Annotated in this window: 43 protein-coding genes, 1 tRNA gene and 2 pseudogenes; 36 read left to right on the top strand and 10 right to left on the bottom strand. The window is 60.6% G+C overall.

What is annotated here, in order from left to right:
* Positions 1–205 precede the first annotated feature (205 nt).
* Positions 206–508, top strand: a complete 303-nt coding sequence (locus NAV32_RS14095; RefSeq protein ID WP_256053426.1) for a hypothetical protein — start codon at positions 206–208, stop codon at positions 506–508.
* A 258-nt stretch (positions 509–766) separates the two neighbouring features.
* A complete protein-coding gene (locus NAV32_RS14090) occupies positions 767–1,744 on the top strand; it encodes a tRNA dihydrouridine synthase (protein WP_256053425.1) in 978 nt (325 codons plus the stop codon).
* Here the strand turns inward: NAV32_RS14090 and NAV32_RS14085 are convergent.
* Positions 1,741–2,487, bottom strand: coding sequence for an SDR family oxidoreductase (locus NAV32_RS14085; protein WP_256053424.1), 747 nt, complete (start codon positions 2,485–2,487; stop codon positions 1,741–1,743). The genes NAV32_RS14090 and NAV32_RS14085 overlap by 4 nt on opposite strands.
* A 106-nt stretch (positions 2,488–2,593) precedes the next feature.
* On the opposite strand from NAV32_RS14085, the pseudogene NAV32_RS17670 reads away from it, so the two are divergent.
* Positions 2,594–2,680: pseudogene (locus NAV32_RS17670) on the top strand (heat-shock protein); the annotation flags it as partial.
* Between the two features lie 101 nt (positions 2,681–2,781).
* On the opposite strand, the gene NAV32_RS14080 reads toward NAV32_RS17670, so the two are convergent.
* Positions 2,782–5,685, bottom strand: a complete 2,904-nt coding sequence (locus NAV32_RS14080; protein WP_256053423.1) for a bifunctional diguanylate cyclase/phosphodiesterase — start codon at positions 5,683–5,685, stop codon at positions 2,782–2,784.
* 64 nt (positions 5,686–5,749) lie between these two features.
* Complete coding sequence (locus NAV32_RS14075) at positions 5,750–6,667, bottom strand: LysR family transcriptional regulator (RefSeq protein WP_256053422.1); 918 nt, start codon at positions 6,665–6,667, stop codon at positions 5,750–5,752.
* A gap of 255 nt (positions 6,668–6,922) precedes the next feature.
* Here NAV32_RS14075 and leuC point away from each other — a divergent pair, with 255 nt between their 5' ends.
* From leuC to NAV32_RS14005, 14 genes and pseudogenes are all read left to right on the top strand, one after another.
* Positions 6,923–8,350: a 3-isopropylmalate dehydratase large subunit gene (gene leuC / locus NAV32_RS14070; protein WP_256053421.1), complete on the top strand. Its 1,428-nt coding sequence runs from the start codon at positions 6,923–6,925 to the stop codon at positions 8,348–8,350.
* Positions 8,351–8,361: 11 nt separating this feature from the next.
* On the top strand, positions 8,362–9,009 hold the full coding sequence (gene leuD / locus NAV32_RS14065; RefSeq protein WP_256053420.1) for a 3-isopropylmalate dehydratase small subunit: 648 nt from the start codon (positions 8,362–8,364) through the stop codon (positions 9,007–9,009).
* Between the two features lie 99 nt (positions 9,010–9,108).
* Positions 9,109–10,191, top strand: a complete 1,083-nt coding sequence (gene leuB / locus NAV32_RS14060; RefSeq protein ID WP_256053419.1) for a 3-isopropylmalate dehydrogenase — start codon at positions 9,109–9,111, stop codon at positions 10,189–10,191.
* 54 nt (positions 10,192–10,245) lie between these two features.
* Positions 10,246–11,358 (top strand): aspartate-semialdehyde dehydrogenase, encoded by a 1,113-nt coding sequence (gene asd, locus NAV32_RS14055; RefSeq protein WP_256053418.1) that lies wholly within the window; start codon positions 10,246–10,248, stop codon positions 11,356–11,358.
* Positions 11,359–11,503: 145 nt separating this feature from the next.
* Positions 11,504–11,599, top strand: a pseudogene (locus tag NAV32_RS14050) (aspartate-semialdehyde dehydrogenase); the annotation flags it as partial.
* Between the two features lie 136 nt (positions 11,600–11,735).
* Positions 11,736–14,489 carry a FimV/HubP family polar landmark protein gene (locus NAV32_RS14045; RefSeq protein WP_256053417.1) on the top strand — a complete coding sequence of 918 codons (2,754 nt, stop codon included), beginning with the start codon at positions 11,736–11,738 and terminating at the stop codon, positions 14,487–14,489.
* Between the two features lie 2 nt (positions 14,490–14,491).
* The gene (gene truA / locus NAV32_RS14040; RefSeq protein ID WP_256053416.1) at positions 14,492–15,352 is read left to right on the top strand and encodes a tRNA pseudouridine(38-40) synthase TruA; all 861 of its coding nucleotides are present in this window, start codon (positions 14,492–14,494) and stop codon (positions 15,350–15,352) included.
* 76 nt (positions 15,353–15,428) lie between these two features.
* The gene (locus NAV32_RS14035; protein WP_256053415.1) at positions 15,429–16,052 is read left to right on the top strand and encodes a phosphoribosylanthranilate isomerase; all 624 of its coding nucleotides are present in this window, start codon (positions 15,429–15,431) and stop codon (positions 16,050–16,052) included.
* A gap of 225 nt (positions 16,053–16,277) precedes the next feature.
* Positions 16,278–17,171 carry an acetyl-CoA carboxylase, carboxyltransferase subunit beta gene (accD, locus tag NAV32_RS14030; RefSeq protein WP_256053414.1) on the top strand — a complete coding sequence of 298 codons (894 nt, stop codon included), beginning with the start codon at positions 16,278–16,280 and terminating at the stop codon, positions 17,169–17,171.
* Entirely contained in the window at positions 17,168–18,472 is a 1,305-nt protein-coding gene (gene folC, locus NAV32_RS14025) for a bifunctional tetrahydrofolate synthase/dihydrofolate synthase (RefSeq protein ID WP_256053413.1), read from the top strand. Before accD ends, folC begins: the two co-directional genes overlap by 4 nt.
* Complete coding sequence (locus NAV32_RS14020) at positions 18,438–19,088, top strand: SPOR domain-containing protein (RefSeq protein ID WP_256053412.1); 651 nt, start codon at positions 18,438–18,440, stop codon at positions 19,086–19,088. The genes folC and NAV32_RS14020 overlap by 35 nt, the downstream gene beginning before the upstream one ends.
* Before the next feature lie 98 nt (positions 19,089–19,186).
* A complete protein-coding gene (locus tag NAV32_RS14015) occupies positions 19,187–19,699 on the top strand; it encodes a CvpA family protein (protein ID WP_256053411.1) in 513 nt (170 codons plus the stop codon).
* A gap of 88 nt (positions 19,700–19,787) precedes the next feature.
* Positions 19,788–21,293: an amidophosphoribosyltransferase gene (gene purF, locus NAV32_RS14010; protein ID WP_256053410.1), complete on the top strand. Its 1,506-nt coding sequence runs from the start codon at positions 19,788–19,790 to the stop codon at positions 21,291–21,293.
* Between the two features lie 45 nt (positions 21,294–21,338).
* Positions 21,339–22,550, top strand: a complete 1,212-nt coding sequence (locus NAV32_RS14005) for an O-succinylhomoserine sulfhydrylase (RefSeq protein ID WP_256053409.1) — start codon at positions 21,339–21,341, stop codon at positions 22,548–22,550.
* 164 nt (positions 22,551–22,714) lie between these two features.
* On the opposite strand, the gene gspD is transcribed toward NAV32_RS14005, so the two are convergent.
* Together gspD and NAV32_RS13995 are read right to left on the bottom strand one after the other, a co-directional pair.
* Positions 22,715–24,964, bottom strand: a complete 2,250-nt coding sequence (gspD, locus tag NAV32_RS14000; protein ID WP_256053408.1) for a type II secretion system secretin GspD — start codon at positions 24,962–24,964, stop codon at positions 22,715–22,717.
* On the bottom strand, positions 24,964–25,890 hold the full coding sequence (locus tag NAV32_RS13995; protein WP_256053407.1) for a type II secretion system protein N: 927 nt from the start codon (positions 25,888–25,890) through the stop codon (positions 24,964–24,966). Before NAV32_RS13995 ends, gspD begins: the two co-directional genes overlap by 1 nt.
* A gap of 38 nt (positions 25,891–25,928) precedes the next feature.
* Here NAV32_RS13995 and NAV32_RS13990 point away from each other — a divergent pair.
* Both NAV32_RS13990 and NAV32_RS13985 read left to right on the top strand, forming a co-directional pair.
* Positions 25,929–26,005 (top strand) — tRNA-Asp (locus tag NAV32_RS13990).
* 292 nt (positions 26,006–26,297) lie between these two features.
* Positions 26,298–27,038 (top strand): SIR2 family NAD-dependent protein deacylase, encoded by a 741-nt coding sequence (locus tag NAV32_RS13985; RefSeq protein ID WP_256053406.1) that lies wholly within the window; start codon positions 26,298–26,300, stop codon positions 27,036–27,038.
* Positions 27,039–27,040: 2 nt separating this feature from the next.
* Here NAV32_RS13985 and NAV32_RS13980 read toward each other — a convergent pair whose 3' ends face one another.
* Positions 27,041–27,916: a helix-turn-helix transcriptional regulator gene (locus NAV32_RS13980; RefSeq protein WP_256053405.1), complete on the bottom strand. Its 876-nt coding sequence runs from the start codon at positions 27,914–27,916 to the stop codon at positions 27,041–27,043.
* 131 nt (positions 27,917–28,047) lie between these two features.
* Here NAV32_RS13980 and NAV32_RS13975 point away from each other — a divergent pair, with 131 nt between their 5' ends.
* From NAV32_RS13975 to NAV32_RS13955, 5 genes are all read left to right on the top strand, one after another.
* Positions 28,048–28,356, top strand: coding sequence for a hypothetical protein (locus NAV32_RS13975; protein ID WP_256053404.1), 309 nt, complete (start codon positions 28,048–28,050; stop codon positions 28,354–28,356).
* Positions 28,357–28,783: 427 nt separating this feature from the next.
* A complete protein-coding gene (locus NAV32_RS13970; protein WP_256053403.1) occupies positions 28,784–30,223 on the top strand; it encodes a cytochrome ubiquinol oxidase subunit I in 1,440 nt (479 codons plus the stop codon).
* Positions 30,224–30,225: 2 nt separating this feature from the next.
* Entirely contained in the window at positions 30,226–31,233 is a 1,008-nt protein-coding gene (cydB, locus tag NAV32_RS13965; protein ID WP_256053402.1) for a cytochrome d ubiquinol oxidase subunit II, read from the top strand.
* Between the two features lie 23 nt (positions 31,234–31,256).
* Positions 31,257–31,406: a DUF2474 domain-containing protein gene (locus tag NAV32_RS13960; protein ID WP_256053401.1), complete on the top strand. Its 150-nt coding sequence runs from the start codon at positions 31,257–31,259 to the stop codon at positions 31,404–31,406.
* Positions 31,407–31,445: 39 nt separating this feature from the next.
* Positions 31,446–31,577 (top strand): hypothetical protein, encoded by a 132-nt coding sequence (locus tag NAV32_RS13955; protein WP_256053400.1) that lies wholly within the window; start codon positions 31,446–31,448, stop codon positions 31,575–31,577.
* A 170-nt stretch (positions 31,578–31,747) separates the two neighbouring features.
* Here the strand turns inward: NAV32_RS13955 and NAV32_RS13950 are convergent, their stop codons facing one another.
* Positions 31,748–32,788 carry an AraC family transcriptional regulator gene (locus NAV32_RS13950; protein ID WP_256053399.1) on the bottom strand — a complete coding sequence of 347 codons (1,041 nt, stop codon included), beginning with the start codon at positions 32,786–32,788 and terminating at the stop codon, positions 31,748–31,750.
* Positions 32,785–33,795 carry a carbon-nitrogen hydrolase gene (locus NAV32_RS13945; protein ID WP_256053398.1) on the bottom strand — a complete coding sequence of 337 codons (1,011 nt, stop codon included), beginning with the start codon at positions 33,793–33,795 and terminating at the stop codon, positions 32,785–32,787. Before NAV32_RS13945 ends, NAV32_RS13950 begins: the two co-directional genes overlap by 4 nt.
* A gap of 219 nt (positions 33,796–34,014) precedes the next feature.
* Here NAV32_RS13945 and NAV32_RS13940 point away from each other — a divergent pair, with 219 nt between their 5' ends.
* The 4 genes from NAV32_RS13940 (at position 34,015) to NAV32_RS13925 (ending at position 39,793) form a co-directional block, all read left to right on the top strand.
* Entirely contained in the window at positions 34,015–36,045 is a 2,031-nt protein-coding gene (locus NAV32_RS13940; protein WP_256053397.1) for an NADPH-dependent 2,4-dienoyl-CoA reductase, read from the top strand.
* 307 nt (positions 36,046–36,352) lie between these two features.
* The gene (locus NAV32_RS13935) at positions 36,353–37,705 is read left to right on the top strand and encodes a chromosome partitioning protein ParA (protein WP_256053396.1); all 1,353 of its coding nucleotides are present in this window, start codon (positions 36,353–36,355) and stop codon (positions 37,703–37,705) included.
* Between the two features lie 3 nt (positions 37,706–37,708).
* The gene (locus NAV32_RS13930) at positions 37,709–38,662 is read left to right on the top strand and encodes a 1-aminocyclopropane-1-carboxylate deaminase/D-cysteine desulfhydrase (RefSeq protein WP_256053395.1); all 954 of its coding nucleotides are present in this window, start codon (positions 37,709–37,711) and stop codon (positions 38,660–38,662) included.
* Between the two features lie 24 nt (positions 38,663–38,686).
* Positions 38,687–39,793 (top strand): cyclic nucleotide-binding domain-containing protein, encoded by a 1,107-nt coding sequence (locus NAV32_RS13925; protein WP_256053394.1) that lies wholly within the window; start codon positions 38,687–38,689, stop codon positions 39,791–39,793.
* A 6-nt stretch (positions 39,794–39,799) separates the two neighbouring features.
* On the opposite strand, the gene chrA is transcribed toward NAV32_RS13925, so the two are convergent.
* On the bottom strand, positions 39,800–41,011 hold the full coding sequence (gene chrA, locus NAV32_RS13920; protein WP_256053393.1) for a chromate efflux transporter: 1,212 nt from the start codon (positions 41,009–41,011) through the stop codon (positions 39,800–39,802).
* A gap of 84 nt (positions 41,012–41,095) precedes the next feature.
* The gene (locus NAV32_RS13915; RefSeq protein WP_256053392.1) at positions 41,096–42,028 is read right to left on the bottom strand and encodes a DUF1853 family protein; all 933 of its coding nucleotides are present in this window, start codon (positions 42,026–42,028) and stop codon (positions 41,096–41,098) included.
* Positions 42,029–42,234: 206 nt separating this feature from the next.
* On the opposite strand from NAV32_RS13915, the gene NAV32_RS13910 reads away from it, so the two are divergent.
* The 8 genes from NAV32_RS13910 to NAV32_RS13875 all read left to right on the top strand — a co-directional run bounded on the left by NAV32_RS13910 (position 42,235) and on the right by NAV32_RS13875 (position 52,765).
* Entirely contained in the window at positions 42,235–43,122 is an 888-nt protein-coding gene (locus NAV32_RS13910) for an NAD(+) kinase (RefSeq protein ID WP_256053391.1), read from the top strand.
* Positions 43,122–44,081 (top strand): metallophosphoesterase, encoded by a 960-nt coding sequence (locus tag NAV32_RS13905; protein ID WP_256053390.1) that lies wholly within the window; start codon positions 43,122–43,124, stop codon positions 44,079–44,081. The genes NAV32_RS13910 and NAV32_RS13905 overlap by 1 nt, the downstream gene beginning before the upstream one ends.
* Entirely contained in the window at positions 44,082–44,939 is an 858-nt protein-coding gene (locus NAV32_RS13900; protein ID WP_256053389.1) for a rhomboid family intramembrane serine protease, read from the top strand.
* Between the two features lie 110 nt (positions 44,940–45,049).
* On the top strand, positions 45,050–45,325 hold the full coding sequence (locus NAV32_RS13895; RefSeq protein ID WP_181086527.1) for a YeaC family protein: 276 nt from the start codon (positions 45,050–45,052) through the stop codon (positions 45,323–45,325).
* Entirely contained in the window at positions 45,325–46,158 is an 834-nt protein-coding gene (locus tag NAV32_RS13890; RefSeq protein ID WP_256053388.1) for a DUF2797 domain-containing protein, read from the top strand. Before NAV32_RS13895 ends, NAV32_RS13890 begins: the two co-directional genes overlap by 1 nt.
* A 220-nt stretch (positions 46,159–46,378) precedes the next feature.
* Positions 46,379–49,036 carry an aminopeptidase N gene (pepN, locus tag NAV32_RS13885; RefSeq protein ID WP_256053387.1) on the top strand — a complete coding sequence of 886 codons (2,658 nt, stop codon included), beginning with the start codon at positions 46,379–46,381 and terminating at the stop codon, positions 49,034–49,036.
* A gap of 274 nt (positions 49,037–49,310) precedes the next feature.
* Positions 49,311–50,414, top strand: a complete 1,104-nt coding sequence (locus NAV32_RS13880) for a YCF48-related protein (RefSeq protein WP_256053386.1) — start codon at positions 49,311–49,313, stop codon at positions 50,412–50,414.
* On the top strand, positions 50,411–52,765 hold the full coding sequence (locus NAV32_RS13875; protein ID WP_256053385.1) for an efflux RND transporter permease subunit: 2,355 nt from the start codon (positions 50,411–50,413) through the stop codon (positions 52,763–52,765). The genes NAV32_RS13880 and NAV32_RS13875 overlap by 4 nt, the downstream gene beginning before the upstream one ends.
* The last annotated feature ends 31 nt before the right edge of the window (positions 52,766–52,796 follow it).

Genomic DNA, 52,796 nt, shown 5'->3' with positions numbered 1-52,796 from the left:
GGCCGGCATTCTACAGCTTTCCGGGCTGTTGTCACGGGTTATGTTGGAAAAAGTATTTATTCATCAAATGCTTGGGTTAACTTCCTGATTGGCTGCTGCCGATGCAGGCAAGAGTGCTTGTGCCATCGGTCATCCGCTCTGGCAGCTGGCGCACTTGCTGGCCGTTTGCTTGCCTAATATTTCAGGTGAATGAGGAGGTGTGCTGATGCGACGCTTTCTGGTACGTACTTTGGGTTGCGCGGCGATGCTGACGGCCATGGGTATAACCGCTCTGGAGTCAGTAGCGCAGAATACGGCCCCGGTCGATCATGCAGCCGGCAATGGTTCGATCGGAATGGGGGAGGGAATCGGCTATCCCGCTGACGCTTCCAGAAATGCGGAAGACGCCAGCTGGCAGAAGCCCAAATGGATCAATACACAAAACCCTGACTCGAAGGCCGAACCGGGCCATGGCGGCAATGAGACGGATATGGAACATCGGCGACGTCCGCGGCTGGGTGACGACTAATCTGGCCGTCGAAAAACCTGTGTTGGTAATACTTCGTTAAAACACGCTTGGTGCTCATTTAGAGCGCCTAAATTCCGCCTGATTCGCTGCACTCACATTGCGGCTGTTACCTTGCTGCGCTGCGTCTCTCGTGTGTTCTTGCTGCGTTTCCTGCCTCGCCTACATTTTTTAGCGGCCTGTTGAGCAGGTAAGCAGATTAATTCAACCGATCATGCAGACCCCGTACAATGCCGCTCTTTTTCGGCGAGCATTTGACCCATGCAGATTGCACTGGCGCCCATGGAGGGGCTGGTTGATGAGATTCTGCGCGACGTGCTGACCCGCGTGGGTGGTGTGGACTGGTGTGTGACTGAGTTCATTCGCGTGTCGGATCGGCTGTTGCCTAGGTCCAGTTTCCGCAAGCTGGCGCCGGAACTGGCTAGCGGTGCAAAAACCCGTGCCGGTACGCCGGTACGCGTGCAGCTGCTGGGCTCCGATCCAGTCTGCCTGGCGGATAACGCAGCGCGCGCATGTGCTCTTGGCGCTCCGGCTATCGACCTCAATTTTGGCTGCCCCGCCCGGACGGTGAACAAGTCCCGTGGTGGCGCCGTGCTGCTCAACGAACCCGAGCTACTGCATGCGATCTTGCGCGAGGTGCGCCGCACGGTGCCGGCTGATATCCCGGTTACAGCCAAAATGCGTCTGGGCTTCAACAGTCCGGACGGCGCGTTGGACTGCGCGCGGGCCCTGGTCGATGGTGGCGCCGAGCAACTGGTGGTGCATGCGCGGACCAAGGTCGATGGCTACAAGCCGCCCGCCCACTGGGAATGGGTGGCGAAGGTGCAGGAAGTGGTTGCGGTACCGGTGTTTGCCAATGGCGATATCTGGTCGCTGGATGACTGGCGGCGTTGCCGGGAAGTGAGCGGTGTGGAGAACATCATGCTGGGTCGTGGGCTGGTCTGTCGGCCTGACTTGGCGCGGCAGATCAGCGCTGCCATTAACGGTTTGGAAGTCGAGCCGATGAGCTGGGCCTGTCTTCAGCCCTTGCTGGCCGATTTCTGGTTGCAGGCCCGGCGCAAGATGTCTCCGCGCTATGCGCCAGGTCGTCTGAAGCAATGGGTTTCCATGCTGACCCGCAGTTATCCGCAGGCGGTTGTGCTGTTCGATCAATTGCGCCGCGAGAGCGATTGCGAGCGAATTGACCGGTTGCTCGGGGTGGAAGAGAAGCTGCTGGGCGTGGAAGAGGGAATCGCTTAGCGGCCGCCGCTGACGTCCAGTAATGCACCGCTGGTGTAGCTGGCTTTTTCGCTGGCCAGCCAGAGAATCGCTTCAGCCACTTCTTCAGCCTCGCCACCGCGCCCCATGGGTACGCTTGCCTTGACCCGCTCGACGCGCCCCGGTTCGCCGCCGCTGGCGTGTATATCTGTAGCGATCACGCCAGGTCGCACGGCGTTGACGCGAATGCCTTCAGCGGCAACTTCCCTGGCCAGGCCCAGCGTCATGCTGTCGATAGCGCCCTTGGCAGCTGCGTAGTCGATGTACTCGTTCGGGGCGCCCAGTCTGGCGGCGATGGAAGATACATTGACGATGGCGCCACCCTTGCCGCCGTAGCGTGTGGACATGCGCTTTACCGCCTCGCGGGCGCAGAGAAAGCTGCCGGTGACATTGACGGCAAAGACGCGCGCCAGACGTGCAGCGTCCATTTCATCCAGGCGCATCTGTCGCTCCAGCATGCCGGCGTTGTTGACCAGCACGTCGAGCCTGCCAAATTCGGCATCAAGCGTAGCGAAGAGGCGGGCAACCTGGGTTTCGTCGGCCACATCCGCGGCTACTGCTATGGCGTGTGCGCCTGCGCTCTTCAGCTCATCGAGCAGCCGTTGCGCGGCGTCCTGGCGGTGATGGTAATTCAGGCACAGCGCATACCCTTCAGCGGCAGCGCGCCTGGCGGTGGCGGCACCAATTCCGCGGCTGGCACCTGTAATGAGCATGACTCCAGGCATAAGAAACTCCCACAAGCGGCTTGAAAGAAAAGGGGCCTATCCAGGGTACAGGATGCCGATTACGGCTCCTGTGGCAACCACTCGCTGGCAATCAGGAGATCACCAAATGCCCCGTTTTTCCATGATTCCGCTGTTTCACCAACCCATCGACGTAGATCGTTTTAACGACCTGTTCGAGTCTGCTCTGCGTAACTGCCGGAAGAGGCCAAGCCCAAGTGTATTCCGATCAGCGCTGCTGGCGAGCGTCCCGCGCTCGAAGGCTAAACAGTCGAAAGGGCGTCGCATGACGCCCTTTCATTTCTGAGCCTCTGACTGCATGCGCAGCAACTCGCAGAACTGCGCGAATGGTAGTGGGTGGCTGAATAGATAGCCTTGGTAAAGGTGGCAATCCTGAAGTTGCAGCAGGTCCAGCTGGCCTTTTTGCTCGACGCCTTCGGCAATTACTTCCAGCCCCAGGCTTTTGGCCATGCTCACGATGGCGCGGATGATTTCGGCGTCGTTGCCATCCTCCAGCGCGTCACGTACGAAGGACTGATCGATCTTCAGCAGATCCACCGGCAACCGCTTGAGGTACGTCAGGGATGAATAGCCCGTGCCGAAGTCGTCCATGGCAAAGCTCACACCGTGCGTGCGCAGGTGGTGCATTTTGGCAATGGTGTCGTCCAGATTCTCGATCACGATCCCTTCGGTGATTTCCAGCTTGATCATCCGTACCGGCAGGGCGCTTTCCTCGAGTGCTGCGAGAATGCGTTCAACGAAGTCGTTCTGGCGGAACTGGCGCGGACTGATATTGATGCACAGGCTGAATGAATCAGCCTGTACCAGACCGCTTGCCAGCAGCGAGGCTGTCATCCGGCAGACCTCTCCGATCACCCAGTCACCCACCTCGATAATCAGGCCGCTGTCTTCCAGCACATCAATGAAATGAGCGGGCGAGCGCAAGCCATGTTGGGGATGTTGCCAGCGCAGAAGTGCCTCGGCGCCGATGATTGTGTCTGAACGGGCGTCTACCTGGGGCTGCAGGAAAAGCTCGAACTCCTCGTTCAACAGGGCCAGGCGCAGCTCGCTTTCCAGTTGCAGGCGAGTGCTGGCGACTTCCTGCATGGTGCTTTGAAACAGCTGAATGGCATTGCGCCCGGCATCCTTCGCGCGATATAGGGCGATATCGGCCCGTTTGAGCAGATCTGCGGGGGTATCGCCGTGATCGGGTATCAGGGCGATGCCGATACTGGGTGTGACCTGCAAGCGGTTACCCTCGCAGACCATGGGTTCGGCCAGCAGTTTGCGCAGTTTTTCGGCCACCTCGCGCACATGGCGGGTGATTTCCGTGCGCTTGCCACTGAGGCCGGTCAGCAGTATCACGAACTCGTCACCGCCGAGACGGGCGACGGTATCTTCCAGGCGGGTGCTGGCTTCGAGGCGCGCAGTTACCATCTTCAATACGGCGTCGCCAACCGGATGGCCGAGTGAATCGTTGATGTGCTTGAAGTGGTCAAGATCCAGGAACAACAGTGCGCCACGCAGGTTGTGGCGCTTGTACAGCGCGATTTGCTGGACCAGGCGATCCATGAGCAGTGTGCGGTTGGGGAGGTTGGTCAGAGGGTCGTGGTAGGCCAGATGGTGAATCTGCGCGTGTGCGGCTTTGAGCTGGCTGATGTCCCGTGCTGTCAGCAGAATACATTCGGTATTGTTGAGCTCGATGATTTCTACCGATACCTCGATGTGCTTGAGCACACCGTATCGGTCCTGGGCGAGCATCTCCCAGTTGCAGACGCGACCGTCACGCTCAAGCAAGTCGAGAATCTGCTGGCGTTGTTCGCCCGGCCATACGGCGAGCTCTGCCGCGGTGCGACCAATGACTTCATCCTGTCGGTAGCCGGTGAGGCGGTGAAAGCCTTCGTTGACTTCGATGAATCGACCGGTCTTGAGTTCGCTGATGGTGATGGCGTCGGGGCTGGAATGAAACGCCTTGGCGAATTTGGTCTCGCTGTTTCTGAGTGCTGCCTCCGCCTGTTGTCGCGTGGTGATGTCGCGAAAGGTGGTGATGATGCAGCGCCGACGTTCGATGCGGATGAAGCGGCTGGATACCACGCAGGTGACGTGAGCTCCGTCGCGGGTACGGAACTGGGCCTCGACGTTCTCCAGGTGCTGGTCGCGGGCGAGTTGCCGGTACAGGACCTGTCGCTGTTCGTCGTCCTGCCAGAATCCGATCTGCGGTGCGTCAAGTCCGACGATTTCGCTGGCTGGCCAGCCAAAGGTTCGAGTAAAGCTGGGGTTTACCTCGAGGAAAACGCCATCGCGAATGCGCGACAGGCTGATGGCGTCCGGGCTGCCCTGGAAGAGGGTGGCGAACTTCGCCTCTGAGGCTGCCGCCTGTTGTTCGCGCAACACCCGCTCGGTGATGTCCATGACAATGCCGGCCATGCGCAAAGGCGCACCTTGATCGTCACGGTAGAGTTTGGCCGTACTTTCCAGGTGGCGGACCGTGCCGTCGTGAAGTTGGGCCTGGTAAACGGCCTGGTAATCCCGGCGGTGACCGGCCAGCAGATCGCGATAGGTCTCGCGCATGGCGTGGCGATCTTCTGGAAGAATGCAGGCGAAGAAATCCTTGAATGGGCCGTGATAAGGGCCTTCGATGACGCCTTGAAGTTCGGACGCGCGGGCTGATGCGTAGAGTGTGTCGCTGGGGATGTGCCAGTCCCAGGTGCCCAGCTCGACCGAGTCGAGGGCCAGGCTGAGTCGCTCCTGGCTGTTCTGCAGTTCCTGCGCCTGCTGAATTTCTTCGCTGATATCGCGGACCACACCCACCAGAACAGGCTGATCCGCTTCGTTGCGCTGACGTTGCCCGTGGAGTTCCAGCCAGCGCTGGGAGCCGTCTGGCCAGAGAATGCGGTGACGAATGGTAAAGCAAGCATTCTCAGTCAGTGCCATGCGAAAGCGTTCGCGGACCCTCTGGCGATCTTCGCTGGCAACCAGCTGCGGGTATTCGGTACCTGCAGGAATTTCATGTTCGGCGCTGAAACCGAAAAGTTTCTGGGTGCCTTCGGACCACAGCACAGACCCGGCATACGGGTTCCAGGACCAGACACCGAGATTGGCCCCATTGAGTACGCCTACCAGGTGAGCAGCGTCCTGAAAAGCCTCGCTCGAATCGGTCGTGCAGAGGTAAGCGCGGTGCGAGAGATTGTCGAGGGACATGAGCAACGATTCCGGCATGTGCCACCCCGGCGGGTCACGGCGGTGAAGTGGCCATGCGCCATAATTATTCTGGTTCGGCGACGTTATCCGTAGCGGGTGGCAATATGCAAGCATCCTGTTCGGAGTCGAGCAGCGTCATGAAAGCTCGGGCTGCATTGGATAGCGTTCGTTCGGTATGGACGATATAGCCCAGCTGGCGTTCAAGCCTGACGCCGGGTATCGGCAGGCGTACTACCTGATTGTCCAGCATGGTGCGCGGCAGTACGCTCCAGGCGATGCCGATGGAGACCATCATTTTGATGGTCTCCAGGTAATTGGTGCTCATGGTGATATTCGGCTTCAATCCTTCGCGCTCGAACAATCGCTGGGCGATATGGTGAGTGAAGGTATTGTCGCCGGGGAAAACTGCCGGATAGCCGGCTATGTCAGCAAGCGAGACTTCGTCCATCTGCGCCAGCGGATGCTCGGGTGCCACGACGAAATCCAGCGGGTCGTCCCACACACGGCTGGCGCGCACCGGCGGTGCGGTGTGTGGTGCGAGCGTGATGACCGCCAATTCGGCACGACCATGCAGCACGTCCTCATAGGCAATTTCCGAGTCCAGGAAGCGGATATCCAACGTCACCGCGGGGTAGCTGCGGGTGAAGGTGCGCAGCAGCGGTGGCAGGCGATGCAGGCCGATGTGATGGCTGGTGGCCAGGCACAGACGACCGCTGATGTCACCGTTGAGGTTGGTCAAGGCGCGCCGCGTATCGTCCAGTACGCTGAGAATCCGGTAGGCCCTGGGCAGCAGGGCGCGTCCGGCTTCGGTCAGCCCGATCTCCCGACCCAGGCGGTCGAAGAGGCGCACGCCAAGCTGCGCTTCCAGTACCGCAAGGCGTTTGCTGACGGCGGGCTGCGTCAGGTGCAGGCGCTCGCCGGCCAGGGAAAAACTGCCGGTCTCGGCGATGGCAATAAAGGCTGTGAGGTTGGCCAGATCCATAAGAATTCCTCGAATTGATAAACCTTCGCGACTGAAGTCGCTCCCACGGGGTCCCGCACGAACCTGTGGAAGTGGCTTCAGCCGGGGCGGGACGGATTAACCGAGCGCCTAATCCGACGGTACTCCATGTCGATTCCTGAAAGGAATGCATTGGATAAAAAATATGAATTTGAGTAATCAGGTGCAAACCCCTAGCATCACCCCATAAGCTAAAGGGCTATTTGCCCCGCATAGAAAGCAGATGAGGAAAGTCCGATGGCCGGCAAAACGCTCTACGACAAGCTCTGGGAAATGCACGAAGTGAAGCGCCGCGATGATGGTTCGTCGCTGATCTACATCGACCGCCATATCCTCCATGAGGTGACTTCGCCGCAGGCCTTTGAAGGGCTGCGCCTGGCCAATCGCAAACCGTGGCGCATCGACGCCAATATCGCCACCCCGGATCACAACGTACCGACCACCAAGGGGGAGCGACAGGGTGGTCTGGAAGCCATCGCCGACGAAGTCTCACGCATTCAGGTGCAGACCCTTGACGAAAACTGCGACGAGTTCGGCATTCTCGAATTCAAGATGAACGATATCCGTCAGGGCATCGTCCACGTCATCGGCCCGGAGCAGGGCGCCACATTGCCCGGTATGACCGTGGTCTGCGGTGATTCGCATACGTCTACCCACGGCGCCTTCGGTGCGCTGGCTCACGGCATCGGCACCTCCGAGGTCGAGCATGTGCTCGCCACTCAGTGCCTGGTGGCCAAGAAGATGAAGAACATGCAGGTGCGCGTCGAAGGCAAGCTGCCGTTCGGCGTCACCGCCAAGGACATCGTGCTCGCCGTGATCGGCAAGATCGGCACCGCCGGCGGTAACGGCCATGCCCTGGAATTCGCCGGCAGCGCCATCCGCGATCTGTCCATGGAAGGGCGCATGACCATCTGCAACATGTCCATCGAAGCCGGAGCCCGCGTGGGCATGGTGGCCTGTGACGAGAAGACCATCGCTTATGTCGAAGGTCGTCCTTATGCCCCGAAGGGGGCTGACTGGCAAACCGCAGTGGAAGCCTGGAAAGACCTGGTTTCCGACGATGATGCGATCTTCGACACCGTCATCGAGTTGAAGGCCGAAGACATCAAGCCGCAGGTCAGCTGGGGCACGTCGCCGGAAATGGTATTGGCTGTCGATCAGAACGTGCCGGACCCGGCTGCAGAAACCGATCCGGTCAAACGTGATTCCATCGTCCGTGCGCTGAAGTACATGGGGCTGGCAGCCAACCAGCCGATCACCGAGATCAAGCTGGATCGCGTATTTATCGGTTCCTGCACCAACTCGCGGATCGAGGATCTGCGCGCGGCGGCTGAAGTCGCCAAGGGCCGCAAGGTTGCAGCGAACGTCAAGCAGGCCATGGTGGTGCCTGGCTCCGGTTTGGTGAAGCAGCAGGCTGAGGCTGAAGGGCTGGACAAGATCTTCGTCGAAGCCGGCTTCGAATGGCGCGAGCCGGGCTGCTCCATGTGCCTGGCGATGAACCCAGACAAGCTCGGTAGCGGCGAGCACTGCGCCTCGACCTCCAACCGCAACTTCGAGGGTCGCCAGGGCGCCGGTGGGCGTACTCACCTGGTCAGCCCGGCCATGGCTGCGGCTGCAGCGGTGACCGGTCGTTTCATCGACGTTCGCGAACTGATCCAGGCCTGAGGAGCAACAGCATGAAAGCATTTACCCAACACACCGGCCTGGTTTGCCCGCTGGATCGCGCCAACGTCGACACCGACCAGATCATTCCCAAGCAGTTTCTCAAGTCCATCAAGCGCACCGGCTTCGGCCCGAATTTGTTCGATGAGTGGCGCTATCTGGATGTTGGTCAGCCGAACCAGGATTGCTCACAGCGCCCGGTAAACAAGGACTTCGTGCTGAACTTCCCGCGCTATCAGGGCTCCAGCGTGCTGCTGGCGCGCGAGAATTTCGGCTGCGGCTCGTCCCGTGAGCATGCGCCCTGGGCGCTGGAGGAATACGGCTTCCGTGCGATCATCGCGCCGAGTTTCGCCGATATTTTCTACAACAACAGCTTCAAGAACGGGCTGCTGCCAATCATCCTGAGCGAGTCCGAAATGGATGAGCTGTTCGAGCAGGCCGAGGCGACCGGGGGCTACCAGCTTACTGTTGATCTCGCTGCCCAGACCGTTACCCGCCCGGATGGCAAACAGTACAGTTTCGAAGTCGATGCCTTCCGCAAGCATTGCCTGCTTAATGGCCTGGATGATATTGGCCTGACGCTGCAGAACGCCGAAGAGATCCGTGCGTTCGAGGAAAAACACCGTCAGCACCAGCCCTGGCTGTTCGGTGCAATCAAATAAATGGATGAGGGTAGGGTGGATGACGTTTCATCCATCCAGCTTGCAGAATTTTCGGTGGATGAAAAACGTCATCCACCCTACGAAAAATCGAGGGATGCAATGAGTAAGCAGATTCTGGTATTGCCCGGCGATGGCATCGGTCCGGAAATCATGTCCGAGGCGGTCAAGGTGCTGCAGTTGGCCAATGAGAAGTACGCACTGGGCTTCGAGCTGAGCTATGACGAGCTGGGCGGTGCGGCCATCGACAAATACGGCGTGCCGCTGGCTGACGAAACCCTGGAGCGCGCGCGTGCCGCCGATGCCATCCTGCTGGGTGCCGTCGGCGGGCCGAAATGGGACACCATCGATCCAGCTATTCGCCCCGAGCGTGGTCTGTTGAAAATCCGTTCGCAGCTGGGTCTGTTCGGCAACCTGCGTCCGGCGTTGCTGTATCCGCAGCTGGCCGAGGCGTCGAGTCTGAAGCCGGAAATCGTTTCCGGTCTGGATATCCTCATCGTGCGTGAGTTGACCGGTGGCATCTATTTCGGCCAGCCGCGCGAAAGCAAAGTGTTGGAAAATGGCGAGCGCATGGCCTACGACACGCTGCCGTACAGCGAAAGCGAGATCCGGCGCATCGCCAGGGTTGGCTTTGACATGGCCATGGTGCGCAACAAGAAGCTCTGCTCGGTGGACAAGGCCAACGTGCTGGCTTCCAGCCAGCTGTGGCGCGCAGTGGTCGAAGAAGTCGCCAAGGACTACCCCGAGGTCGAGCTGTCGCATATGTACGTTGATAACGCTGCCATGCAGCTGGTCCGTGCACCCAAGCAGTTCGATGTGATGGTCACCGACAACATGTTTGGCGACATCCTGTCGGATGAGGCGTCCATGCTGACCGGCTCCATCGGCATGCTGCCGTCTGCTTCGCTGGATGCCAACAACAAGGGCATGTACGAGCCGTGTCACGGTTCAGCACCGGATATTGCCGGCAAGGGCATCGCCAATCCGTTGGCCACCATCCTCTCCGTGTCGATGATGCTGCGTTACAGCTTCAACCAAGTGACAGCGGCCGATGCCATCGAGCAAGCGGTCAGCGATGTGCTTGATCAAGGCCTGCGTACCGGAGACATCTGGTCCGAAGGTTGTAACAAAGTCGGCACTCAGGCGATGGGTGATGCAGTAGTCGCGGCCCTCGCGAAGTTGTAATCTTCTGGCCCGCCTTAATCTGCGCGGGCCACTTTTTCTATAGGTGTAGTTGCGATGAAACGTGTAGGTCTGATCGGTTGGCGCGGTATGGTCGGTTCCGTGCTCATGCAGCGGATGCTGGAAGAGCGGGATTTCGACCTGATCGAGCCCGTGTTCTTCACCACTTCCAATGTCGGTGGCCAGGGCCCCGATATTGGCAAGGAAACCGCTGCGCTGAAGGACGCCTACAGCATCGACGAGCTGAAAGGCCTCGACGTGATCCTGACCTGCCAGGGTGGCGACTACACCAATGAAGTCTTCCCGAAGCTGCGTGAAGCCGGCTGGCAGGGCTACTGGATCGACGCAGCGTCTTCCCTGCGCATGCAGGATGATGCCGTTATCGTGCTCGATCCGGTCAACCGTCGCGTGATCGACCAGCAACTGGATGCCGGGACCAAGAACTACATCGGTGGCAATTGCACCGTCAGTCTGATGCTGATGGGGCTGGGCGGTCTGTTCGAGAACGGCTTGGTGGAGTGGATGAGCGCCATGACCTACCAGGCGGCATCCGGCGCCGGTGCGCAGAACATGCGCGAGCTGATCAAGCAAATGGGCGCCATCAACACGGCGGTGGCCGACGAGCTGGCCGATCCGGCCAGTGCAATTCTGGAGATCGATCGCAAGGTTGCCGAGTGCCAACGTTCAGAAACCTTCCCGGTGGACAATTTTGGCGTGCCGCTGGCCGGCAGTTTGATCCCCTATATCGACAAGGAGCTGCCCAACGGGCAGAGCCGTGAAGAGTGGAAGGCACAGGCAGAGACCAACAAAATTCTGGGTCGTTTCAAAAGCCCGATTCCGGTCGATGGCATCTGCGTGCGCGTCGGTGCCATGCGCTGCCATAGCCAGGCGCTGACCATCAAGCTGAACAAGGATGTGCCGATCTCCGATATTGAGGGGTTGATCAGCCAGCACAATCCATGGGTCAAGCTGGTACCGAATCATCGTGATGCCAGCATGCAGGAACTGAGTCCGACTGCCGTGACCGGTACCCTGAGCGTGCCGGTGGGGCGTCTGCGCAAGCTCAACATGGGCTCGCATTATCTGGGTGCCTTCACCGTGGGTGATCAGCTGCTTTGGGGAGCAGCCGAACCGCTGCGCCGCATGTTGCGCATTCTGCTAGAGCGATAAACATCACTGGCTAACAGATAAAGCGCCCTGGCTTTGCCGCGGCGCTTTTTTTTCATGTGTGAAGCGGATCAATAGTTTTGCGAAGTCTTCGGGCAGAATGCCATCGCGCATGGGTCAATGCCTTTTCAGCGGTTGCCCCAAACCTAAACTCAATTTGTGGATTGTGTCTGATAACGTGGCAAAAGGCGCAGCGGGCAACGTCGTGCAGTCCGGGCAGTTGTTGATAAAACACTATCTGTAAAAGATACTTGCCGGAAATTCGAAGAAATTTTCTAGCTGACGACACTGTTCAGGCTTGTTGCTGGCGGGGAACTGTCCCCGGCAGTGATTACAAGACCCTCTCGAAAGTCCGAGATAGCAAAACAAGGGATTACATAATGGTTCGGGTTCGCAATCTGGTGCTGGCAATCGCGGCTGCTACCGCTCTGACATCCGAAATGGCATATGCGCTGGGAGTGGGAGAGGTCACGCTGAAGTCGGCGCTGAACCAACCCTTGGTCGCTGAAATCGAGCTGCTGGACGCGAAAGCTCTGGCCCCAGGCGAGGTAATTCCAGGGCTGGCATCCGTCGAGGACTTCAATCGGGCGGGCCTTGATCGTCCGTATTTCCTGACCGACCTGACTTTTACCCCTGTTTTGCGCCCGGATGGCAAGAACGTCATTCAGGTTTCATCGAGCAAGCCGGTTCGCGAGCCCTATCTGAATTTTCTCGTTGAGGTTCTCTGGCCGAGTGGTCGCCTGCTGCGCGAATACACGCTGCTGCTCGATCCGCCGCTTTATTCTCCGGAAACAGCTGCAGCCGTCGCGCCTCAGCTGCCTACTGCTGCACCTGTTGCCCGGCCAGCTGTGCCGCCGCGTGCGGCGCCTCAGACAACTCCAGCCCGTTCGGCCAGTGCTTCCTCGCAGGCCGGCAATGAGTACAAAGTCACTCCGAATGACACGCTTTGGGAAATAGCCGAACGTACGCGGCAGGGCGGTACGGTTCATCAGGCCATGCTGGCCATTCAGGATCTGAATCCGGACGCATTCATCGGCGGCAATATCAATCGGATGAAGAATGGCCAGGTGTTGCGCCTGCCCAGTGCCGAGCAGATTACCAATCGTTCCCAGACGGAAGCTGTAGAGCAGGTCGCTCAACAGAATGCCAGCTGGCGACAGGGCCGCGCTCAGCCTGCCGCCAGTGAGCGTCAGCTTGATGCCAGGCAACGCAGCGCAGCGGGCGCGGCGCCGTCGCGCAGTGAGACGGGGGACAGTCTGCGTCTTGTTGCGCCAGAAACCGGCAGGTCGACAACCGGGAGTGATACCGGTACCGCAGACGATGCAAGGGCGCTGCGAGATCGACTCGCTGGAGCAGAGGAGAGCCTCGATTCCAGTCGTCGCGAGAACCTGGACCTGAAAGATCGTTTGAGTGATCTCGAAGGGCAGCTGGAAAAATTGCAACGGCTGATGCAGCTCAAGGACGATCAGCTTGCCAAATTGCAGGCGCAACTGGCCGAAGGTGCCGCGCCCGGCGCTGAAGCTGCCACGCCGGTTGATGTTGCGCCCGATGCAGCCGAAGAGGTCGGTACAGCCTCGGCAGAGGGCGCAGCAGTCGAGCCTGAAGGCGTTGAGCCCGAAGAAGCTGGCGCTACTCCACCTGCGGCAGAGCCCGAGCCAGCCGCCAAGCCTGCACCGGCCCCTGTCGCTGCGCCAGCACCAGTCGCCCCCGTCACCCCTCCGGCAGAGCCGGTTGCAGACAGTTATATCCAGCAGTTGATGGCCAATCCGATGCTGCTTGCTGCGCTGGGCGGAAGTGCCCTGCTGCTCTTGCTGGTCGGTTTGATGGCTCTGTCGCGCCGTAACGCCATGAAGGAAGCCGAGCTCCAGGAGAGCCTGCTCGCCGAGAGTGAGCCGGATAACCTTTTTGTAGACAAGCCGGCCCTTGCCGTTGCCGACCTCGAAGTTGCCGATCAGATGGCGGTGCCTGCCGATGATGCGATGGATTCCATTGCTGGCATGGCCAATGACCCGATCGCCGAGGCGGATATCTACATTGCCTACGGTCGCTTCAATCAGGCTGCAGACCTTCTGCAGAACGCGCTGAACGATGAGCCGCAGCGCAGCGATCTGCGACTGAAGCTGATGGAAGTCTACGCAGAACTTGGTGATCGCGATGCATTCTCGCGGCAGGAAGCGGAATTGCGCGATATCGGCGGCTCTTCTGCAAGCATTGATCAGCTGAAGGCGCGCTATCCGGCGATGGGTTTTGCGGCGGCGGCAGGTGTGGCGGCAGCCGCAACTGGCACCGATTTCGACAGCTTCAATCTGGATGATCTTGAGCTTGATGAGCCTGCGCCAGTCGCGGGTCAGGACCTTGATGATTCTTTTGACCTGAGCCTGGATGATCTGGAACTCAGCGATGATTTTGCAGCGCCGATTGCGCCAGTGGTTGAGGCCGGCGACGAGAAGCTGGACGAGCTGGACGAGCTTGATTTCGATGAGTTGAAGCTTGAGGTTGCGGCAAGCGAAGAGGCAGCGGACGATTTCTCCTTTGATCTGGACGAGCTTTCCAGTCCCGCCAGTGAGACTTCCCTTGCAGACGAGCTGGCCAGTTTCTCGCTGGAGCTGGATGAGGAGCTGCCGACTGCAGCGGAGAGCGATTTCAGTCTGGATGATCCGGTCATCGAGCCTGCTCCGGTTGCGTCGGAGCCAGTCGAGTCCCTGGGGTTCGATCTTCCTGAGCTCGATCACCCCGAAAATATGCCCGATGAGTTTGATCTTTCGCTGGATGATGAGCCGAGCGAAGATGCGCAGCCGGAAACCTTCGTTGCCGAGCTTGATGATATTGAGGCCGAGCTTGGTGATATCTCGAGTGACCTGGAAGAGCCGCTTGAGCAGCCTGCATTCAATATCGAATCGACCCCGGTAAATCCGGCAACTGAGTCCGCGACCGAGTTGCCTGATGAAATGGGCGATGACGATTTCGACTTCTTCGCTGAAACCGACGAAACCACTACCAAGCTGGATCTGGCTCGCGCCTATATCGATATGGGTGATGCCGAAGGCGCGCGCGATATTCTTGACGAGGTGATGGCTGAGGGCAGCGACACGCAACAACAGGAGGCGCGCGAGATGCTCGCCAAACTCGCCTGATCATGACTGAAGCAGTACCTGAAGCGGCAGCCACCTCGGCTGCCGCTGGCATTTCCAGAATCGCCCTGGGCGTCGAATACAAAGGCTCGCGTTATCGTGGCTTTCAGCGTCAGCGCGAGGGTGTTCCCTCCATCCAATTGTCGCTGGAAAAGGCGCTGAGCAAGGTTGCCGGGGGGCATCCAGTCACCTTGAGCTGCGCAGGACGAACCGATGCGCTCGTCCACGCCTGTGCCCAGGTCGTGCACTTCGATACTCCGGTGACTCGCTCCATGCATGCCTGGGTAATGGGCGCAAACATGAACTTGCCCGGCGACATCAGCGTGACCTGGGCAAAAGAGATGCCGAAGCATTTCGACGCGCGTTTCAGCGCCATGGCCCGTCGCTATCGCTACGTCATCTATAACGATCAGATCAGGCCGGCGCACATGGCCGAAGAGGTGACCTGGAACCATCGTCCGCTGGATGTAGAGCGCATGCGCGAGGCGTCCAGAGTTTTCGTCGGTACCCATGATTTCAGCGCATTCCGTGCGCGCCAGTGCCAGGCGAAATCGCCGATCAAGACCATTCATCACCTGGAATTGCTGGAGTTCGGGCGGCTGATCGTTCTCGACATTCGGGCCAACGCCTTTTTGCATCATATGGTGCGCAACTTCGCTGGCGTGCTGATGACCATTGGCGCGGGTGAGCGTCCGGTTGAGTGGGCCAGGGAGGTTCTGGAGACGCGTATTCGACGCACGGGTGGGGTCACGGCACATCCCTATGGGCTCTATCTGGTCCAGGTGGACTATCCGGAAGAGTTCGAGTTGCCCGAACGTTATCTGGGGCCGCATTTCCTGTCGGGGTTGCCCGATGTGCGTGCCTGACAGCCCCCGATGATGCCTCTTGCAGCATGCGATGCTTTTGTTACCATCCGGGGTCTTTTCTCGCAGGTATCTGCCGTTGCCTATCGTTCGTAGCAAGATATGTGGAATTACCCGCGCTGCAGATGCGCTTGTCGCCGCAGAAGCCGGTGCGGATGCCATCGGTCTGGTGTTTTACAGCAAGAGCCCGCGTGCTGTGAGTATCGCCCAGGCACGTGAAATCATCGCGGCGCTGCCTCCCTTTGTGACCACTGTCGGATTGTTCGTCAACGCATCCCGTTGTGAAATCAATGAAACCCTGGATGCCGTTGCGCTGGATGTGCTGCAGTTTCACGGTGATGAAATGCCGGACGATTGCGAAGGCTTTCACCGGCCCTGGTACAAGGCACTGAGGGTTCGGGCCGGTAACGATATCCGCGCTGAGGCTGCGCGTTATGCCGGAGCCAGTGCAGTTTTACTGGATACCTTCGTTGATGGGGTTCCGGGCGGTACAGGCGAGATGTTCGACTGGTCGCTGGTGCCTGCCGATCTGCCCAAGCCTCTGATCCTGGCTGGTGGGTTGACTCCGCAGAATGTGCAACAGGCCATCGAGCGTGTGCGCCCGTTCGCGGTGGACGTCAGCGGCGGGGTGGAGTTGAGCAAGGGGGTGAAGGATGCCGCCCGCGTACGTGAATTTATTGGCCAGGTTCGCACCAGTATGTGACGAGCAGGGAGTCCTTGCCGTCCAGTTACCATTCGCTGGTTGGCGAATCCCTTTGTTTGAGTGATACCCGTCATGTTCGACGGGATCGAGTTTCAGCGACAGCGCCTTCTGGCGTATCGCCCAGGCGACGCAGTGAGCTCCGAGTGGAGACTGGTCGCGACGATGAATCCGCCTGATGCGTGCAGTGATTACGCACGGGACTGACAAGCTGTGGAGAATAAGAGCATGAGCAACTGGCTGGTAGACAAGCTGATCCCTTCGATCATGCGTTCGGAAACGCAGAAGAGCTCGGTACCTGAGGGGCTGTGGCACAAGTGCCCCTCCTGCGAGGCGGTTCTGTATCGTCCGGAGCTGGAGAAAACCCTGGATGTCTGCCCCAAGTGCAACCATCACATGCGCATCGATGCACGTGCGCGCCTGGATATCTTCCTCGACAAGGAAGGCCGTGAAGAAATCGGCGCCGATCTTGAGCCGGTGGATCGCCTGAAGTTCCGTGACAGCAAGAAGTACAAGGATCGCCTGTCCGCTGCGCAAAAACAGACAGGTGAAAAGGATGCACTGATCGCCATGCGCGGCACCCTGATGAACAATCCGGTGGTGGCCTGTGCCTTCGAGTTTTCCTTCATGGGTGGTTCCATGGGCGCAATCGTCGGTGAGCGTTTCGTGCGTGCGGCGAATGTCGCCCTTGAACAGCGTTGCCCGCTGGTCTGTTTCTCGGCTTCGGGCGGTGCTCGGATGCAGGAAGCGCTGATTTCCCTGATGCAGATGGCCAAGACCTCGGCGGTTCTGGCGCGTATGCGTGAAGAAGGCCTGCCGTTCATTTCGGTTCTCACTGATCCCGTGTACGGCGGTGTGTCGGCCAGCCTGGCGATGCTTGGTGATGTCATTGTGGCTGAGCCCAAGGCATTGATCGGCTTCGCCGGCCCGCGCGTGATCGAGCAGACCGTACGTGAAAAGCTTCCGGAAGGTTTCCAGCGCAGCGAGTTCCTGCTCGACCACGGTGCCATCGACCTGATCATCCCACGTGCCGAGTTGCGTGCCCGCCTGTCCCGCCTCCTCGCTCAGCTGCAGCGGCTCCCGGCAATCGCCGAGCCGGCTCTGGTAACGGCTGACGCATGACCTCCCGGAGTTTGCAGGACTGGCTCGGCTATCTTGAGCAACTGCATCCTACGGCCATCGACATGGGCCTTGATCGCTGCCGTGAGGTGGCGACAAGGCTTGGCCTGACCAGGCCGGCGCCACAAGTCGTGACGGTCACCGGTACCAATGGCAAAGGTTCCACCTGTGCCTTCATTGCCCAGATGCTGGCCGGGCAGGGCAAGACCGTGGGCGTTTACAGCTCGCCGCATCTGCTGCGTTATAACGAGCGCGTGCGTATCAATGGCGTTGAAGCCTCCGATGAGGCGCTGTGCGAGGCCTTTGTCGCAGTCGAGGCGGCGCGTGGCGAAACTTCTCTGACCTATTTCGAGATGGGCACGCTGGCGGCTTTCTGGCTGTTCGAGCGTGAGACGCTGGATGCTGTAGTGCTGGAAGTCGGGTTGGGTGGTCGTCTCGATGCGGTGAATCTGGTCGATGCTGATGTGGCGGTAGTCACCAACATTGGCCTGGATCATGCCGACTGGCTGGGCGACAGTCGTGACAGCGTCGGCTTCGAAAAGGCAGGGATCTTCCGCTCCACGATGCCCGCCGTGTGCGGTGATCCGGAGCCGCCTGAGACTCTGATTGACACTGCGGCCCGCCTGGCAGCGCCCTTGCTGTTGCGTGGTCGTGAGTTCGATATGCAGGTCGAGCAGGATCGCTGGCACTGGCATGGCCGTGATCGCTCCGGCCTGCCGCTGCATCTGCGCGACCTCCCATTGATCGATCTGCCTCTGGAAAATGCCGCGCTGGCGCTGCAGGCATTTGCCTTGCTCGATATGCCCTGGCAGCCGCTCTCACTGGTAGCTGCACTGCTGGCCACGCGGGTTGTCGGCAGGCTTGATCGCCGGTTGATTACGTACAAAGGTCGCGAGCTGTCGATCCTGCTGGATGTCGGGCACAACCCGCATGCGGCGGACTATCTGGCGCGAGCTCTGCTGAAACAGCCAGTGGTCGGGCGGCGGCTTGCGGTGTTCGGCCTGCTGGCCGACAAGGATCTGGCTGGAGTGATCGAGCCCTTGCTGCCTGTCGTCGCTGACTGGGCCGTTGCGCCCCTGTCCACCTCGCGTGCACGCTCTGGTGCGCAATTGAGTGAGGTGTTGATGGAACGCGGAGCCTCGGTCAGTATCTACTCCACTGTATGCGAGGCGCTCGACGCGCAGTGCGACCAAGCGGTTGCCGGGGACGAGATACTGCTGTTCGGGTCTTTTTACTGTGTGGCCGAGGCGCTGGACTGGCTTGATCGGCATGCGACGGAGCGAGGGCAGGGCATTGGTGGATAAAGGACTGTTGCAACGTATCGTGGGTGCGCTGGTGCTGTTGGCGCTGGCGGTGATCTTCGTGCCGATGTTGTTCAATCGTGAGGATGAAGGTTCTCAGGTGGCAATGGATGCGCCATCGATGCCCGAGACGCCCGCCGCTCCGGTTCTCGAGCCGCAGCAGGTGGAGGTGCCCACACCCGAAAGCGAGCCGTTCCCCGAGGAGTACGAGATTGTCGAGGAGGCGCCTGCGGCAGTTGTTGAAGCCCCGACCACTCCGATCGAACCTGCTCCAGCGCTTGCCGAACCTCCGGTTGCTCCGGCAGAGCCACCGGCCACTGCAGTTCCGAGCACTCCACCCGCTGCGGCGACGCAGGAGCAGCGGCTGGACGCAGCCAATCTGCCAGTCAGCTGGTCGGTGCAGCTGGCCAGTCTTTCCAGTCGTGAAAATGCCGAGAAGCTGCAGACTACCCTGCGTTCCCAGGGCTACAACGCGTACATACGTACTGTGGGCGGGATGAACCGGGTGTTCGTTGGCCCGCTGATCGAGCGGGCAGAAGCCAATCGGTTGCGCGATGTTCTGCAGCGTCAGCAGAAACTGGATGGATTTGTCGTGCGTTTTGAGCCGGAGAAGGGCTAAAGCTCCCTGAGCAGGCGTGCCTAGTTTTTAAACGACCTGTTACTCCTCGGCAGTCGCTCTGCTAAAATGCATCGCTTTTCCCCTGTGCAGGAAACCCCGTGACGTTCACCTGGGTCGATTGGGCGTTTATCGCCGTTGTAGTCATCTCCAGCCTGATCAGTTTGAAGCGCGGTTTCGTGAAGGAAGCGCTTTCCCTGCTCACCTGGATCATCGCCGGTGTGGTTGCCTGGATGTTCGGTGGCGCGCTGTCCCACCATCTCGCTGCATACATCAGCACGCCTTCGTTCCAGGTCATTGCGGCCTGCGCGATTCTGTTCGTGGTGACGCTGCTGGTGGGTGCGCTGATCAATTTTCTCATTGGTGAGCTGGTTCGAGTGACCGGGCTGTCCGGCACGGATCGTTTTCTTGGAATGATTTTTGGGGCGGCCCGAGGCGGGTTGCTGATTGTGGTGCTGGTGGGCTTGTTGAGCCTTGCACCCGTACAGCAGGATCCCTGGTGGCGTGAGTCGTCGCTGCTGCCGCATTTTCTGTTGATTGCCGACTGGTCGAAGAACCTGATCCTTGGGTTTGGCAGCCAGTGGATGACCGGCTCGCTCGAGACCTCCGGTTGAGACGAGCAACTTTTTTACCACGGCTCGCTGTGGGGTTTGCACCCTGCGTCCTGTCCGGATCAGCCTGTAATAACTGAGAGGTCCCTGCATGTGTGGCATTGTCGGCATCGTCGGTAAGTCGAACGTCAACCAGGCGTTGTACGACGCACTCACCGTACTGCAACACCGTGGACAGGATGCCGCCGGTATCGTGACGAGCGACGGCGACAAACTGTTCCTGCGCAAGGACAACGGACTGGTCCGTGACGTCTTCCAGCAGCGCCACATGCAGCGCCTGATAGGTAACATGGGTATTGGCCATGTCCGCTATCCCACCGCTGGCAGCTCCACTTCGGCGGAGGCGCAGCCTTTCTATGTCAACTCGCCCTACGGCATCACCCTGGCGCACAACGGCAACCTGACCAATGTCGATCAGTTGACCAAGGAGATCTACGAGTCCGACCTGAGGCACGTGAACACCAACTCCGATTCGGAGGTGCTGCTCAACGTCTTTGCCCATGAATTGGCGGTGCGCGGCAAGCTGCAGCCTACCGAGGAAGACGTGTTTGCTGCCGTGGCCAAGGTGCATGAGCGCTGTGTTGGCGGTTATGCCGTGGTGGCCATGGTCACCGGTTATGGCATCGTCGGCTTCCGCGATCCCCATGCAATCCGCCCGATCGTGTTTGGTCAGCGCCACACCGATCAAGGTGTCGAATACATGATCGCCTCCGAGAGCGTTTCGCTGGATGTGCTGGGCTTCTCCCTGATACGCGATCTGGCGCCCGGCGAGGCGGTTTATATCACCGCCGATGGCAAGCTCCATACGCGCCAGTGCGCGGCCAACCCGCAGTACGCGCCGTGCATCTTCGAGCACGTCTACCTGGCGCGCCCGGATTCGCTGATGGATGGCGTCTCGGTCTACAAGGCACGCCTGCGCATGGGTGAGAAGCTGGCCGACAAGATCCTGCGCGAGCGCCCCGAGCACGATATCGATGTGGTCATCCCGATTCCCGATACCAGCCGTACCGCCGCGCTGGAACTGGCGAACCGTTTGGGCGTCAAGTTCCGTGAGGGCTTCGTCAAGAATCGCTATATCGGCCGGACCTTCATCATGCCGGGCCAGGCGGCGCGCAAGAAGTCGGTGCGGCAGAAGCTCAACGCCATCGACCTGGAATTCCGCGGCAAGAACGTGATGCTGGTCGATGATTCCATCGTGCGCGGCACCACCTGCAAGCAGATCATCCAGATGGCGCGCGAGGCCGGCGCGAAGAACGTGTATTTCTGTTCTGCAGCGCCTGCCGTGCGCTATCCGAACGTTTACGGTATCGACATGCCCAGCGCCCACGAGCTGATCGCCCATGAGCGCAGCACCGAGCAGGTAGCCGAGCTAATAGGTGCCGACTGGCTGGTCTATCAGGATCTGGAAGATCTGGTGGACGCCGTAGGGGGCGGCAAGGTGAAGATCGAGCACTTCGATTGCGCGGTATTCGATGGCAAGTACGTTACAGGCGATATCGACGATGCCTACCTGCACCGGATCGAGCAGGCACGCAATGACCTGAGCAAGAGCCAGGCCGCCGTCAGCAGCGCCATCATCGACCTGTACAACAACTGATTGTGAGCGGGCGCTGATCGGCCTGCTCCTGCGTGGAATGAAATCATGACTGACCAATGGGATGCGGGCCGGCTGGACAGTGACCTGTCGGGCGTCGGCATCGACACGCTGGCGGTGCGCGCGGGCCAGCACCGCTCACCGGAGGGCGAGCATGGAGAGCCGCTGTTCTTCACCTCCAGCTACGTCTTCCGCAGTGCTGCCGATGCGGCGGCACGTTTTTCCGGTGAGGTGCCGGGTAACGTTTACTCCCGTTACACCAACCCCACCGTACGTGCTTTCGAGGAGCGCATTGCCGCCCTGGAAGGCGCCGAGCAGGCTGTGGCAACAGCTTCCGGCATGGCGGCGATCCTGGCGATGGTGATGAGCCTGTGTTCGGCGGGCGACCATGTGCTGGTGTCGCGCAGTGTCTTCGGCGCTACCGTTTCGCTGTTTGAGAAGTACCTGAAACGTTTCGGGCTCGAAGTCGATTACGTGCCGCTGATCGATGTGGATGCCTGGGAACCGGCCTTCAAGGCCAATACCAAGCTTGTTTTCGTCGAGTCACCCTCCAACCCGCTGGCCGAGCTGGTGGATATCGAGGTGCTGGCGCAGCTGTGCCATGCCAAGGGTGCAATGCTGGCGGTGGACAATTGCTTCTGTACGCCTGCCTTGCAACAGCCGCTGGCGCTGGGCGCTGATATCGTCATACATTCGGCGACCAAGTACATCGACGGCCAAGGGCGTTGCCTGGGTGGCGTCGTTGCCGGTCGTGCCGAACAGATGAAAGAAGTGGTGGGTTTCCTGCGCACCGCCGGGCCGACCCTCAGCCCGTTCAACGCCTGGGTATTTCTCAAGGGGCTGGAGACCTTGCGTCTGCGCATGCAGGCGCATTGCGCCAGCGCGCAGGCACTGGCCGAATGGCTGGAGCAGCAGCCAGGCATCGAAAAGGTCTATTACGCCGGCCTGCCCAGCCACCCGCAGCATGAGCTGGCCAAGCGGCAGCAGAAAGGCTTCGGCGCCGTGCTGAGTTTTGACGTGGAAGGTGGCAAGGAAGGAGCCTGGCGTTTCATCGATGCGACCCGGTTGATTTCCATTACGGCCAACCTCGGTGACAGCAAAACGACCATCACCCATCCGGGTTCAACGACCCATGGCCGTCTCTCGCCGGAAGAGCGCGCCACGGCGGGGATTCGCGACAATCTGATTCGTGTTGCGGTGGGCCTGGAAGATCTGGCTGATCTCAAGGCTGACCTGGCCAGGGGATTGGCTGCGCTTTGACAAACAGCGGGCCCGCTGGGCCTGCACGCCGATTTTGTGGGAGCGGACTCGTCCGCGAGTTTTTGGGACTGGAACTTCAAAAACAAAGCTCGCGGACAAGTCCGCTCCTACCATACGGTGGTTCTCAGGCTCGGCATTGCCCCGGCCCGTGGAATAAGGGTCTTTCAGCGGCCTGCCAATCGCACGACAAACCCATCCAGCCTGTGTTCCTCCGATAACTGCGTACGCAGGCGGTTGGCCTCGGCACGTTCGCTGAAGGGGCCTACAAATACGCGATAGAGGCCCGTGGCTGTCTGGATATAGGCATCGAAGCCTTCGGCGGTCAGCTTGTCACGAAGTGCTGTCGCATTATCGCGGTTTCTCAGGCTCGCCAGTTGTATCGCCCATCCGCTCCGCACAGCCGCAGGCTCCGTGGTGCGTGTCGGCGGGCTGAAGGCTGGCGCCGGCGTTGCGGGTGCGCTGCTGCGGCGCTCTGGCTCGCCGGGGCGCAGGTCGATGGCGGGTGCCGGCTGACCCTGACCATCGAAAAGTCTCTCGGGAGTCGCGGGCAGGATGCTCGGGCTGCCGGAATCGGTCTCGATAACCCGGATATCGCTGTATTTCTTCCCGGAGAGCGCCGCCAGCCCTGCGCGGTCCCTGATCACCGTTGGCCGCAGGAACACCATCAGATTGCGCTTGATGTGGCTCTCCTGGGTCGAGCGAAACAGTGCGCCCAACAGAGGGATGTCACCCAGCAGCGGCACCTTGGAATTGGTCTGGGTCACGTCGTCCTGGATCAGCCCTCCCAGCACGATCACCTGGCCGTCCTCGGCAAGAATGGTGCTCTTGATCGAACGCTTGTTGGTCACCAGATCGACCGCCTGCGCCGTCAGGCTGGCGCTGGGTGCGATGGAGGAGATTTCCTGTTCGATCTGCAGCCGCAGCGTGGCACCCTCGTTGATATGTGGAGTGACCTTGAGCGTGACACCGATATCCTGTCGCTCGATGGTGGTGAAGGGGTTGTTCGCCCCCGAGGCATCGGTGGTGTAGCTACCCGTCTGGAAGGGGACGTTCTGGCCGACGAGGATTTCTGCCTCCTGGTTGTCCAGCGTCAGCAGGCTGGGGGTGGAGAGCAGGTTGCTTTTGCTGTTGGCCGACAGTGCGGTGATCAGCGCGCCGAAGCTGCGTGTGCCGATGCCGATGATGGCGCCGTCGGGCAGGTTGTTGGGAATCTCGTTGTCGTTGATCGCATTGAGTACGCGGCCAATGGAAAGCCCGGTATTGCCGAAACTGACGCCTCCGGCACCACCTGTGCCGCCACGTGCATCCACCGCCCACTGCACGCCCAGCGCATCGGTTATGTCACCGGAAACCTCAACAATGGCCGCTTCGACCATGACCTGCGCGCGCGGAATGTCGAGCTGGCGGACGATGGATTCCAGCATGCCGAGCAACTCCGGTTCGGCCAGCATCACCAGCGCGTTGAGGCTTTCATCGGCGCGGATGAGGGTGCTCTGAATGCGTCCGCTGCTCATCTCGCCTTCAGCTGGCGCGGCGAGGCTTTCCGAGAAGTCGCCCAGGGTTTCCGCCAGTGCCTTGGCATCATTGTGGCGCAGGCGGATTACCCGGGTGTTGGCCGATCGGGTGCTGGGTGTGTCCAGTGTCTGCGCCAGGCTGGCGAGCTTCTGCCGGGCCTGTTCCGGGCCGGTGAAGATCAGCCGGTTTGTGCGTGAGTCGGCAATGATCTGCGCGCCGGCCGTATCCCTTGCCTCGCCACGTGCGAGGGTGTTGCGCAGCACTTCGGCGATATCCGTAGCCCAGCCGTATTGCAGATCCACAATGCTGTGATCGCCGGTCTGGGCGCGATCAAGCTGGCGGATCAGCTTTTCCAGTCGGGCGATGTTCGCACTGCGGTCACTGATGATCAGTGCATTGGCGGAGCTGACGGCTGCCAGATGGCCGTACTGCGGTACCAGCGGTCGTATCAGCGGAATCAGCTCTGTGGCAGAGGTATGCTGCACCTGGATGACACGGGTTTCCAGCAGGTCGCCACCGCTTGGCCCGCCACCGGCTTCGGTCTTGGCCTCGGCGTTGGGCAGGATACGCGCCACGCCACCCTGGGTCAGGACGCTGTAGCCATGCGTGGCCATCACCGAGAGGAACAGTTGGTAGACCTCGGCCAACGAGAGTGTGGTTGATGACACCACGCTGACCTGACCTCTGACGCGCGGATCGACGATGAACGTCTGCCCGGTGAGCTGGCTGATGTGGTCCACGAACGCACGAATGTCTGCGTCCTTGAGATTGATCGTCCAGCCGTCCTGCTGTGTTTCGGCGCGCTCGATGCCCGGCTCGGCAGCCAGCGAAGGCAGGGGTGCGAAAAGCAGTCCAGCGGCGATCAGAGCGATGAGCGAGCGAGAGGAAAAGGGGGGCATCAGTCATCTTCCGTGGCGGGTTGATCGGCGGGCGCGTTTTCTATCGGTGTGGCCATGTCTTCCAGATGCTGGCGAAGGGCATCCATCTGTTCTGTCTGCGGGTCTGGTTGCTCCGCTGGCATGGCTTCTTCACTGTAGTCCGTCATGGCCGCGGCGGAGCGCGTGCTGGGGAAGCGCAGCGTTTCGATTCGACCGTTGCGCAGCACCTCAACCCGGTCCGGATGCACGCTGTGCAGGCTCAGGCCAGGTTCAAGCTCTTCGCCGACCCTGTAGAGCTGCGGTGGCTGAGCTGATCGCTGAATAATCGCCGAGGAGCGTTGTGGATCGGCATGCACGAAGCTGCCATGCAGTGTGAGTTCGGAATTTGCAAGGGGGCTGGTGCCGACGTGCTCGGGTGATGTTCCGAACAGGTTTGCCATACGCTGAATATCTGGCGCAACGTCTGCGGGCTGGCTGTTGCCTGCGGTAGCTGCGGGCTGCGTGCGTTCAAGTTGCAGCCAGTCATTGATACGGCCTGTGAGATAGGCGCCAAACAGCACAATGATTACCGCGCTCGCGATCAGCGGCGCATGCCGGTTTGCCTTGTGCAGTACCGTTGGGAAAGCCAAGCCGGGCGCTCCGTAAACCTGATGGTGACAACCCTTGCCAGATCCCCAGGCACGAAAGTGCATTGGCGCTGAAAGGGCGCGCGGGCACCGCTGGCAATCGAGCGCGAACGAGGATGAAATCGATGAACAACGCCAACTACCTGAACATGCCTGTGCAACTGACTGTTTTTCCGGAAAAAGGTGCCCGATCCAGAATGGATTCCAGCTGTGACCGCAAAAGGCCGCTGTTTTGAATAAAAAATGGGTCGGGCTGTTGACTTGGTTCGGGTGGATGCGTAAATTGCGCGCCTCACAGGGTGATAGCCAAGTGCAACGCACGGCAGGCTCTGTGATTCGGACGAAAGTCCGGCCGACGCGCAGCGGTAGTTCAGTCGGTTAGAATACCGGCCTGTCACGCCGGGGGTCGCGGGTTCGAGTCCCGTCCGCTGCGCCATATTAAAAGCCCTTAACTGGTTGCCAGTTAAGGGCTTTTTTCATTTCTGCGTCCGCAGAAAACCTGCTCAAGGCCTTCTGAGAAGGCCATGGTTATCTAACGATAAGCACCCTTCATTCACGGACTTCTCTCTGGACGTCGTTGGGCTGAAGACCCAATGGGGCTACTGAGAGTTGCTGCAGCTATGTGAAGTTCTCCCGCATCCAATTCAGGTTTGCACTTCCGCATTCAGCAGGCAGCGCGGCATCATCGGCAGCACCCTTCTGATGCAAAACACGTTGCGGAGAATGCCATGACGTCGCTGGAACTGGCCGCTGAGGCGCTGCAGGCTGCTAAACGGATTGTGGTACTGACAGGCGCGGGCGTTTCGGCAGAAAGCGGGATTCCAACTTTTCGTGACCCGCTGACAGGACTCTGGCAGCGTTTCGACCCGGCGCAACTGGCGAGCGCGGAGGCGTTCCGTCGCAACCCTGCAATGATCTGGGGGTGGTACGAGTGGCGGCGAATGAACGTCATGCAGGCTCAGCCGAACCTGGCCCATCTGGCGCTTGCGCGACTGGCCGCGCACAAGCCGGAAATGACCTTGATCACCCAGAATGTCGATGACTTGCATGAGCGGGCGGGCAGTGCGGATGTCATCCACTTGCATGGTTCGTTGCAGCAGCCTCGCTGTTTCGCCTGTGCCCGTGAGCCTGGAACAGCACTCGCGGCGCCAAATGAGCCTGAGGAGGCGCGAGCGCTGGAGCCGCCTCGCTGCCAGCATTGCGGCGGTCGGTTGCGCCCGGGTGTCGTCTGGTTTGGCGAATCCCTTCCTCAGGCGGCTTTGATCAAGGCGTTCAAGGCCGCGCAGGAGGCTGAATTACTGTTGGTCGTGGGCACCTCAGGCTTGGTCTATCCCGCGGCTGAGCTGCCAGCCATAGCCCGCCGGGCGGGAGCGAGGGTTCTGCACATCAATCCTCAACTGGCGCTGGAGGAGGGCGATTGGGGAATAGCTGGGATGGCTGGTGAGGTGTTGCCCCGGTTGATTCGCTGAAACTAGTGATATAGCCAGCGCTGCAGTTCATCCAGGTTGGTCACCACGATCTGTTGGGCGCTGGCCTTGGCGTGCACCTTGGTCGGGTCGATCTGGTAGCGCTGCAATACGTACTGCACCAGTGCGCCGCGGGTGTCGATTACCAGGCGACCATTGTGCATGCCGTAGTCGGTTTCGATGATGGTCTGTTGTTCCGGTTTTAGCCGTGAGTCCGGTTGGATAATGACCTGCACCCGGCAGGCCCAGCCAGAATCCTGCTCGCGGGTGTTCGCGCTCTCGTCGTCCATCAGCTCGGGTATGCCACGAAAGCGGCTCAGTACAAAGTCACGGTAGTCGCGGTTTTTTTCGCAGTAGGCACGCACATGCCAGCGCATGCCGGTGTAAATCAACGTGTGCGGGGCTATCAGGCGGGTTTCGGCCCCTGGCGTTGTGAAGGACACATAGTCGCATTCCAGGCGCAGACCCTCGCGGCACGCGCGTAGCAGAGGGCGTAGCAATTCAGGGCGTATTGTTCGGTCGGGAACCTGCAGCACCTCGGTATGCGCATAAGCCAGTGCCAGACCCTCGACATGCGGGGCGCGGTCATGGTTCTGGTTCAGTAGATGCAAATAGGCGCTGGCGCTGTCGTCGATGAACAGTGGCTTGAAGCGCTGGCTCGGTACATACCCCTTCAGATGCTTGTCATATTCCAGGTTCTTCGGTGCGTACTCGTTGATGTATGAGTTGATGTCCTTCGACGCCTGCTGGCGGCTGATACCGAAGCTCTGCATCAGGTGATTGGTGGTCAGGCGGCCTTCCCACCAGGCTACCGTCTCGATCAGTCGATAGCGCAGTGCCAGATCCCAGCGCACCGATTCGATTGATTGCTTGCGTTTCATGGCCGCTCCATCTGCTCGAAAACTTTACCTGTATAGGCAAACACACTAGATACGTCTAGTCACGCTACATATCCTGAAGCGGTCATTCAAGTCGCTCGCCATGGGGCGGGCTGACTCAGGGGGGATCGGGCATGAACATGATTGGGCTGTCCTGGATGGTGATGAGCGCCAGCTTGATGCTGATGATCATTGCAGGCGTGGTGACTTACTGGCAGGTGCTGCACCGTCGCGAGGCCACCATGGCCCTGCAACATTGTCAGGCGCAGCTGGAGCAGCAGGCGGCTGCGTCTGCCCAGAAGGACGCAGAGATTCGCGAGCTCAGCGCGGGTCTGCGGGCGGAGAAGGCACGTGTCGAGCAGCTGCTGCGCCAGATCAGTTACACCCGTGATGAAGAACAAGGGTTGAGCAAGCAGACGACCACTGACTGGCCATCTTGCTGAAGTTAAAGCGCCAGTCCAGCGTTGCGCAGCATCATGAGCCTTACGCCAGCCAGTTCAGGTTTCCCAGGCTGGCCGCCTTCAACCTGCGTTGGAGCGGTAATCCGAGCACCTTGCCGAGCATCAGTGCCTACGTTGCCAGTCCGCATACCGCAGGCAGAAAAGCGGCGGCGCAACACTCGGCCTGGAAGAGCGCAAGCACATCGTTGAGCTTTGCTTGAACAGCCTGTCGTAAGCGAGGACGGCGTAGCGCACAAGAGCATAACAAGCCGAAACCGCACAGTTGGCGCAGGCTGAAACCTTGTGCGAGGCGTGGATGTAAACGCCTTTGGCAAAGCGAGGCCATGCGACAGATCGGCGCTAGCAGCGCACCCTCGTCGTTTTCCGCTGTCAGTAGTGCCTAGATGGCTCACTGACGAGGGGGATGGCAATGTTTGGTTTGGAAGCGCTTGAGCTTGCGCGTGTCCAGTTCGCGTTCACCATTTCCTTTCACATCATTTTTCCGGCGATCACCATCGGGCTGGCGAGTTTTCTCGCCGTGCTGGAGGGGTTGTGGCTCAAGACCCGGCGTGAGGTGTACCGCGACCTCTATCACTTCTGGCTGAAGATTTTTGCCGTCAACTTCGGTATGGGTGTGGTGTCCGGCATCGTCATGGCGTACCAGTTCGGAACCAACTGGAGTGCTTTTTCGGAGTTCGCCGGCAGTGTGACCGGGCCGCTGCTGGCGTATGAAGTGCTGACGGCGTTCTTTCTCGAAGCAGGTTTTCTGGGTGTCATGCTGTTCGGCTGGAATCGCGTGGGGCCGGGGCTGCATTTCTTTTCCACGATCATGGTGGCGGTCGGGACGCTGATCTCCACCTTCTGGATTCTGGCCTCCAACAGCTGGATGCATACGCCGCAGGGGCACGAGATCATTGATGGCATCGTGGTGCCGGTAGACTGGTTCGCGATCATCTTCAATCCCTCGTTTCCCTATCGCCTGGCGCATATGGCGATTGCCGCATTTCTGGCTGCGGCCTTTATGGTCGGGGCTTCGGCGGCCTGGCATCTGTTGCGTGGCAACGACAACCCGGCCATCCGCAAGATGCTCTCGATGGCGATGTGGATGGCGCTGATCGTGGCGCCGATACAGGCGCTGGTCGGTGATTTCCACGGCCTTAATACGCTGGAGCATCAGCCAGCGAAGATTGCCGCGATGGAAGGGCACTGGGACAACTCCGAGGGCGGGCCGACGCCGTTGTTGCTGTTCGGCTGGCCCGATATGGCGCGTGAAGAAACCCGCTTCAAGGTGGAGATTCCTTATTTGGGCAGTCTCATTCTCAAGCACAGCCTGACTGAGCCGATTCCCGCGCTGAAGGATTTCCCCCCGGAAGACCGACCCAATTCCACCATCGTGTTCTGGACGTTCCGGATCATGGTGGCGCTGGGGCTGCTGATGATCGTGACCGGCTTGTGGAGCTTCTGGCTGCGCCGGAGGGGCAGGTTGTTCGAGTCACGACCCTTCTTGAGGCTGGTGTTGTATATGGGGCCGTCCGGGCTTGTCGCGATCCTGGCCGGTTGGTTCACTACCGAGATAGGGCGGCAGCCCTGGGTGATCTACGGCGTGATGCGGACCGCCGACGCCGTTTCAAGCCACAGTGCCGAACAGCTGGGACTGACCCTGGCGCTGTTCGTGCTGATCTACTTTGCCGTGTTTGGTGTCGGTTGCGTTTATGTGCTGCGCCTGATTGGCAAGGGGCCGGTTCCACATGAAGGCAAGAGCAAGGGAACTGGCGGGCCGGGCGAGCAACGTACACCGGCCAGGCCCATCTCGGCTGCGGATGAGGCGATTGCTCATGAGCATGGTGACCAACTGGGCGAGAGGAATTGAGCATGGGTATCGATCTTTCGCTGATCTGGGCCGTGATCATCATCTTCGGCATCATGATGTACGTGGTGATGGATGGCTTCGATCTGGGCATTGGCATTCTTTTTCCCTTCCTGGCTGACAGTTCTGAGCGCGATGTGGCCATGAACACCGTAGCGCCGGTCTGGGACGGTAACGAAACCTGGCTGGTGCTCGGTGGGGCCGGGCTGTTTGCGGCGTTTCCGCTGGCCTATTCGGTGGTTCTGTCGGCGCTCTACCTGCCGATCATCTTCATGCTTATGGGGCTGATCTTCCGTGGCGTTGCCTTCGAGTTTCGTTTCAAGGCGAGTGCTGCCCGCCAGCACATCTGGGACAAGGCATTCATCGGCGGCTCGCTGGTGGCGACGTTCTTTCAGGGAGTTGCGCTGGGCGCCTTCATTCATGGGTTTCCCGTTGTGGATCGCGCCTATGCCGGTGGGCCGCTGGACTGGCTGACGCCGTTTTCGGTGTTCTGTGGTATTGCGCTGATCGTCGCCTATGCCTTGCTGGGCTGTACCTGGCTGATCATGAAGACCGCCGGTGATCTGCAGAAGCGCATGCACGATATCGGCATTCCGCTGGTCTGGGCGGTGCTTGCGGTGACCGGTGTGGTGAGCCTCTGGACGCCGCTGACGCATCCAGACATTGCCGAGCGCTGGTTCAGCATGCCGAACCTGATCTTCTTCATGCCGGTGCCGATCCTGGTGCTGCTCTGTACCTTCGGGCTGCTGCGCTCGATTGCGCGCTATGCCCATTACTCGCCATTTCTGTTCACTCTGGCGCTGATCTTCCTGGGCTACAGCGGGCTCGGCATCAGCCTCTGGCCAAACATCATCCCGCCCTCGGTGACCATCTGGGAAGCCGCCGCGCCGCCGCAGAGCCAGGGCTTTACGCTGGTCGGGGCGCTGCTGATCATTCCGCTGATCCTGATGTACACCGCCTGGAGCTATTACGTGTTTCGCGGCAAGGTCAGCGCCGAGGATGGCTATCACTGATCTGCCTCGTCATGGAGCCTCGTATGCCCGAAAAGCCCCAAAAAAGTGCCAAACCGCTATGGCAGCGCATGGTCTGGCTGGTCACGATCTGGTTCGCCAGTGTGTTGGCGCTGGGTGTTCTGGCCTGGCTGCTGCGCCAGTTCATGGCGGCTGCCGGGCTGACCACGCCCTGAGCGAATCATGTTTTTGTCATGAAGGTTGGTCAGGATGGCATGGACCTTGTTAGTACAAAGACGACCCACCTTGAGGATCCCACTATGGATGATTATCTGGACGAACTTCTCGAATGGCGTGCGGCTGAGCAGGATGGGCCGGAGCCGGCTGAGGATGCCTTCGAGCTGTGAGACTGTGCTGAAAAGGCCTGCTGAATCACCTGGGGCGGTGGCTTCGACCGGTTCTGGTGGAAGCAGACTTGTCCGCGAGATTTTGTGAGACCGCCGAAGAGCTTGTGGACAAGTCCACTCCCCCAAAAGCAGGCCTCCTTCACCGGCAGAAGAATAGCCTGTGCGGTTATTCAGGCATCGACACGCCGCTGTGTGCGTCGATACTCACCGGGCGTCTGCCCGCTCCAGCGCTTGAAGGCGCGCTGGAAGGCTTCGGCTGAAGCGAAGCCGAGCAGCCAGGCGATTTCACCGAAGGCCAGCTCGGTGTCGCGAATGTAAGCCATGGCCAGATCGCGACGGGTGTCGTTGAGAATGGCGCGGTAGCTGCTGCCTTCCTCGATCAGTCGTCGGCGCAGCGTCCAGGGTGGCAATTGCAGACGCTGGGCAATCTGCAGCAGCTCCGGTTCCTGGCCCTTAAGCATCTGTGCCAGCATCTGTGCAACCCGTTCGCGCAGACTGGTGGTGCGTGTACGCTGCTCCAGGGCTGCTTCGCACAGCTCCAGTAACTGCTGCCAGGTGCCGGGGCAATGTTCTTGATTGCGTAGTGCAAGCGTGGCCTTGTCCAGTCGCAGCTGGTTGTGTTCGCTGTTGAAAAGCACGGGCTGCGCGAAGAAGGCCTCGTGGCGCTCGGCGTAATCGGGGCGTTCGAACTCGATCTGTACTGCGCTCGGCTGCATCGGGCTCCCTGCCACGGCGCTAAGCTGCGTGATCCAGCTGGCCAGCACGGTATCCACCACGAAGCGGTTGTAGTTGTTGTAGGGACAGATCGAATAGAAGCGCAGCCAGGCACCTTCGGCATCCTCGTGGAATTCGGATGCGCCGCGATAGTTGAAGGCGTACAGCAGTTCGTAGCGGATCAGGGTCCGTGCCGCTTCGCGCACCGTAGGTGCCAGACTTGCGGTAATGCCGGCGAGCCCCAGATGGCCAGCCTTGCGCAGCCGGCCCATGTCCAGTCCCAGTGCCGGATCGCCGGTCAGTTGCATGGCGGCGTGACCGAGGCGCATGTAGCGCGGGATGGACAGTCGTGCATGGGGTTCGGCCAGTCGAGCGGCATCCAGGCCATAGGCTTCCAGCAGGGGTTGCGGGTCGATCTGCCTTTCCCGCAGGGCGCTGTCCAGGCTATGCACGAAGCCTACCGAGAGATCGCCAAGGCGTATCCGCTGCTGCTTCATGGACGCTCCGGCAGCCAGAGATTGTGCAGCTGGACCGGCTCAGCGGGAGTGCGTTGTGCCGGTTTGCGCGGTGAACCGAGTAGGTTCCAGGGCAGGCCGAGTGTTCGCACGGCCATGCGTGGCAGGCTCCTGTCCAGCGGTTCGAGGGGTGCGCAGGCGCTCGTTTTGCGCTCATCCATGCCCGGCAGGGCGAGCAGGTCGGTGGTGGCAGGCAGGCTGCGCGTGTAGCCGTCGCAACCGAGCAATACTGCCAGGCGTCCCGCTGGAGTATGCAGCAGAGCGATCTCCTGGCGTTCGGGCGCTTTGCTGTAGCGACGCTCATAACGACTGAGGGCCGTCTTGTAGTGCAGCGGCCCGATGGGCTCACCATCTGGCCCGAACACCAGGCTGACCTGCCGCAGTGGACCCGTACCCGTCTTCAGGCGCCCCGCTTGCAGACGAGGTTCAGGCAGCACGATGGAACCAGCGACCAGCGTCACACCGTATTCCTTTGCCAGATCGGCGAAGATGCGCTGGTAGTCATCGGCCATTTGCGGCGCCTTGATGCGCAAAACCGCTCCGGTGCGGCGATCCTCGCTGGTGTTGTCGAGTTGGGCGCGCAGGTAGTCCCAGGGGTTGCTCAGTGCCATCCACTGCATGGCGTCACGCAGGGTTCGCGCCTGCTGGACCTCTGGCTTTTCACCGAGGGCGAACAGGCCGGTGCCCACGTGTTCGGGCAGCACAACGATGGTCCGACTGCCGATCAGGCCTGCGTCTCTCGCCTGATCGAGGTAGGTGGCGAACTTCAGGCGCAGGCGTTCGCGGCTCTGGTAATCGGCTGGCTGCAGCCTGGTTTCGATTCCCAGCAGATTGCCCGCGGTTCCCGGCTGCCCCTGGCTGTTGATCGGCAGGGTGCGCAGGTCCGACAGCAGCGGCCCGCTGCGGCGGTCGTCTGTCCAGTTCAGGTAGAGCACCAGGGCGACGAGGGCAAGCATGGCCAGGATCAGCAGTTTGATGGGGAGACGCATGGTCGGGTCTTTTAATGAAGGTGCTATGAAAATACGGTGAGACGGGTTGATTGCCAAGCCTGTCAGCTCGATTGGGTCAGGCAGTTGTGAGTTTTGATCATTGAGCCTGTGGCTGTGGCTGTTTATCTTCGCTGCATGCGACCGGCCTGTCAGAGCCTGGCGCCTATAAACCGCTGGCCTATGGCACACCCGCTTGTGCCTACTTGACGAGGAATAAAGATGAGTGCCTTTCCGCACCTGATGGCCCCGCTGGACCTGGGCTTCACCACGCTGCGCAACCGCGTCCTGATGGGCTCGATGCACACCGGCCTTGAAGAGATGCCCAATGGCTTCGAGCGCATGGCAGTGTTTTTTGCCGAGCGCGCACGTGGTGGTGTCGGCCTGATCGTGACCGGCGGCGTTGGCCCCAACGAGGAAGGTTCGGTCCGGGCCGGCGCGGCCAAACTCTCCACCCCGGAAGAGGCCCAAGAGCACAAGGTCGTTACCCAGGCGGTTCACGAGGCCGGCGGTAAGATCTGCCTGCAGATTCTTCATGCCGGTCGCTACGCCTATAGCCCCAAGCTCGTTGCGCCCAGTGCCATCCAGGCGCCGATCAACCCCTTCACACCACGTGAGCTGGACGAAGAGGGTATCGAGAAGCAGATCCAGGACTTCGTCAACTGCGCCAGCCTGGCCCGGCAGGCTGGCTATGACGGCGTCGAGATCATGGGGTCGGAAGGCTATTTCATCAATCAGTTCCTGGTCGCTCACACCAACCACCGCACCGACCGTTGGGGCGGAAGCTACGAGAACCGCATGCGTCTGCCCGTGGAAATCGTGCGCCGTGTACGTGAGGCGGTGGGCGCTGAGTTCATCATTATCTATCGTCTGTCGATGCTCGATCTGGTCGAGACCGGCAGCACCTGGGATGAGGTGGTGGTGCTGGCAAAGGCCATCGAGGCGGCTGGTGCGACCCTCATCAACACCGGTATTGGCTGGCACGAGGCGCGAATTCCGACCATCGCCACCAAGGTGCCGCGCGCGGCCTTTACCAAGGTGACGGCCAAGCTGCGTGGCGAGGTCGGCATTCCGCTGATCACCACCAACCGCATCAATACGCCTGAAGTGGCCGAGCAGGTACTGGCCGAAGGTGATGCTGACATGGTCTCCATGGCGCGGCCATTCCTGGCGGACCCGGAGTTCGTCAACAAGGCTGCAGCCGGTCGCAGCGACACCATCAATACCTGCATCGGCTGCAACCAGGCCTGCCTGGACCATACCTTCAGCGGCAAGCTGACCAGTTGCCTGGTCAACCCCCGTGCCTGCCATGAAACCGAGCTGAACTACATCCCGGTGGCGACAGCGAAAAAGATCGCTGTGGTCGGTGCGGGGCCGGCGGGCCTGTCGGCGGCCAGCGTCGCTGCCGAGCGGGGCCACCAAGTGACCCTGTTCGATTCAGCCAGCGAAATCGGCGGCCAGTTCAACGTTGCCAAGCGCGTGCCGGGCAAGGAGGAGTTCTTCGAAACCCTGCGCTATTTCGACGGCAAGCTGGAGCGAGGCGGTGTCGATCTGCGCCTGAATACACGTGTCAGTGCTGCTGATCTGCTGGCCGGTGGCTACGATGAAGTCATTCTCGCTACCGGCATTGTCCCGCGCACACCAGAGATACCGGGCATCGGACATGCAAAGGTGATCAGCTATCTCGATGCGATTCTCCAGCGCAAGCCGGTAGGGCAGCGCGTGGCGGTAATCGGCGCCGGCGGTATCGGTTTCGATGTCAGCGAATTCATCACCCACGACGGTCAGTCCACCAGCCTGGACCGCGAGGCATTCTGGAAGGAGTGGGGTATCGACCTGGGCCTGCAGGCCCGCGGCGGTGTTGCGGGCGTCAAGCCGATGCCGCAGGCTCCGGCGCGTCAGGTGTATCTGCTGCAGCGCAAGAAATCCAAGGTCGGCAGCGGCCTGGGCAAGACCACTGGCTGGATTCACCGCACCGGCCTGAAAAACAAGCAGGTGCAGATGATCAACTCGGTGGAGTACCTGAAAATCGACGACGAAGGTCTGCATGTTTCCATTGCCGGCGGCGAACCCCAGGTGCTGCCGGTGGATACCATTATCGTCTGCGCCGGGCAGGACCCCCTGCGCGAGCTGCAGGCCGAGCTTGAGCAGGGCGGTATCAAGGTGCATCTGATCGGTGGCGCGGATGTTGCTGCCGAGCTGGATGCCAAGCGTGCCATCGATCAGGGTTCGCGTCTGGCTGCTGCCTTGTAAGCCAGCGCCCCAAGCCACAAGCAAAGCGCTACGCCTGGACGGCCTTTGATTGAAGGCCGTTTCGGCTCTTTCTCATGGAGGTCCAGGAGCGGGCGGGCTCTGGTGTGCACCTTGATGGCAGACTGGCATCCCGATTCGATCACAGTTTGTGACCGCCCATCTGCCGGTCCTGCCTGCTACCCGGATGCCTGCCAACCCAGTCACATTGCCCGTTGCAGCTTTTCTCCTACACTTGCCCGGCGTGGGATGGCGTCGTAGGCACTGTCCCAGCATTGACTGTCCCACCGAGTTGTTGAGGATGCCGCGCATGCAGATCAAACCGCAGACGGTCGAAGCCGTTCTGTTCTTCAACGATGCCGGTGTCTGCAAGGAAATGCTCTATCCCGAATTCGAAGCCATGCTCGATGGCGTGGTGACTATGCCCGAATTCGCCGACCAGCAGATGCGTGTTGTCTATGTACTGGTCAATTCACGCCTGCAGATACGCGCGGCGGTGTTCTTTTATCTCGATTTCAATGAAGACGGTTCGGCTGACAGTGGCTGGAATATTCCGCTGCGCAGCCTGGCCGAGCGTACCGGGCGGGGGCCGGACCTGGGTGCCGGGCGGATTCGCCTGGCCTGTCGCAGCCAGTGCCCGGTTGCCTGGCATCAGATGCACCTGTGGGACCCGGAGCTGACGCAGGAGCGGAATCATCTGCTCATGTTGCGCGACCGTGTCAGTCGCAACCAGTTGGGTTTGCTGGTTGATGAGGACACACCGCAGGTGGTGTCCGCCGAACGATTGCAGGTGGTTGCCGAAGAAACCTGGTACGCAGCCGATTCCAGCAAGGCACGACGGGACGAAAAACTCGAACAGGAGCAGCGCCTCAAGGCTGCGCAACTGATCAAGCAGCAGCGGTTACGCATCGCCAATCTCGAGCGCCAGCGCGAAGTGGAACTTGGCAAGCTGCGTGAGCTGGCCGTGCAGCAACAAGGCAAGCTGCAGCAGGAAAATACTCAGTTGCGCCAGGCTTTGCTTGAGCAGGAACAGGCCACGGCCCGCTTGCGTGCCGAACTCACGGCGCAGGCCGAAGGTTTCCAGAGTACGCGTGAGGAAATGAGCCGGCAGTTGCGTGCCCTGGAACGTAACAGCCGGGCTGAAGCCGATGCCGCGCGGGTGCAGTTCGATAGCGAGCTGCAGGCTCAGGTGGCGACAGCGCTGGCTGAAGCCAGGGAACAGATCGCCATACGCGATGTGGAGCTGGCCTATCGCAACGACCTGGACAACCAGTTGCAGGAAGAAATCGAACAGTTGCGCAAGCAATGCCAGACGCTCACCGAAAACAGCAGCGAGCGTGTGTTGGCGCGGCTGTCGAATCTTGGTGTCCTGTTTGTCGCCTATCATCCGGGCGCCGGGCACCTGACCATAGCGTTACAGGACCTGCCGCGTTATCAGCAAAACCCACTGGCCTATGCGGCGGCCAAGTGCGGCGTAAGCGAGGAGCAGTACCGTCAGTGGGTGGAGCATTACCAGCAGCCGAGCTGCGTGGCTGCATTGTCAAGTGGTGAGCGATGCAAGATGCCGCTGGACAAGGTGGACTCGCCCAGCCGCTTTGTCATCGGCGAATCCAACTGTTGCGCCAGGCATCGCCCACAGGATCGCTTGCGTACCGGAAGCTGAGCCTTGCTAACCCATCCTTCGCTTGTCACTGCCTTTGCGGAGGCGCCGCTACAGCGCGTGGATTTGCCCTGGCTGCGTCAGGCGGGCGTGCAACTGGCCATTCTGCGGCTGGACCAGATCGATCCGGAGCTGTCCGGCAACAAGTGGTTCAAGCTTGCCCATCACCTTGAAGCAGCCCGTGATGCCGATGCGCGAGGCCTGATCAGCCTCGGAGGGCCTCATTCCAACCATCTGCATGCCCTCGCTGCCGCAGGCAAGCGCTTCGGCCTGGCTACGGTCGGCCTGTTGCGCGGCACCATGCAGACGACCCCGACCACCGAAGACCTGCAAGGCTTCGGCATGCAGCTGCACTGGCTGGGTTACGGCGGATATCGCGAGCGGCATCGCCCCGGCTTTTTCGAACCCTGGCTGGAACGCTACCCCGATTACTATTGCGTGCCCGAAGGCGGTGGCGGTTTGTCCGGCGCTTTGGGGTGCGCGCCGCTGGTGCCTTACGTACAGAAGCAGCTGGCGGCGCTGGGCTGGAGTGACTACGATGGCTGGTGGCTCGCGGCGGGTACCGGCACGACCCTGGCCGGGTTGGTGATTGGCGAGCGGGGGCAAGGTGGACACCCGGTCCACGGCGCTCTGGCAGGGCCAGTGAAGCACGGTGTTGCGCAGGAGGTCGGCAAGCTGCTGGGTGAAGCGGGGATGGCGAATGAAGGTTATCGACTGATTGATGCCAGCCGAGGTGGGTTTGGGCGTTTCGATGCCGAGCTTGCGCACTTTCTGGCTGACGTCGAACTTGCAACCGGCCTGCCGCTGGAGCCTGTCTACACGGCAAAAGCAATGATGGCATTGCGCCTTTGTGTCCAGGGCGATTACTTTGTCAGGGGTTCGCGAATCATCTTCGTGCACACCGGTGGCCTGCAGGGTCGGCGGGCCGCTCAGGCATCGCTGGACACGCTGCTGCGCTGATCTCTCGCATTCTGGAAACCCTGGATGAACAAGCCGCTGCTACCTGATCAGCTACGCAGTCTGATTCCGCTCAACACGCTGTCGCAGCGACAGCTGGAACAGCTGCGTGGCCAGCTTGCGCCGCGCCTCCTGCTGGCAGGCCAGTCGCTGTTCGACAGCGATAATGACAAGGCGGTGACCTGCTTTCTGCTGTCCGGCACCCTGGCCCTGCAGGCGCCGAATGGTCAACACTGGCGGATGAGCGCCGGCTCTCCGGAGAGTTGTCGCGGACTCTCTCTGGGCGCACGGTTGGTCCGGGCAGAGGCAGTCGAAGCTGCAAGCGTGCTGGTATTCGACAGCGTAGAGCTGGAGCGCCTGGTTTCTCGAAATCAGGCCCATGCCGATCTGTTGCTGGAGCTGGCATTGGCAGGTGAGCTGACCGACTGGCTGGAGGTGCTGCTGGGCAATCCGTTGTTTGCCAGGGTTCCGGTGGAAAATGTGCGGCGTATGCTGGACCGGCTCGAGTCGATGGAGCTTCCTGGCGGTCATGTGTTGCTGCGTGAAGGTGAGGCGGGCGACTGCTGTTATTTCCTCAAGCGCGGCAGGGTTGAAGTCATGACCGGCCTTGGCAGTGAACGCCAGGTGGTGGCGGAGCTGGAGGTTGGGGCCTGTTTCGGTGAGGAAGCCTTGCTGACCGAGCGGCCTCGCAATGCCACCGTGACACTTATAGAAGATGCCTGTGTGTTGCGGCTGGCCCGTGAGGATTTCATTGCCCTGCTCAAGGCGCCGGTGGTGGCCGAATTGAGCCTGTCCGAAGCAAGGGCGCTGATCGCAGACGGCGCGCAGTGGCTGGATGTGCGGCTGATGGATGAATACCAGTACGGTCATGCGCCACAGGCATTGAACATGCCTCTGCACCTGCTGCGTCTCAAGGCGCGTCTATTGAAGAAGGATCGTGTCTATTTGTGCTACTGCGACAGCGGCAAGCGCAGCGCCAATGCAGTCTTCGTTCTGACTCAGCTGGGTTTCAGCGTTCATGCGTTGCGCGACGGACTGGCTGGTCTGTCCGCGGAGGAACATGCGGTGCTGCTTTGCGAGCAGGGCAACGGTTATCTGGCGCGCTCGGATGGTCGCACCGAACGCAGCGGCTGAGGGCTTTCAGGCCAGCGCCCAGCCGGCTATTCCTCCGGTCAGAACCACCAGCCAGGGCGGCAGTTTCCAGCGCATCAACGCCACCAGTGCGACAAGGCCCAGGGCGAAATCCTTCAGGCTGTGGATGGCACTGGTCCAGACTGGATCGTAGAGAGCAGCCAGCAGCAACCCGACCACGGCAGCGTTCACGCCGGTCAGCGCCGCCTGGATGCGCCGGTTGGTGCGCAGCCGATCCCAGAACGGCATCACGCCGAAGACCAGCAGAAACGAAGGTATGAAAATGGCGACCAGACACAGGGCTGCGTTCAGCACAGGCCCGTTGCCGCCAGCCACGGAGCCGCCAAGGAAAGCTGAAAAGGTGAACAGCGGGCCGGGCACGGCCTGTGCCGCGCCGTAACCGGCCAGGAAGACATCATTGTTGACCCACCCGCTGGGTACCACTTCGGCCTGCAGCAGCGGCAGTACTACGTGGCCGCCACCGAAGACCAGCGCGCCGGCCCGGTAGAAGGCATCCAGCAAGGCCAGTGCCTGACTGCTGGATGCCGCCGCCAGCAGTGGCAGAACAGCCAGCAGCACAAAGAACGAGATCAGTGCCGTTATGCCGATCAGGTTGCTGGTGCGTGAGAGAAAGGCTGGCGCGGCGATGGTCGCTGCGGGACGGAACAGCGCCACGCCCATGAGGCCGGCCAGGACGATAACGCCCAGCTGCGCCCAGGCGCCGGGCAGGATGAGAACCGCAAGCGCAGCAATCAGTGCCATCGCGAGGCGCGGGCCGTCGGGGCAGAGGCTGCGTGCCATGCCCCATACGGCCTGAGCCACGACAGCCACTGCGACGATCTTCAAACCGTGCAGCAGGCCTTCCGACAGGCCATTGCCCCAGTTGGCGATGCCCAGCGAGAGAAGCAGAAGGGCTATCGCCGAGGGCAGGGTGAAGCCGGCCCATGCGGCAAGGGAGCCGCTGTAGCCCCCGCGAAGCAGGCCTATGGCGATGCCCACCTGGCTGCTGGAGGGGCCGGGAAGGAACTGGCAGAGGGCAACCAGATCGGCATAGCTGTGTTCGTCGAGCCACTGGCGACGGCGGACGAATTCCTCGCGGAAGTAGCCGATGTGGGCAACCGGCCCGCCAAAGGACGTCAGGCCCAGACGCAGGAAAACCAGAAAGATGTTCCAGGCGCTTGAAGGAAGAGGGTCGTGCGAGGCGTTAGTGAGCGAAGGCATCTATAAACCGTGCAAGTACAGGTGCTGGCGCAGCAAGTATGAGGCATTCAGATGACATCCGGATGACCGGCTATGTTCTGCCGTTCAGTCAGGCCAGCCGTCCGGCACCAGGAACAGGCGTTCCTGTTCTGTCCAGATTGCCTTTTCATCAGCTTCCATGCGAGCCAGCAGCCGTGCCTGTGAGCGCGTTGTGGCCTCGGAAATCCAGTTGTCGAAATCCGAGGCCTGCCAGATCGCAGCACTTTCCAGGCGCGCCGGCGCCAGCCAGACATGCCGAGGCTGGGGTTGCCAGCGTGTGTCGGGGTGATGGCTGAGAAATGCTGGCCAGTCACGCTGGCGCAACCAGTACCCCTTCAGGTGGTCCGGATTGGCGCCTGCTGGTGACTTTGGGTCCGCATTCCAGGGCTGGAACAGATAGCCGCCGAGCCAGAATGCGCTGTCGATTGCCTCACAGGTGAGTTCGCTGAGGACGCTTTGGGCGCAGGCAGTGGAGCAAATTTGTAATTGATGCTCGCAGATGCGCTGCAGCTTGATGTCCAGCCGGTCCTGGCTGCCGGGCCCCAGCCAGTGGTCGTGCCGGCTGCGGTCACCGTGTTCCAGACCCAGGTAGAACTTTACCGCCAGCTCCAGATGATGCACGCCTTCGGCGTCGCGGATGATCAGGTCGAGCTCGCCAAGCGTCTGGTTATCCTGGCGAATCGGCAGGTTGGCTCTAAGCAGTTCAACATCCGGCGCCTGGCACAGCGCAAACTGCCAGAGGCGCTCGTAATACAGCCCCAGACGATGGATGTTGTGCTGTTCGAGCCAGGCCTGGAGCATTGCTGGCTGGGTGTCGAGCAGGCGCAACCAGTCTGCCAGCTCATCAGGATGTTCGGCCCAGCGGCTGGCCGCCAGCGGATGTCGCTGCGGTGCTGATGCATTGTTCAGTAGCGGCGGCGACAGCAGCGTCCAGGCGAGATCCCGCACCTGCGGATGCAGGAGCTCGGGCAGCAGCTCGGCAAGACGGGATAGGTTCATACGGCAAGCATAGCCCAGGGTCTGTACGTTTCAGCGTAAGCCGCGCTGCTGCGAAAAATCTCGCCATGTTCCGGCGCGGTCACGATGATACGTCGACAGACCCTATGGCCCGTTTGCCGCCCCTTGCGGCTTTCACCCATAATCGCCCGAACGCACTGCGGCGCGAGCAGCCCGCCATCATCCGTCACGTCTGTCAGGGAGCTTTAATGGACCAGTTCCGCAATATCGGCATCATCGGCCGCCTGGGCAGTTCCCAGGTGCTGGATACCATTCGCCGGCTGAAGAAGCTGCTCGTGGAACGCCATCTGCACGTGATTCTCGAAGAGAACATTGCCGAGGTGCTGCCGGGGCACGGCATGCAGATCTCCTCACGGCAACGGCTGGGTGAATCCTGTGACCTGGTAATCGTGGTGGGCGGTGATGGCAGCCTGCTTGGTGCGGCCCGTGCCATGGCCAAGCATCGTGTGCCGGTGCTGGGGATTAACCGGGGCAGCCTGGGCTTTCTCACCGACATTCGTCCTGATGAGCTGGAAGAGAAGGTGGTCGAAGTGCTCAGCGGGCAGTACACGCTGGAGAACCGCTTCCTGCTGGAAGCCCAGGTGCGGCGTTTCGAGGAGTCCATCGGTGAGGGTGACGCGCTCAATGACGTGGTGCTGCATCCGGGCAAATCGACGCGGATGATCGAATTCGAGTTGTATATCGATGGCCAGTTCGTCTGCTCGCAGAAGGCTGACGGCCTGATCGTCGCCACGCCCACCGGCTCCACGGCCTACGCGCTTTCCGCGGGTGGACCGATCATGCATCCGCGGCTGGACGCCATCGTCATCGTGCCGATGTATCCGCATACGCTGTCCAGCCGGCCCATCGTGGTGGATGGCAACAGCGAGCTGAAGATTGTGGTATCGCCGAACATGCAGATCTACCCGCAGGTCTCCTGTGACGGGCAGAACCACTTCACCTGTGCCCCCGGCGACACCGTCACCGTGCGCAAGAAGCCGCAGAAGCTGCACCTGATCCACCCGCTGGGCCACAACTACTACGAGGTCTGCCGCACCAAGCTGGGCTGGGGCAGCCGCCTCGGTGGAGGCGAATAGTGATTGTTGACCCAGACCGTAGTTACGACCTTATCGGGGACGTACACGGTTGCGCCCGTACCCTGGCCCGCCTGCTCGATCAGCTTGGCTATCGGCAGCAAGGTGGCATCTGGCGGCACAAACGTCGGCAGGTGATCTTCCTTGGCGACATCATCGACCGTGGCCCACGCATTCGTGAGGCGCTGCATCTGGTTCATGACATGGTCGAGGCAGGTCAGGCCCACTGCATCATGGGCAACCACGAGTTCAACGCGCTGGGCTGGTATGCCGAGGCGCCACGGGAAAGCGGCCAGACGTTTGTGCGTGAACACACGCCGCGTTACGCCATGCTGCTGCAGGAGACTTTCCGCCAGTTCGAGCACTATCCGGAAGAGTGGCAGGCCTTTCGCGAGTGGTTCATGGACTTGCCGCTGTTTCTGCAGAGCGAGCGTTTCCGTGTGGTGCATGCATGCTGGGACAACTCTGTGATCGATCAGCTGCGCCAGCGCTTGCAGCAGGGACGGATCGATGCCGAGTTCCTGCGCGAGGCCGCATTCCCCAAGCAGTTCGCTGCCAAGGCGCTGGATCGCCTGTTGCGCGGCACCGACATGCCGCTGCCGGAAGGCCTGACCCTGACCAGCGCCGAGGGTTTCACACGCAATTTCTTTCGCACCAAGTTCTGGGAAGAGAATCCCAAGACCTATGGCGATATCGTCTTCCAGCCCGATGGCCTGCCGGAAAAGGCGGCCCGTCTGCCGCTCAGCGAGAGTCAGAAGAGTCGCCTGTTTCTCTATGGCCCCGATGAACCGCTGCTGTTCGTCGGCCACTACTGGCGCAGCGGACAACCGGCACCGATCCGCCATAACCTGGCGTGCCTGGACTACAGCGCGGTGAAGTACGGCAAGTTGGTGGCCTATCGGCTCGACCAGGAAACCCTGCTCGACCCGGCGAAATTCTTCTGGGTAAACGTGGAGCGTTAGATGTCCGCAGTCGAGGCTTTACGCCTGCCGTTGTCGGTTGATCTGAGCGGATTCGTCGCATTGCTGCGACGGCTGCAGGTGCCCTGTCGTGTCAGCGAGGAGGCGGGTGAGCAGGTGCTGCGCGTGCCGGCGGAAACTGCCGAGCAGGTTCGTGAGTTGTATCAGCGCTATCCCCAGGGCGATCAGGCGGTGGTGCTTGAGCAGTCGCCAAGCCGCCGCGGTGGCTTTTTCGCGAGCCTGGCGCGCAGTCCGCTGACCGCCGCGATGCTGCTGCTCACACTGCTGGCAGCGGCTGTGACCCTGCTGGGGGACAACTACGATGCCATCCGCTGGCTCAATTTCAGTGATTTCCAGATCGAGGGTGACTATGCCTATTTCGCCACGCTGGAGCAGACCCTGGCGACGAATCAGTGGTGGCGGCTGATCACCCCGATCTTCGTGCACTTCGGCTTTCTGCATCTGGCGATGAACTCGATGTGGTATTGGGAGCTTGGGCGACGCATCGAGTATCGCCAGGGCGCGCTGATGCTGTTCGGGCTGACGCTGCTCTTCGCGCTCGTCTCCAACGGCAGCCAATATGTGTTTGGCGGTCCCGGCATCTTCGGCGGTCTTTCCGGTGTGCTTTATGGGCTGCTGGGCCATTGCTGGCTGTTCCAGAAACTGGCGCCGGACGAAGCTTACCGCCTCCCGTCAGGCGTAGTGGTGCTGATGCTGGTCTGGCTGGTGGTGTGCCTGACCGGACTTATCGAGGTGCTCAGCTTCGGCACCCTGGCCATCGCCAATGCGGCTCACGTAGGGGGGCTGGTGATGGGCTGCATCACCGGGGTAGCTGGCGGATTACTGGCGCGCAAGCGCTAGACCGGAGCCGGCATCAAGTACGCACGCGGGTTTCACCCGCCCTACGGCCTGCCTTCAGCTTCCAGCGCCCAGTTCCGTTAGAATGCACTTTTTGTCACCGGGAGCAGGTCATGTCGTCCTTTATCGAAGCCATCGAAAACATCACCCCTGAAATCTATGAAAACCTCAAGCTTGCCGTCGAACTGGGCAAGTGGGGTGATGGGCGCAAGCTGACTGTCGAACAGAAGGAAACCTGTCTGGCGGCGATGATCGCCTGGGAAATGCAGAACCTTCCCGAAGAGCAGCGCACCGGCTACCTGGGTGGTCAGGAATGCGGCTCCAAGAGCAAGAACAAGGCGCCCATCGACACCAGCCTGTTCGCTCCCGCTTCCGGGACCCGTCACTGATGCTTGAATTGGGACGCGGTGCGCTGAGCAAGATGTCAATCCAGCTGGGTGCGCCGGTGCAGTATTCCTTCCGTTTGAATGACGCGTTGGTGCCGGTCAATCCGCTGATTGGCAAGACCCTGAGGCTTGAGTATCTCGGCGCTATCAATTGCACCCATTGCGGGCGCAAGACCAACAAGAGCTTCAGCCAGGGCTTCTGCTACCCCTGTTTCAAGAAGCTGCCACAGTGCGACGTCTGCATCATGAGCCCGGAAAAATGCCACCACGACTTCGGCACCTGCCGCGATCCGCAGTGGGGCATGGACTTCTGCATGACCGATCATGTGGTCTACCTGGCCAACTCTTCGGGGATCAAGGTAGGCATCACCCGCGCCACGCAGTTGCCGACGCGCTGGCTCGATCAGGGCGCGAGCCAGGCCTTGCCGATCATGCGTGTCGCCACGCGTCAGCAGTCAGGGCTGGTGGAAGACCTGTTGCGTAGCCAGGTAGCCGACCGCACCAACTGGCGTGCGCTGCTCAAGGGTGATGCCGAGGCGATGGATCTTGTGCAAGCTCGCGAGCGCATTTTCGATGCCTGTGCCGAGGGTTTGCAGGCGCTGCAGCAGCGCTTCGGCCTGCAGGCGATCCAGCCGGTGGCTGATGCCGAGGTTGTCGAGATTCGCTATCCGGTGGAAGCCTATCCGACCAAGATTGTCAGCCTGGACCTGGAGAAGACCCCGGTGGTCGAGGGCACGCTCAAGGGCATCAAGGGTCAATACCTGATCCTGGATACCGGCGTAATCAACATCCGCAAGTTCACCGCTTATCAGGTTGCGGCCAGCACTGCTGCGTAGGGTGGATAACGCTTCGCTTATCCACCCTACGGGCCGGCAGGCTCAAGGGTGAGCGGCCTGGAACAAGCGCGTGGAAAAGGCTTCGCCGTTTTCCACCCTACAAGTCCGCCGCGACAGGCGCTAAGCTCGAGCTCATCCGCAGCCCGGTGACCGGGCTGGCAGTCCATTGCCACATTTCCGCTTGAAGCTTGCTGCTTGAAGCTCAGTTGACGAGGTTTCCATGCGTACCGAACAACCGAAAGTCATTCATCTCAAGGATTATCAGGTGCCGGCGTACCTGATTGATGAAACCCACCTGACCTTCGAGCTGTATGAGGACCGCACCCTGGTGCATGCCCAGTTGGTGATGCGCCGCAACCCGGAAGCCGGTGCCGGCTTGCCGCCTCTGGAGTTGCACGGGCAGAATTTGGAGCTGGTGTCGCTGTCGCTCAATGACCGTCAGCTGGAAACCGGCGACTACCAGATCGGCGAAGAAACCCTGACGCTGCAACCCGACAGCGAGCGCTTCACGCTTGATAGCAGCGTGGTTATCCACCCTGAAACCAACACTGCGCTGGAAGGCCTCTACAAGTCCGGCAAGATGTTCTGCACCCAGTGCGAAGCCGAAGGCTTTCGCAAGATCACCTGGTACCTCGACCGCCCGGACGTGATGAGCATCTTCACCACCACGGTTAGCGCCGACAAGCAGCGCTACCCGATTCTGCTGTCCAACGGCAACCCGGTTGCCAGCGGCAGCGAAGACGATGGCCGGCACTGGGCGACCTGGGAAGATCCGTTCCGAAAGCCTGCCTATCTCTTTGCGCTGGTGGCCGGCGATCTCTGGTGTGTTGAGGACAGTTTCACCACCATGAGTGGCCGTGACGTGGCGCTGCGTATCTATGTCGAGCCGGAAAATCTCGACAAGTGCCAGCACGCCATGGACAGCCTGAAGAAGTCGATGAAGTGGGACGAAGAGGCCTATGGCCGCGAATACGATCTGGACATCTTCATGATCGTTGCAGTCAACGACTTCAACATGGGCGCCATGGAGAACAAGGGCCTCAACATCTTCAACTCCAGCGCCGTATTGGCCCACGCCGAAACGGCTACGGATGCCGCCCACCAGCGCGTGGAGGCCATCGTCGCCCATGAGTATTTCCATAATTGGTCGGGCAACCGCGTGACCTGCCGTGACTGGTTCCAGCTGTCGCTCAAGGAGGGCTTCACGGTGTTCCGCGATGCGCAGTTCTCCTCCGACATGAACTCGGCGACCGTCAAGCGCATCGAGGACGTGGCCTATCTGCGCACCCACCAGTTCGCTGAAGATGCCGGCCCCATGGCCCACTCGGTGCGCCCAGAATCCTTCATGGAGATCTCCAACTTCTACACCCTGACCGTCTACGAGAAGGGCGCCGAAGTGGTGCGCATGGTTCAGACGCTGCTGGGCAAAGAAGGCTTTCGCAAGGGCAGCGACCTGTATTTCGAGCGCCACGATGGCCAAGCGGTGACGGTAGATGACTTCGTCAAGGCCATGGAAGACGCCAACGGCGCCGACCTCGGCCAGTTCAAACGCTGGTACAGCCAGGCCGGCACACCGCGTCTGACGGTCAGCGAGCGTTATGACGAGGCCGCACACACCTATAGCCTGAGCTTCCGCCAGAGCTGCCCGGCAACGCCCGGTCAGGACAGCAAGGAGCCCTTCGTCATACCGGTGGAGCTGGGCCTGCTGGCTGCTGATGGTGCGCAAATGCCGCTGCGCCTGCACGGCGAGGCTGCGCCTGTTGGCACCAGTCGCGTGCTGGCCGTGACCGAAGCCGAGCAGAGTTTCACCTTCGTCGATGTGGATGAGCGCCCGTTGCCGTCGCTGCTGCGCGGCTTCTCGGCCCCGGTCAAGCTGGAGTTCCCCTACAGCCGCGACCAGCTGATGTTCCTCATGCAGCACGACTCAGACGGCTTCAATCGCTGGGAAGCCGGCCAGCAGCTATCGGTGCAGGTGCTGCTGGAGCTGATCGGCCAGCATCAACGTGGCGAGCCGATGGCGATGGACGAACGCCTGACCGAGGCGCTGCGCAACGTGCTGCAGAACGAGACGCTCGATCCGGCCATGGTTGCCGAGATGCTTTCGCTGCCCAGCGAGGCCTACCTCACCGAAATCAGCGAAGTGGCCGATGTCGATGCCATCCACGCAGCTCGCGAGTTCGCCCGTCGCGAGCTGAGCAGCCGTCTGTTCGATCTGCTGTACCAGCGTTATATGACCAATCGTGAAGTCTCGCGCCAGACGCCTTACGTGGCCTCGGCAGAGCATTTCGCCCGCCGCGCGCTGCAGAACATTGCGCTGGCTTACCTGATGTTCAGCGAGCGCTCGGACATCCTTTCGCTGTGCCTGGACCAGTTCGACACCGCCGACAACATGACCGAACGCCTGTCGGCGCTGGCCTCGCTGATCAACTCGCCGTTCGAGGAGAAGCGCGGGCTGGCGTTGGAATCCTTTGCTGAGCAATTCAGGGACAATCCGCTGGTAATGGACCAGTGGTTCAGCGTGCAGGCGGCCAGCCCGTTGCCCGGTGGCCTGGAGCGGGTGCAGGCGCTGATGCAGCACCCGGCCTTCACCTTGAAGAATCCCAACAAGGTGCGCGCGCTGATCGGCGCCTTTGCCGGCCAGAACCTGATCAACTTTCATCACGCCGATGGCAGCGGTTACCGCTTCCTGGCTGATCAGGTCATCACGCTGAATGCCATGAACCCGCAAATCGCTTCGCGCCTGCTGGGGCCGCTGACCCGCTGGCGCAAGTACGACAGCAGCCGTCAGGCGCTGATGAAGGGCGAGCTGGAGCGCATCCTGGCTTCCGGTGAACTGTCCAGCGACGTCTATGAGGTGGTGAGCAAGAGCCTGGCTTGAAGGGAGTCTGTGGCCTGCCTGCTTCGTGGGCATGGTCCGCTGCTGGCAATTGCGTACCGGGTTGTAAGAGTCGATAGCTGTTGATGGTGCCCGCGCCTGCATGCGTCATGCGCGCGAGGGCACCAGAGTGCCGCAGATCCAGTCCTGTGATCAGGTCCCGAGAGTTAACAAAAGATAACGTCCCATCGATTGTAAGTGCTTTCCAAAGCTGGCTAGGATGGCTGCGTCCGTCATGATTTGACGGCCCTTACTAATAAGAACAAAGGGGATTGTTATGACTGAGCCCGTCTTCTGGCGTGGCCAGGCTGGCCCTGTGCCTGCCGTGTTCCGTAGGCCGGAGCGCACCCGCTTCTCGCCCCTGGTCCGTTTGCTTTCTGCGTGCAGCCTGTTTGCACTGCTGTGTGGCGGTGTTGCTGCGCATGCACAGCCTGGCGATCCTCAGCTTCGCTATTCCATCGAATCCCCGAAAGCGGCCTCCAACCTGCTCCTCGACGTAACCCATGCAGGTTCGCGTCTGGTCGTGGCAGGTGACCGGGGCCACATTCTCTACTCCGACGACGGCGGTGCCGGCTGGGCGCAGGCGAAGGTGCCCACCCGGCAACTGCTTACCGCCATCTATTTCACGGATGATCGGCATGGCTGGGCTGTTGGCCACGATGCACTGATCCTGGCCACCACCGATGGCGGGGAGACCTGGGCGCATCAATACGAGAATCGCGAGGCCGAGGTGCCCCTGCTTGATGTCTGGTTCGAGAATGCCGAACACGGCCTGGCGGTGGGCGCTTACGGAATGCTGCTGGAAACCCACGACGGCGGTCAGCACTGGGATGACATCAGTGATCGGCTCGACAATGAAGACGGCTATCACCTGAACGCCATCACCGCGATCCAAGGCTCAGGCCTGTTCGTCGTGGGCGAGATGGGTGGAATGTTCCGTTCTCCGGATATGGGCCAGACCTGGGAACGGGTCGAGTCGCCTTATCAGGGCTCGCTGTTTGGCGTGATCAGTGGCAGCGAAGCGGGCCTTGTGGTTGCCTTCGGATTGCGCGGGCATCTGTTCCGTTCGGTGGATTTCGGCAACAACTGGGAAACGATTGCGCTGGGCAGCCGCGACAATCCCCTGGAAGCCGGTCTGGCCGACGGCAACCTGCTCGACGATGGGCGCATGGTGATCGTCGGTCATGGCGGTGTGGTGCTGAGCAGCGATGATCAGGGACGTTCGTTCGAGATTTACAACCGCCCTGATCGGCGTTCCCTCTCCGGTGTGGTGGCCAATGCGCACGACAACCTGATCCTGGTAGGGCAGAGCGGCATAAGCATCGCTTCGTCGACGGGCGCGAATCTGCCCAACAATAACAATAAGCCGGAGCAACCATGACCAAGCATCAACAGAAACCGGCGTCCGTTCTGGAGCGTCTGATATTCAACAACCGGCCGGTCGTGGTGCTGATCTGCCTGCTTATAAGCGCATTTCTGTTTTATCAGGCTGCTCAGGTACGACCTTCGACCAGTTTCGAAAAAATGATTCCGCTGGGGCACCCGTATATTCAGAAGATGCTCGAGCATCGAGATGATCTGGCCAACCTTGGCAATACGGTGCGTATTTCGGTCGCCGCCAAAGAAGGCGACATCTTTTCCAAGGAGTACATGGAAACGCTTCGCCAGATTCATGACGAAGTCTTCTATATCCAGGGCGTTGACCGCTCGAACATGAAGTCGCTCTGGAGCTCCAGTGTTCGCTGGACCGAAGTGACCGAGCAGGGCTTTGCCGGCGGCGAGGTCATCCCCCAGACCTACGACGGGTCTGAGGAGAGCCTGGAGGACCTGCGCAACAACATTCTCAAGTCGGGACAGGTCGGACGTCTGGTCGCTAACAACTTCCAGTCGAGCATCATCGATGTGCCGCTGATGGAGTCCTATTCCGATCCTGAAGACCGCAGCCGTCTGATCGCGCTCGATTACCAGCAGTTTTCACATGAGCTGGAAGAGAAAATTCGCGACAAGTACCAGACACAGAATCCCAATGTGGAAATCCATATCATCGGCTTCGCCAAGAAGGTAGGCGACCTGATCGATGGGCTGGTGGGGGTTGTGCTGTTCTTCTTCGTCGCCATCGGCATCACGCTGGCGCTGTTGTTGTGGTTCACCCGTTGCGTGAAGAGCACCATTGCGGTGGTGGTGACGACGCTGATTGCGGTGGCCTGGCAGCTTGGCTTGCTGCACACCCTGGGTTTCGGCCTGGACCCATACTCGATGCTGGTGCCGTTCCTGGTGTTCGCCATCGGCATTTCTCACGGCGTGCAGAAAATCAACGGCATCGCCATGGCTTCAGGCCAAACCGACGATCCCCTGATCGCAGCGCGTCTGGCCTTCCGTCAGCTGTTCGTGCCCGGCATGGTGGCGCTGGCTTCCGATGCTGTGGGTTTCGTGACCCTTCTGCTGATTGATATTGGTGTGATCCGCGAGCTGGCCATCGGTGCGTCGCTCGGCGTTGCAGTGATCATCCTGACCAACCTGATTCTGCTTCCGGTGGCGATTTCCTACATGGGAATCAGCCAGCGCGCGGTCAAGCAGGCGCGTGAAGAAGCTGCGCGCGAACATCCGTTCTGGCGGATGCTGTCCAACTTCGCCAATCCGGTTGTCGCACCGATTTCCATCGTGATTGCCCTGCTCGCTGTTGGTGGTGGCCTCTGGTACGGACAGAACCTGAAGATTGGCGATCTTGACCAGGGTGCTCCGGAATTACACCCGGACTCGCGCTACAACCTGGATAACGATTTCATTATCAAAAACTACTCAACCAGCTCCGATGTGCTGGTGATCATGGTCAAGACTGCGCCGGAGGGCTGTGCCCACTACGACACGCTCGCTGCCATGGACGAGTTGATGTGGAAGATGGAAAACACCGCAGGTGTTCAGTCGGCGGTCTCCATGGTGTCCGTGGCCCGGCAGAGCATCAAGGGCATGAACGAGGGCAGCCTGAAGTGGGAGACGCTCTCGCGCAACCAGCATGTGCTGAACAACTCCATTGCGCGTGCCGAAGGCCTTTACAACAGCGACTGTTCGCTGGCACCGGTTCTGGTGTTCCTCAATGACCACAAGGCAGAGACCCTGGACCACGTGGTTTCTGCGGCCAGCGAGTTTGCCGAGGCGAACAACCGCGAAGGGCTGGAGTTCGTGCTGGCGGCAGGTAACGCCGGTATCGAGGCGGCCACCAACGAGGTTATTGCGGCATCTGAAACCACCATGCTGATTGCTGTGTATGCAGCGGTGAGCTTCATGTGCCTGCTGACCTTCCGATCGGTTGCGGCAACCCTCTGTATCATCCTGCCGCTGGTGCTGACGTCCATTCTGGGCAATGCGCTGATGGCGTATATGGGCATCGGGGTGAAAGTGGCGACGCTGCCGGTGATTGCGCTGGGTGTGGGCATCGGTGTGGACTACGGCATCTACATCTACAGCCGTCTGGAAACCTTCCTGCGTCAGGGCATGACGCTGCAGGAAGCCTACTACCAGACACTGAAATCCACTGGCAAGGCGGTCATGTTCACCGGCGTATGTCTGGCGATCGGGGTCTTTACCTGGGTGTTCTCGGCCATCAAGTTCCAGGCGGATATGGGCCTGATGCTGACCTTCATGTTCCTCTGGAACATGGTCGGGGCGATCTGGCTGCTGCCGGCCCTGGCACGGTTCCTGATCAAGCCGGAGAAACTGCGGCAGCAGGCGTGATGGTCATGCAGTAACGAAAACGCGGCCTTAG

This window comes from Stutzerimonas stutzeri (assembly GCF_024448695.1).
In the GTDB taxonomy this organism is placed as follows: Bacteria; Pseudomonadota; Gammaproteobacteria; order Pseudomonadales; family Pseudomonadaceae; genus Stutzerimonas; species Stutzerimonas stutzeri_T.
The sequence above is the reverse complement of the archived record's forward strand: the minus strand, read 5'-3'. Positions and strand labels throughout refer to the sequence as shown.

What these genes read in the sequence shown, in the direction of transcription:
- NAV32_RS14080 (WP_256053423.1), bottom strand. Translation starts at nt 5,685, where the DNA reads ATGTCCCTCGACAATCTCTCGCACCGCGCTTACCTCTGCACGACCGAT.
- gspD (WP_256053408.1), bottom strand. Translation starts at nt 24,964, where the DNA reads ATGCCCCCCTTTTCCTCTCGCTCGCTCATCGCTCTGATCGCCGCTGGA.
- NAV32_RS14085 (WP_256053424.1), bottom strand. Translation starts at nt 2,487, where the DNA reads ATGCCTGGAGTCATGCTCATTACAGGTGCCAGCCGCGGAATTGGTGCC.
- NAV32_RS13985 (WP_256053406.1), top strand. Translation starts at nt 26,298, where the DNA reads ATGACGTCGCTGGAACTGGCCGCTGAGGCGCTGCAGGCTGCTAAACGG.
- NAV32_RS13945 (WP_256053398.1), bottom strand. Translation starts at nt 33,795, where the DNA reads ATGCGTCTCCCCATCAAACTGCTGATCCTGGCCATGCTTGCCCTCGTC.
- NAV32_RS14045 (WP_256053417.1), top strand. Translation starts at nt 11,736, where the DNA reads ATGGTTCGGGTTCGCAATCTGGTGCTGGCAATCGCGGCTGCTACCGCT.
- NAV32_RS13900 (WP_256053389.1), top strand. Translation starts at nt 44,082, where the DNA reads ATGTCCGCAGTCGAGGCTTTACGCCTGCCGTTGTCGGTTGATCTGAGC.
- NAV32_RS13910 (WP_256053391.1), top strand. Translation starts at nt 42,235, where the DNA reads ATGGACCAGTTCCGCAATATCGGCATCATCGGCCGCCTGGGCAGTTCC.
- NAV32_RS14090 (WP_256053425.1), top strand. Translation starts at nt 767, where the DNA reads ATGCAGATTGCACTGGCGCCCATGGAGGGGCTGGTTGATGAGATTCTG.
- leuD (WP_256053420.1), top strand. Translation starts at nt 8,362, where the DNA reads ATGAAAGCATTTACCCAACACACCGGCCTGGTTTGCCCGCTGGATCGC.
- leuB (WP_256053419.1), top strand. Translation starts at nt 9,109, where the DNA reads ATGAGTAAGCAGATTCTGGTATTGCCCGGCGATGGCATCGGTCCGGAA.
- NAV32_RS13875 (WP_256053385.1), top strand. Translation starts at nt 50,411, where the DNA reads ATGACCAAGCATCAACAGAAACCGGCGTCCGTTCTGGAGCGTCTGATA.
- NAV32_RS13940 (WP_256053397.1), top strand. Translation starts at nt 34,015, where the DNA reads ATGAGTGCCTTTCCGCACCTGATGGCCCCGCTGGACCTGGGCTTCACC.
- NAV32_RS13980 (WP_256053405.1), bottom strand. Translation starts at nt 27,916, where the DNA reads ATGAAACGCAAGCAATCAATCGAATCGGTGCGCTGGGATCTGGCACTG.
- NAV32_RS13880 (WP_256053386.1), top strand. Translation starts at nt 49,311, where the DNA reads ATGACTGAGCCCGTCTTCTGGCGTGGCCAGGCTGGCCCTGTGCCTGCC.
- accD (WP_256053414.1), top strand. Translation starts at nt 16,278, where the DNA reads ATGAGCAACTGGCTGGTAGACAAGCTGATCCCTTCGATCATGCGTTCG.
- chrA (WP_256053393.1), bottom strand. Translation starts at nt 41,011, where the DNA reads ATGCCTTCGCTCACTAACGCCTCGCACGACCCTCTTCCTTCAAGCGCC.
- NAV32_RS13895 (WP_181086527.1), top strand. Translation starts at nt 45,050, where the DNA reads ATGTCGTCCTTTATCGAAGCCATCGAAAACATCACCCCTGAAATCTAT.
- purF (WP_256053410.1), top strand. Translation starts at nt 19,788, where the DNA reads ATGTGTGGCATTGTCGGCATCGTCGGTAAGTCGAACGTCAACCAGGCG.
- cydB (WP_256053402.1), top strand. Translation starts at nt 30,226, where the DNA reads ATGGGTATCGATCTTTCGCTGATCTGGGCCGTGATCATCATCTTCGGC.
- NAV32_RS13950 (WP_256053399.1), bottom strand. Translation starts at nt 32,788, where the DNA reads ATGAAGCAGCAGCGGATACGCCTTGGCGATCTCTCGGTAGGCTTCGTG.
- NAV32_RS13915 (WP_256053392.1), bottom strand. Translation starts at nt 42,028, where the DNA reads ATGAACCTATCCCGTCTTGCCGAGCTGCTGCCCGAGCTCCTGCATCCG.
- NAV32_RS13935 (WP_256053396.1), top strand. Translation starts at nt 36,353, where the DNA reads ATGCAGATCAAACCGCAGACGGTCGAAGCCGTTCTGTTCTTCAACGAT.
- NAV32_RS13960 (WP_256053401.1), top strand. Translation starts at nt 31,257, where the DNA reads ATGCCCGAAAAGCCCCAAAAAAGTGCCAAACCGCTATGGCAGCGCATG.
- NAV32_RS14075 (WP_256053422.1), bottom strand. Translation starts at nt 6,667, where the DNA reads ATGGATCTGGCCAACCTCACAGCCTTTATTGCCATCGCCGAGACCGGC.
- asd (WP_256053418.1), top strand. Translation starts at nt 10,246, where the DNA reads ATGAAACGTGTAGGTCTGATCGGTTGGCGCGGTATGGTCGGTTCCGTG.
- NAV32_RS13975 (WP_256053404.1), top strand. Translation starts at nt 28,048, where the DNA reads ATGAACATGATTGGGCTGTCCTGGATGGTGATGAGCGCCAGCTTGATG.
- NAV32_RS13890 (WP_256053388.1), top strand. Translation starts at nt 45,325, where the DNA reads ATGCTTGAATTGGGACGCGGTGCGCTGAGCAAGATGTCAATCCAGCTG.
- NAV32_RS13970 (WP_256053403.1), top strand. Translation starts at nt 28,784, where the DNA reads ATGTTTGGTTTGGAAGCGCTTGAGCTTGCGCGTGTCCAGTTCGCGTTC.
- NAV32_RS13955 (WP_256053400.1), top strand. Translation starts at nt 31,446, where the DNA reads ATGGACCTTGTTAGTACAAAGACGACCCACCTTGAGGATCCCACTATG.
- NAV32_RS14020 (WP_256053412.1), top strand. Translation starts at nt 18,438, where the DNA reads ATGCGACGGAGCGAGGGCAGGGCATTGGTGGATAAAGGACTGTTGCAA.
- NAV32_RS13925 (WP_256053394.1), top strand. Translation starts at nt 38,687, where the DNA reads ATGAACAAGCCGCTGCTACCTGATCAGCTACGCAGTCTGATTCCGCTC.
- truA (WP_256053416.1), top strand. Translation starts at nt 14,492, where the DNA reads ATGACTGAAGCAGTACCTGAAGCGGCAGCCACCTCGGCTGCCGCTGGC.
- pepN (WP_256053387.1), top strand. Translation starts at nt 46,379, where the DNA reads ATGCGTACCGAACAACCGAAAGTCATTCATCTCAAGGATTATCAGGTG.
- NAV32_RS14095 (WP_256053426.1), top strand. Translation starts at nt 206, where the DNA reads ATGCGACGCTTTCTGGTACGTACTTTGGGTTGCGCGGCGATGCTGACG.
- leuC (WP_256053421.1), top strand. Translation starts at nt 6,923, where the DNA reads ATGGCCGGCAAAACGCTCTACGACAAGCTCTGGGAAATGCACGAAGTG.
- NAV32_RS14005 (WP_256053409.1), top strand. Translation starts at nt 21,339, where the DNA reads ATGACTGACCAATGGGATGCGGGCCGGCTGGACAGTGACCTGTCGGGC.
- folC (WP_256053413.1), top strand. Translation starts at nt 17,168, where the DNA reads ATGACCTCCCGGAGTTTGCAGGACTGGCTCGGCTATCTTGAGCAACTG.